This window comes from Collinsella aerofaciens, assembly GCF_025289055.1.
In the GTDB taxonomy this organism is placed as follows: domain Bacteria; phylum Actinomycetota; class Coriobacteriia; order Coriobacteriales; family Coriobacteriaceae; genus Collinsella.
Window position 1 is genome coordinate 15,169 of the sequence record NZ_JAESIQ010000006.1, and the last position, 57,671, is coordinate 72,839.

At 60.9% G+C, this 57,671-nt stretch carries 49 protein-coding genes and 4 tRNA genes (1 of these 53 running past the window's edge); 11 read left to right on the top strand and 42 right to left on the bottom strand.

Features of this window, described 5'->3' with window-relative positions; genetic code table 11:
* Positions 1 to 410 precede the first annotated feature (410 nt).
* The 3 genes from JMJ97_RS02770 to serS form a co-directional block, all read right to left on the bottom strand.
* Positions 411 to 487, bottom strand: a tRNA-Arg gene (locus JMJ97_RS02770).
* 77 nt (positions 488 to 564) lie between these two features.
* Complete coding sequence (locus JMJ97_RS02775) at positions 565 to 942, bottom strand: hypothetical protein (RefSeq protein ID WP_260699092.1); 378 nt, start codon at positions 940 to 942, stop codon at positions 565 to 567.
* 173 nt (positions 943 to 1,115) lie between these two features.
* Entirely contained in the window at positions 1,116 to 2,399 is a 1,284-nt protein-coding gene (gene serS, locus JMJ97_RS02780; RefSeq protein ID WP_035136826.1) for a serine--tRNA ligase, read from the bottom strand.
* Positions 2,400 to 2,510: 111 nt separating this feature from the next.
* Here serS and JMJ97_RS02785 point away from each other — a divergent pair, with 111 nt between their 5' ends.
* The gene (locus JMJ97_RS02785; protein ID WP_006235069.1) at positions 2,511 to 2,684 is read left to right on the top strand and encodes a DUF6724 family protein; all 174 of its coding nucleotides are present in this window, start codon (positions 2,511 to 2,513) and stop codon (positions 2,682 to 2,684) included.
* A gap of 157 nt (positions 2,685 to 2,841) precedes the next feature.
* Here JMJ97_RS02785 and proC read toward each other — a convergent pair whose 3' ends face one another.
* The 26 genes from proC to JMJ97_RS02915 all read right to left on the bottom strand — a co-directional run bounded on the left by proC (position 2,842) and on the right by JMJ97_RS02915 (position 26,046).
* Positions 2,842 to 3,612 (bottom strand): pyrroline-5-carboxylate reductase, encoded by a 771-nt coding sequence (proC, locus tag JMJ97_RS02790; RefSeq protein ID WP_260699093.1) that lies wholly within the window; start codon positions 3,610 to 3,612, stop codon positions 2,842 to 2,844.
* A 73-nt stretch (positions 3,613 to 3,685) separates the two neighbouring features.
* Positions 3,686 to 4,156: a 23S rRNA (pseudouridine(1915)-N(3))-methyltransferase RlmH gene (rlmH, locus tag JMJ97_RS02795; protein WP_035136824.1), complete on the bottom strand. Its 471-nt coding sequence runs from the start codon at positions 4,154 to 4,156 to the stop codon at positions 3,686 to 3,688.
* Between the two features lie 6 nt (positions 4,157 to 4,162).
* Positions 4,163 to 5,101, bottom strand: coding sequence for an SPFH domain-containing protein (locus JMJ97_RS02800; protein ID WP_161115708.1), 939 nt, complete (start codon positions 5,099 to 5,101; stop codon positions 4,163 to 4,165).
* Between the two features lie 288 nt (positions 5,102 to 5,389).
* A tRNA-Leu gene (locus JMJ97_RS02805) sits at positions 5,390 to 5,476 on the bottom strand.
* Positions 5,477 to 5,519: 43 nt separating this feature from the next.
* A complete protein-coding gene (locus JMJ97_RS02810) occupies positions 5,520 to 6,437 on the bottom strand; it encodes a TatD family hydrolase (RefSeq protein WP_055285924.1) in 918 nt (305 codons plus the stop codon).
* On the bottom strand, positions 6,427 to 7,287 hold the full coding sequence (gene rsmA / locus JMJ97_RS02815; RefSeq protein WP_260699094.1) for a 16S rRNA (adenine(1518)-N(6)/adenine(1519)-N(6))-dimethyltransferase RsmA: 861 nt from the start codon (positions 7,285 to 7,287) through the stop codon (positions 6,427 to 6,429). Before rsmA ends, JMJ97_RS02810 begins: the two co-directional genes overlap by 11 nt.
* A 107-nt stretch (positions 7,288 to 7,394) precedes the next feature.
* A complete protein-coding gene (gene metG, locus JMJ97_RS02820; protein ID WP_161145124.1) occupies positions 7,395 to 8,996 on the bottom strand; it encodes a methionine--tRNA ligase in 1,602 nt (533 codons plus the stop codon).
* 69 nt (positions 8,997 to 9,065) lie between these two features.
* Positions 9,066 to 9,944: a 16S rRNA (cytidine(1402)-2'-O)-methyltransferase gene (rsmI, locus tag JMJ97_RS02825; protein WP_260699095.1), complete on the bottom strand. Its 879-nt coding sequence runs from the start codon at positions 9,942 to 9,944 to the stop codon at positions 9,066 to 9,068.
* Between the two features lie 6 nt (positions 9,945 to 9,950).
* Complete coding sequence (locus tag JMJ97_RS02830) at positions 9,951 to 11,012, bottom strand: glycoside hydrolase family 5 protein (protein ID WP_161115712.1); 1,062 nt, start codon at positions 11,010 to 11,012, stop codon at positions 9,951 to 9,953.
* A 278-nt stretch (positions 11,013 to 11,290) separates the two neighbouring features.
* Positions 11,291 to 11,363, bottom strand: a tRNA-Phe gene (locus tag JMJ97_RS02835).
* 123 nt (positions 11,364 to 11,486) lie between these two features.
* Positions 11,487 to 11,771, bottom strand: coding sequence for an ATP-binding protein (locus JMJ97_RS02840; RefSeq protein WP_035137167.1), 285 nt, complete (start codon positions 11,769 to 11,771; stop codon positions 11,487 to 11,489).
* The gene (locus tag JMJ97_RS02845) at positions 11,771 to 12,037 is read right to left on the bottom strand and encodes a hypothetical protein (protein ID WP_117736226.1); all 267 of its coding nucleotides are present in this window, start codon (positions 12,035 to 12,037) and stop codon (positions 11,771 to 11,773) included. The genes JMJ97_RS02840 and JMJ97_RS02845 overlap by 1 nt, the downstream gene beginning before the upstream one ends.
* Positions 12,038 to 12,095: 58 nt before the next feature.
* On the bottom strand, positions 12,096 to 12,476 hold the full coding sequence (locus JMJ97_RS02850; protein WP_195919505.1) for a DUF192 domain-containing protein: 381 nt from the start codon (positions 12,474 to 12,476) through the stop codon (positions 12,096 to 12,098).
* Positions 12,452 to 12,928 carry a TadE/TadG family type IV pilus assembly protein gene (locus JMJ97_RS02855; RefSeq protein WP_195919506.1) on the bottom strand — a complete coding sequence of 159 codons (477 nt, stop codon included), beginning with the start codon at positions 12,926 to 12,928 and terminating at the stop codon, positions 12,452 to 12,454. Before JMJ97_RS02855 ends, JMJ97_RS02850 begins: the two co-directional genes overlap by 25 nt.
* Complete coding sequence (locus JMJ97_RS02860; protein WP_055285911.1) at positions 12,928 to 14,988, bottom strand: hypothetical protein; 2,061 nt, start codon at positions 14,986 to 14,988, stop codon at positions 12,928 to 12,930. Before JMJ97_RS02860 ends, JMJ97_RS02855 begins: the two co-directional genes overlap by 1 nt.
* A gap of 64 nt (positions 14,989 to 15,052) precedes the next feature.
* Positions 15,053 to 15,589, bottom strand: a complete 537-nt coding sequence (locus JMJ97_RS02865) for a TadE/TadG family type IV pilus assembly protein (RefSeq protein WP_082421851.1) — start codon at positions 15,587 to 15,589, stop codon at positions 15,053 to 15,055.
* Positions 15,525 to 15,743 (bottom strand): hypothetical protein, encoded by a 219-nt coding sequence (locus JMJ97_RS02870; protein WP_055285909.1) that lies wholly within the window; start codon positions 15,741 to 15,743, stop codon positions 15,525 to 15,527. The genes JMJ97_RS02865 and JMJ97_RS02870 overlap by 65 nt, the downstream gene beginning before the upstream one ends.
* A gap of 1 nt (position 15,744) precedes the next feature.
* Positions 15,745 to 16,308: a hypothetical protein gene (locus JMJ97_RS02875; RefSeq protein WP_260699096.1), complete on the bottom strand. Its 564-nt coding sequence runs from the start codon at positions 16,306 to 16,308 to the stop codon at positions 15,745 to 15,747.
* Positions 16,272 to 16,505, bottom strand: coding sequence for a hypothetical protein (locus JMJ97_RS02880; RefSeq protein ID WP_006235091.1), 234 nt, complete (start codon positions 16,503 to 16,505; stop codon positions 16,272 to 16,274). Before JMJ97_RS02880 ends, JMJ97_RS02875 begins: the two co-directional genes overlap by 37 nt.
* 10 nt (positions 16,506 to 16,515) lie before the next feature.
* The gene (locus tag JMJ97_RS02885) at positions 16,516 to 17,157 is read right to left on the bottom strand and encodes a type II secretion system F family protein (RefSeq protein ID WP_195239547.1); all 642 of its coding nucleotides are present in this window, start codon (positions 17,155 to 17,157) and stop codon (positions 16,516 to 16,518) included.
* Complete coding sequence (locus JMJ97_RS02890; RefSeq protein ID WP_260699097.1) at positions 17,154 to 18,002, bottom strand: type II secretion system F family protein; 849 nt, start codon at positions 18,000 to 18,002, stop codon at positions 17,154 to 17,156. The genes JMJ97_RS02885 and JMJ97_RS02890 overlap by 4 nt, the downstream gene beginning before the upstream one ends.
* A 50-nt stretch (positions 18,003 to 18,052) precedes the next feature.
* Positions 18,053 to 19,381, bottom strand: a complete 1,329-nt coding sequence (locus JMJ97_RS02895) for a TadA family conjugal transfer-associated ATPase (protein ID WP_260699098.1) — start codon at positions 19,379 to 19,381, stop codon at positions 18,053 to 18,055.
* Positions 19,378 to 21,027 (bottom strand): CpaE/TadZ family protein, encoded by a 1,650-nt coding sequence (locus tag JMJ97_RS02900; protein ID WP_260699099.1) that lies wholly within the window; start codon positions 21,025 to 21,027, stop codon positions 19,378 to 19,380. The genes JMJ97_RS02895 and JMJ97_RS02900 overlap by 4 nt, the downstream gene beginning before the upstream one ends.
* Entirely contained in the window at positions 21,027 to 21,686 is a 660-nt protein-coding gene (gene cpaB, locus JMJ97_RS02905) for a Flp pilus assembly protein CpaB (protein ID WP_022094089.1), read from the bottom strand. Before cpaB ends, JMJ97_RS02900 begins: the two co-directional genes overlap by 1 nt.
* A gap of 252 nt (positions 21,687 to 21,938) precedes the next feature.
* Positions 21,939 to 22,892: a ribosome small subunit-dependent GTPase A gene (rsgA, locus tag JMJ97_RS02910; protein ID WP_422110715.1), complete on the bottom strand. Its 954-nt coding sequence runs from the start codon at positions 22,890 to 22,892 to the stop codon at positions 21,939 to 21,941.
* A 472-nt stretch (positions 22,893 to 23,364) separates the two neighbouring features.
* Complete coding sequence (locus tag JMJ97_RS02915) at positions 23,365 to 26,046, bottom strand: cation-translocating P-type ATPase (protein ID WP_260699100.1); 2,682 nt, start codon at positions 26,044 to 26,046, stop codon at positions 23,365 to 23,367.
* Between the two features lie 441 nt (positions 26,047 to 26,487).
* On the opposite strand from JMJ97_RS02915, the gene pyk reads away from it, so the two are divergent.
* Together pyk and JMJ97_RS02925 are read left to right on the top strand one after the other, a co-directional pair.
* Positions 26,488 to 27,948 carry a pyruvate kinase gene (gene pyk, locus JMJ97_RS02920; protein ID WP_195362136.1) on the top strand — a complete coding sequence of 487 codons (1,461 nt, stop codon included), beginning with the start codon at positions 26,488 to 26,490 and terminating at the stop codon, positions 27,946 to 27,948.
* 422 nt (positions 27,949 to 28,370) lie between these two features.
* Positions 28,371 to 29,444 (top strand): endonuclease domain-containing protein, encoded by a 1,074-nt coding sequence (locus tag JMJ97_RS02925; protein ID WP_260699101.1) that lies wholly within the window; start codon positions 28,371 to 28,373, stop codon positions 29,442 to 29,444.
* Here JMJ97_RS02925 and JMJ97_RS02930 read toward each other — a convergent pair.
* The 6 genes from JMJ97_RS02930 to pheS all read right to left on the bottom strand — a co-directional run bounded on the left by JMJ97_RS02930 (position 29,441) and on the right by pheS (position 36,926).
* A complete protein-coding gene (locus JMJ97_RS02930) occupies positions 29,441 to 30,289 on the bottom strand; it encodes a hypothetical protein (protein ID WP_260699102.1) in 849 nt (282 codons plus the stop codon). The two genes, JMJ97_RS02925 and JMJ97_RS02930, sit on opposite strands and share 4 nt — an antisense overlap.
* Positions 30,290 to 30,368: 79 nt before the next feature.
* Positions 30,369 to 31,139 carry an energy-coupling factor ABC transporter ATP-binding protein gene (locus JMJ97_RS02935; RefSeq protein WP_260699103.1) on the bottom strand — a complete coding sequence of 257 codons (771 nt, stop codon included), beginning with the start codon at positions 31,137 to 31,139 and terminating at the stop codon, positions 30,369 to 30,371.
* Positions 31,140 to 31,183: 44 nt separating this feature from the next.
* A complete protein-coding gene (locus JMJ97_RS02940) occupies positions 31,184 to 32,020 on the bottom strand; it encodes an energy-coupling factor transporter transmembrane component T family protein (protein WP_260699104.1) in 837 nt (278 codons plus the stop codon).
* Positions 32,021 to 32,024: 4 nt separating this feature from the next.
* Positions 32,025 to 33,083 (bottom strand): cobalt transporter CbiM, encoded by a 1,059-nt coding sequence (gene cbiM / locus JMJ97_RS02945; protein WP_260699105.1) that lies wholly within the window; start codon positions 33,081 to 33,083, stop codon positions 32,025 to 32,027.
* Between the two features lie 249 nt (positions 33,084 to 33,332).
* Complete coding sequence (gene pheT / locus JMJ97_RS02950; protein ID WP_260699106.1) at positions 33,333 to 35,786, bottom strand: phenylalanine--tRNA ligase subunit beta; 2,454 nt, start codon at positions 35,784 to 35,786, stop codon at positions 33,333 to 33,335.
* Positions 35,787 to 35,849: 63 nt separating this feature from the next.
* The gene (pheS, locus tag JMJ97_RS02955; protein WP_035136801.1) at positions 35,850 to 36,926 is read right to left on the bottom strand and encodes a phenylalanine--tRNA ligase subunit alpha; all 1,077 of its coding nucleotides are present in this window, start codon (positions 36,924 to 36,926) and stop codon (positions 35,850 to 35,852) included.
* A 502-nt stretch (positions 36,927 to 37,428) separates the two neighbouring features.
* Here pheS and JMJ97_RS02960 point away from each other — a divergent pair.
* Positions 37,429 to 39,012: a carboxypeptidase M32 gene (locus JMJ97_RS02960; RefSeq protein WP_260699107.1), complete on the top strand. Its 1,584-nt coding sequence runs from the start codon at positions 37,429 to 37,431 to the stop codon at positions 39,010 to 39,012.
* A gap of 266 nt (positions 39,013 to 39,278) precedes the next feature.
* On the opposite strand, the gene glmM is transcribed toward JMJ97_RS02960, so the two are convergent.
* The 3 genes from glmM to JMJ97_RS02975 form a co-directional block, all read right to left on the bottom strand.
* Positions 39,279 to 40,610 (bottom strand): phosphoglucosamine mutase, encoded by a 1,332-nt coding sequence (gene glmM / locus JMJ97_RS02965; protein WP_260699108.1) that lies wholly within the window; start codon positions 40,608 to 40,610, stop codon positions 39,279 to 39,281.
* An 83-nt stretch (positions 40,611 to 40,693) separates the two neighbouring features.
* Complete coding sequence (locus tag JMJ97_RS02970; protein ID WP_260699109.1) at positions 40,694 to 43,006, bottom strand: DUF4012 domain-containing protein; 2,313 nt, start codon at positions 43,004 to 43,006, stop codon at positions 40,694 to 40,696.
* A 149-nt stretch (positions 43,007 to 43,155) separates the two neighbouring features.
* Positions 43,156 to 44,178, bottom strand: a complete 1,023-nt coding sequence (locus JMJ97_RS02975) for a DMT family transporter (protein ID WP_260699110.1) — start codon at positions 44,176 to 44,178, stop codon at positions 43,156 to 43,158.
* 289 nt (positions 44,179 to 44,467) lie between these two features.
* Here JMJ97_RS02975 and JMJ97_RS02980 point away from each other — a divergent pair.
* A tRNA-Val gene (locus tag JMJ97_RS02980) sits at positions 44,468 to 44,542 on the top strand.
* A 294-nt stretch (positions 44,543 to 44,836) separates the two neighbouring features.
* Entirely contained in the window at positions 44,837 to 45,523 is a 687-nt protein-coding gene (locus JMJ97_RS02985; RefSeq protein ID WP_260699111.1) for a DUF5710 domain-containing protein, read from the top strand.
* A gap of 55 nt (positions 45,524 to 45,578) precedes the next feature.
* On the opposite strand, the gene JMJ97_RS02990 is transcribed toward JMJ97_RS02985, so the two are convergent.
* Positions 45,579 to 47,084 carry a Sau3AI family type II restriction endonuclease gene (locus JMJ97_RS02990; protein WP_260699112.1) on the bottom strand — a complete coding sequence of 502 codons (1,506 nt, stop codon included), beginning with the start codon at positions 47,082 to 47,084 and terminating at the stop codon, positions 45,579 to 45,581.
* Positions 47,085 to 47,224: 140 nt separating this feature from the next.
* Between JMJ97_RS02990 and dcm the strand changes: the two genes are divergently transcribed.
* Positions 47,225 to 48,487, top strand: a complete 1,263-nt coding sequence (dcm, locus tag JMJ97_RS02995) for a DNA (cytosine-5-)-methyltransferase (protein ID WP_260699113.1) — start codon at positions 47,225 to 47,227, stop codon at positions 48,485 to 48,487.
* Between the two features lie 125 nt (positions 48,488 to 48,612).
* Positions 48,613 to 49,104: a hypothetical protein gene (locus JMJ97_RS03000; protein ID WP_260699114.1), complete on the top strand. Its 492-nt coding sequence runs from the start codon at positions 48,613 to 48,615 to the stop codon at positions 49,102 to 49,104.
* 100 nt (positions 49,105 to 49,204) lie between these two features.
* On the opposite strand, the gene JMJ97_RS03005 is transcribed toward JMJ97_RS03000, so the two are convergent.
* Positions 49,205 to 50,671 (bottom strand): ATP-binding protein, encoded by a 1,467-nt coding sequence (locus tag JMJ97_RS03005; protein WP_260699115.1) that lies wholly within the window; start codon positions 50,669 to 50,671, stop codon positions 49,205 to 49,207.
* Between the two features lie 569 nt (positions 50,672 to 51,240).
* On the opposite strand from JMJ97_RS03005, the gene JMJ97_RS03010 reads away from it, so the two are divergent.
* Positions 51,241 to 54,285, top strand: a complete 3,045-nt coding sequence (locus tag JMJ97_RS03010) for an insulinase family protein (protein ID WP_260699116.1) — start codon at positions 51,241 to 51,243, stop codon at positions 54,283 to 54,285.
* 367 nt (positions 54,286 to 54,652) lie between these two features.
* Positions 54,653 to 55,249: a 5-formyltetrahydrofolate cyclo-ligase gene (locus JMJ97_RS03015; protein WP_260699117.1), complete on the top strand. Its 597-nt coding sequence runs from the start codon at positions 54,653 to 54,655 to the stop codon at positions 55,247 to 55,249.
* 23 nt (positions 55,250 to 55,272) lie between these two features.
* Here the strand turns inward: JMJ97_RS03015 and metA are convergent, their stop codons facing one another.
* On the bottom strand, positions 55,273 to 56,199 hold the full coding sequence (gene metA, locus JMJ97_RS03020; RefSeq protein ID WP_260699118.1) for a homoserine O-acetyltransferase MetA: 927 nt from the start codon (positions 56,197 to 56,199) through the stop codon (positions 55,273 to 55,275).
* A gap of 211 nt (positions 56,200 to 56,410) precedes the next feature.
* Between metA and JMJ97_RS03025 the strand changes: the two genes are divergently transcribed.
* Complete coding sequence (locus tag JMJ97_RS03025; protein WP_117563734.1) at positions 56,411 to 57,388, top strand: L-lactate dehydrogenase; 978 nt, start codon at positions 56,411 to 56,413, stop codon at positions 57,386 to 57,388.
* A gap of 131 nt (positions 57,389 to 57,519) precedes the next feature.
* Here JMJ97_RS03025 and JMJ97_RS03030 read toward each other — a convergent pair whose 3' ends face one another.
* On the bottom strand, positions 57,520 to 57,671 hold the 3' end of the coding sequence (locus JMJ97_RS03030) for an SIS domain-containing protein (RefSeq protein ID WP_260699119.1). It continues 817 nt past the right edge of the window; the window shows 152 of its 969 coding nt (coding positions 818–969); its start codon lies off the right edge, out of view; the stop codon is at positions 57,520 to 57,522.

Below are 57,671 nucleotides of genomic sequence, written 5' to 3' on the forward strand. Positions count from 1 at the left end.
AACCTATGACGTTCTGATTCGTAGTCAGACCCTCTATCCAGCTGAGGTAACGCCGCAACGCACGGATTATTATGCACGTGACCCCTCGATGGGTCAAGCGACAATTTGGAAAAATTTTACGGAGTAATGATTAAGATGCTCGCGCCTCGACCGAGGTTCGAATCCATGCGGTGTTGCCATAAAAGAAAAGCCCCCGTTGCCGGAGGCTTTCGATTTCGATTGGTGCGGCGTATAGGATTCCGCGCATCCGCTGCGCGGATCCGCACCGGCTTCGCCCGCCTGCCGGCGTGCTCGCCCGCGGGCTAAAACGCTCCGCGTTTTCTTTACGCCCGCGCCTCGACCGAGGTTCGAATCCATGCAGTGCCGACGTAAAAGAAAAGCCCCCGTTGCCGGAGGCTTTCGATTTCAATTGGTGCGGCGTATAGGATTCGAACCTATGACGTTCTGATTCGTAGTCAGACCCTCTATCCAGCTGAGGTAACGCCGCAGCGCAAGACATATAAAACCACTTTAGCTTATTGGAGTCAAGCACAATCTCAAACTTTTTTGTGGAACGCAGTTTTGTCATGCTGCTCCGCATATACCGCCGTTCCCCGTACGATCGATTGGCTTTTCGATCACGTCAAACTTGGCATCAAGTTCCCTCAGGAGCGATCTCACCCGCTGAGCACAGTCATAATCGGCAAACGAGATGCTCAGCATGCGCGCGACCTGGTTGGAAGTCCCAACTCCATAGAAGTGCTCCAGCGCCACAAGCCCCTCGTGCGCCACAAACGTCTCGACCACATGCGGCGACTCCTCAAAGCACCATTGGGTCAACGGACCCTCGCTCGTCTGCCGAACCACCAGGCCACCCATGCCAGACGGCTCACACGTTACAAGCAGGTACTCCCCGCCCTCGTCGCTCTCAAACAAAACCACCCGATCATCAAACAGCTCCATCGCGTCCCCTTTCTCTCGCTCTTATTTAGCAAAAACATAGCAGGTAGATGGCTGTATACAGAACACTTGTTCGTGTGTTTTCTATTGAGCTGTCCGCACGGCATGGTATGAACCTGCGCACGAAATAGGGCGCCCCCGAAGGAGCGCCCTTGCATATCCCCTATGCAGCCAAGTTACGCGACCGGCTCGATCTTCTCGAGGCCGCCCATGTAAGGACGCAAGACCTCGGGGATCGTGATGGTGCCGTCGGCGTTCTGGTAGTTCTCCAGAATAGCGGCCATGGTGCGGCCGGCCGGCAAGCCGGAACCGTTGAGAGTGTGCAAGTAGCGCGAACCCTTGAAGTTCTCGGGGTCGCGATACTTGATGTTGGCGCGGCGAGCCTGGAAGTCACCACAGTTGGAGCAGGAGCTAATCTCCTTGTAGGCGTTGTAGCTCGGCAGCCAGACCTCGACGTCGTAGGTCTGACGGGCAGAGAAGCCCAAGTCACCGGTGCACAGGCTAATCACGCGATACGGAAGGCCCAGCTGCTGCAGCAGGTACTCGGCCTCGGCGGTCATGCTCTCGAGCTCCTCGTCAGACTCCTCCGGCTTAGCGAACTTGACCATCTCGACCTTGTCGAACTCGTGCTGACGGATGATGCCGCGGGTGTCGCGACCGGCGGAACCGGCCTCCTCGCGGAAGCAGGGGGTGAAGGCGGTGTAGCGGCGCGGCAGAGTGTCGGCATCGAGGACCTCGCCGGCGTGCAAGTTGGTAAGCACGACCTCGGCGGTGGGGATCAGGAAGTTGTCGCCCGAGACGTGATAGGCGTCGTCCTCGAACTTGGGCAGCTGACCCGTGCCAAACATGGTCTGACGCTTGACGACGATAGGCGGCCACCACTCCTTGAAGCCACGGCTGGTGTGCGTATCGAGGAAGAAGTTGATGAGGGCACGCTCCAGGCGGGCACCGGCGCCACCGAGAACGGTGAAACGGCTGCCGGAGAGCTTGTTGCCGCGCTCGAAGTCAAGAATGTCGAGGTCGGTGCCCAGATCCCAGTGCGGCTTAAAGTCGAAGTCGAACTCGCGCGGGGTGCCCCAGCGGCGACGCTCGATGTTCTCGTCCTCGTCCTTGCCGTACGGCGTGGCCTCGCAAGGAATGTTGGGCAGGTGAGCCATGAAGTCGTACTGCTCCTGCTCGAGGGCAGTACGACGCTCGGCCAGACCGTCAATCTTCTCGTTGACGGCGCGCACGGCCTCCTTGGCGGCCTCGGCCTCCTCCTTCTTGCCCTCCTTCATCAGGGCGCCGATCTTCTTGGACTCGGCATTGCGCGTAGCCTGGAGTTCCTCGACCTCGGTGATGACGGCACGGCGCTCGTCGTCGAGCTCAAAGAACTTCTCGCGATCCCAAGACGTCTGGCGGTTAGCCATGGCGACATCGATGGCATCGGGATTCTCGCGAACAAACTTGATATCAAGCATTAGATCCTCCGGCGATATACATTCCATTTAGGTTGCAACCTTGTACATGTATGGGCAAGTATATACTTATGAGCGTTTACGACCCAACTCAACTACGCAAGAAGGCACCCAATGGACGCAGTTTTTTCCTTTTTGTTTGGCACCCGCACCGGTTTTGCCATCCTTTTCGCCGGCGGCATCCTGTTATTTGCGATTCTTGCCTTTGTAATGGAGAAGCGTACCCATAAGATGTACGTCGACCGCGGACCCAAGTCCGAGGATGAGGAAGACAGCTTCTGGGACTAACCTGCCAAAAAGGGACAGGTTTATTTTGGTCGGTTTTATCTGGGCAAACGCAAGCGCCCCGCAACCGGTAACGATCCGGTTGCGGGGCGCTTTTCGCATATACGACAAAACCGCAGGAAAAACCTGCCAAAATAAACCTGTCCCTAAATGGAAGGTTTTACTGGAGAGTTGCGTCGATTGCCTTGACCAGGGCACTGCGCATGCCGGCGTCCTCGAGCGCAACGACGCCCTTGATGGTGGCGCCACCGGGCGAGCATACGGCATCCTTCATCGCCGCAGGATGCTGACCAGTTGAAAGCTGCAGCTTTGCCGTACCCAGCACCATCTGGCTCACAATGCGATAGGCATCGGCACGCGGGATACCATGCTTGACCGCCGCATCGCCCAGGGCCTCGATTGCCATGGCGACAAATGCCGGAGCGCAACCACCCACCGTGCCGCCCACGAACAGCAGGCTCGTATCGAGCTCGACCACCGCACCGAGCTTGCCAAGCAGATCAAGCACCACGGCGCTCTGCTCATCACTAAGCGTGGAAGCCTTCTCGCAAGCGATGACGCCCTCGCCCACCGAAACCGGTGTGTTGGGCACCGTCGAGATATGCGCGACGCCCGGCAGGACCTGCTCCCACTTGGCACTGTCCCAGGTCCAGGCAACCGACAGAACGACCTTTTTGGCAAGAGCATCCTTGAGCGGGGCGAATACCTTCTCGATCATGTACGGTTTGACCGCAGCGACCACGATATCGGATGCGGAGACAACCTCGGCGGCATCGTGGCAGGCGACCATGCCGCGCGCCTCGCAGCGCTCAACCAGTGCGTCGTAGCGACCCGCGCAGGCGCACATGTCGCTCGCAGCTACACCGGCAGCGATCCAGCCATCGGCCATAGCGCTCGCCATATTGCCAAAACCGACAAATCCAATCTTCATATCTCATAGTCCTTTCAGACACATTCCTCAAAACGAAAGGTATTGTCCCACGCCATTGTTTCGTATTGCCGACCTATTTGTGATACGGCTCGCCACGGCTGATCTTGCAGGCACGGTAAATCTGCTCTAGCAGCACCACACGCGCCAGGTTATGCGGCAAGGTAATGCGTCCAAAGCTGAGCATCTCGTCGGCGCGGGCGCGCACCTCATCACTCACGCCGTCCGAACCGCCGATTACAAAGGCAATGTCGCTGCTGCCTCGCAGCATAAGATCGTCGAGCCGCGCCGAGAGCTCCTCACTCGAACGCTCCTTGCCCTCGATAGCCAGCAGGATCACATGCGCCCGAGACGGCAATGCAGCAAGAATTGCCGCCCCCTCCTTGTCGCGCGCGGCATCCACGCCGCCCGCCTTAGCCGGGTCGATATCGGCCACCTCGCGGATATCCACCTTGGCATAGGCACCTAAGCGCTTGGTGTACTCAGCGCACGCGTCCTTCCAAAAGCGCTCCTTGAGCTTACCGACGCAAACGACGGTGTATTTCACGCGCGCCTACTCCTTCGAACCGTTTTGAACTTTGCCGGCGGTCAGCATCTGCTCGAACATCGAGGCCGACTGCGAGAAATCGCTCGGCAGTACGACCGTCGAAGTTTTACCCGTGCGAGCGAACTCCGTCATCATCTCGGACCACTGCGTAAACATGAACAGCTGGTTGGCCTCGTCGTTGCCGACGCCCGTCTCCTGGATGATCTCGAGTGAATCTTTGATGCCCAGCGCGATGGCCTTGCGCTGGTTGGCGATGCCCTCGCCCGCCTTTTCCATAGCCTCGGCCTCGGCGGTCGCCTCGGTGACGCGCTTGATACGGTCTGCCTCGGCGAGCTCCTGTGCCGCAGCGCGCTTGCGCTGGGCGGCGTTGATGTCGTTCATGGAGTTCTCGACCTCGGTCGGCAGTGCGATTTTGGTGATGAGCGTCGACACGAGGGTGAAGCCGTAGGCGGCCATCTGCTCGGAAACGGTAGCGTTGACATCCTTGGCGATGTCATCCTTCTTGGCAAAGACCTCATCGAGTGTGTAGACGGGGATCGAAGAGCGCAGGGCGTCGGTGATGAAGTCACGCATCTGGTCGACGGGCTCCTGCAGCATGTAGTAGCTCTTGTAGATACCCGAATCTGCCGGGCCGGCGCCCATGTCATAGCTCACGTGGTACTGAGCAGAGACCTCAAGGCCGATGGTCACGTTGTCCTGGGTCTTAACGTCGATGCCAAAACCGTTTTTCATGGTGCGCAGACTCACCGTGGCGGCCTTGCGGTCGATCACGGGCACCTTCATGTGGAAGCCCGCGTTGACGATGCGGTTAAACTTGCCCAGACGCTCGATGATCACGGCATGCTGTTGTTCAACGACATAGCAGGCGTTGGGAAGCAGTAACAACAAAATGATGATGGGAATCAAAAGGCTGGTAAGGGCGGCGATGATACCGGACAACAGCATGGTCTCTCCTCTGATAGGCATACGTTGGCACTAGGATACCCGCACAAGGAGATCGTACATAACAAAAAAGCTCCCATTGCTGGGAGCTCTTTCATTCAATGGTGCGGGCGAAAGGACGTCCGCGTATCCGCTTCGCGGATCCGCACCGGCTTCGGCCGCCTGCCGGCGTCCTCGCCAGCTCGCTAAAAACGCTCCGCGTTTTCTTTACGCTCGCTCCTTTACAGGTTCAAGTCCCTGTGATGGGCCCATAACAAAAAAGCTCCCATTGCTGGGAGCTCTTTCATTTAATGGTGCGGGCGAAAGGACTTGAACCTTCATGGGGTTGCCCCCATACGGACCTGAACCGTACGCGTCTGCCAATTCCGCCACGCCCGCGTGCAGGAATTAGAATAACGGAGCGCCATCGCGAACGCAAGAACTATTTTTGAAAAAGTTTGCAGGCATTTTCCCAAGCTGCTCGCGCGATTGCCTCAGCATCCTCGCCGGTACGATCGACACGGTCGTTGACCAGCGTGTTTGCCGTAATGGAGATCATTGCGGGCTCGCATTCAAGACCGCGGATGGGCTCCGGAGCCATATACGGGCAATCCGTCTCGAACAAAATTCGATCGAGTGGGGTTGCCGCAAATGCCTCGCGCACATCGTCGTTGCGCTTAAAGGTGGCCGCACCGCCATAGGCGATATAGCAGCCCAAATCCACAAAGCGCTCCATCGTGGCGCGGTCCTCGCCAAAACAGTGCAGCACACAACCAGCCTGGGGCACACCCACCTCGCGCAGTACGTTGTACGCATCAACGTGCGAGGTGCGCTCCCCATCCGAGTCCTCGTGACGCAGGTGCAGCTCCACCGGCACATTGCGGCGCACGGCAAGCTCGAGCTGGCGCGCCATGCAATCAATCTGCACGTTATGGGGTGCCGGCGCGATATCGTCGTCATAGTCCATGTGATAGTCCAGGCCGATTTCGCCAATACCGGCGCATAAGGGGTCATCAAGTGCCGCAACGACCTGTGCATGAACGTCGTCGGTATAGTCCGGCGCGCCATACGGATGCACGCCGGCAAGATACTTGATCTGCGGGATATCCTGCATCGGAAGAATCTCGCGCACCAGCCAGTCGCTATAGTCCGCCACGCTGCGCTTGTCGGCAATGGGGTCGAACATCGTCACCAACAGGTCGACGCCCGCGGCTTTGGCGCGCACGAGCGTCTCGGGCACATCCTTGCCCCAAAACGAAAGCAGATGTGCATGCGTGTCGGCAAGCGGCGCCAAGGGCACGGGACAAGCAACCGTCTTCTTTTTCTTGGTAAACGTCACGCGTTCGGCATTAGGCGTCATGGATTAGCTCCCGGGCCAGACGGACAAAGTCGGCAACATCGAGCGTCTCGGCGCGCGTGGTGGGTGCGATACCGCAAACCTCAAAAGCGGCATCGAGCACGTCCTTGGCAAAGCCGTTGGCGCTCATGGAATTACGGATGGTCTTGCGACGCTGAGCAAATGCGGCGTCAATCACGCGAGCCACAAAGTCGCGATCGAGTCCTTCGGGCACCACGCCGCCAACACGGTCGATACGCACGACAGCCGAGTCCACGTGCGGCGCCGGCATAAAGCAACGCGGCGGCACCTCAAAGCGACCCGTCACCTGCGCATACAGGCCGAGCTTTGCCGTATAGCCGCCATAGGTCTTGTTGCCCGGCACTGCGGCAATGCGATCGGCAACCTCCTTTTGCACCATGACGACGGCGCGCTTGAGCGCGGGCATCGTCTGGAAGAACTGCAGGATGATTGTCGCCGCCACGTTATAGGGCAAGTTCGCGACAAATACCGTGGGCTCGCCGCCGGCGGCCTGCTCAATCTGCTCCGGGCCCACCTTAAGCGCGTCGCCCATGATAAAGCGGAAGTTGGCGTAGTCGGCGGCGTGAGCATCGAGCACCGGCTCGAGCTCGGGATCTGCCTCAATCGACGTAACGCACGCCGCCTCCTGCAGCAGGGCCAACGTCAGCGTGCCGCAACCCGGGCCGACCTCGAGCACGCGCTCATCGCCCGCAAGCTCAGCGAGCTCACAGATACGTTCGATCACATGGTTGTCGATCAGGAAGTTCTGGCCCAGGCGATGCTTGGTCGCAAGGCCAAACTCCTCTAGCAGCTCCCTAGTTGCCGTGGGGTTTGCCAAAGGCGAAGTTGTCATGGTTGCCTCCTTAACATGGTGGCTGCATCGTAAAGCAAAAGGGCATGGACCGTTGCGGCCATGCCCTTACAGCTAAACAGCAAATTGCCGATATGGCGCGCAGCGGCTTAGCCCAGACGCGGGAACAGCGGCTCGCCCTTCTCGACGGGCTGACCACCGGCAAGCAGGCCCCAAGCGCAAATGCCCTTGAGGTCGTCGCTCGCGGCCTCGTCCTCGCAGGACAGGCGGCGCAGGGCCTCGGCAGAAGTCTGGGGCATGAGCGGCATCAGCAGGTGAGCGGCAATGCGGATGGCCTCGAGCAGGTTGTAGATCACAAACGCCAGCTCGTCAGCCTTGGCCTCGTCCTTGGCAAGCGCCCAGGGCTCGGAGTCCTCGATGTAGTGGTTGGCGGCATGGATGAGCTCCATGACCTCGTCCTTAGCTCCACCATAATCGAGCACGTCCATCTTGGCCATGTAGCGCTCGACCAGACCATCGGCGATCTTTGCCAGCGGGTTGTCGAACGCATCGAACGATGCGGGCTTGGCGGGCGCGCAACCATCAAAGTACTTGCCGCTCATGTTGAGCGAACGCGAGATAAGGTTGCCCCAGCTGTTGGCCAGGTCGGCGTTGTAGACCTGCTCCATGCGATCGAAGCTGATGGCACCGTCGGTGCCGGGGACGACGTCGGTCATAAAGTAGTAGCGATAGCCCTCGACGCCCAACATGTCGATAACGTCCTGCGGAGCGATGGCGTTGCCGCGGCTCTTGGACATCTTCTCGGCCTTGCCGGTCTCGGCATTGCGCACGGTCAGGAAGCCGTGGGCAAAGACGTGCTCGGGCAGGGCCTCGCCGATGGCCATGAGCATGGCGGGCCAAATGACGCAGTGGAAGCGGATGATGTCCTTGCCCACGATGTGGAACTGCGCGGGCCAGCGATAGGCCAGCTCGGCACGCGCCTCGTCGGTGTCGACACCGTAGCCGACGGCCGTCATATAGTTGAGCAGCGCATCGAACCACACGTAGGTCACGTGACCCTCGTCAAACGGGACCTGAATGCCCCAGTCAAAGCTCGTACGGCTCACGGAAAGGTCATTAAGGCCGCCCTCGACAAAGCTACGTACCTCGTTCATGCGGAACGCAGGCTCGACAAAGTCGGGGTGCTCGTCGTAAAGCTTGAGCAGCTTGTCCTGGAAAGCGGAAAGCTTAAAGAAGTAGGACTCCTCCTGCACGCGCTCAAGCGGACGGTGGCAGTCGGGGCACAGGTGCTGGCCGACGCTGCCGTACTCCTCGTCGCCCTTCTGGACCTGCGTATCGGTGAAGTAGGTCTCGTCAGGCACGCAATACCAACCGTCGTAGCTGCCCTTATACAGGTAGCCGGACTCCTTCATGCGCTCCCACAGGTACTGCACGGCATGATGCTGGCGCGGCTCGGTGGTGCGGATGAAGTCGTCGTTGGAGATCTCGAGCTTGCTCCAAAGCTCCTTGAAGTGCGGAGCCTGGCTGTCGGTCCACTCCTGCGGCGTCATGTTGTGCTTGGCTGCGGCCTCGGCGACCTTCTCGCCGTGCTCGTCCATGCCGGTCAGGAACTTGACGTTATAGCCGGCGGAGCGACGATAACGGGCCTGAACGTCGGCGATGATGGTGGAATAAGCCGTGCCCAGGTGCGGATCGGCGTTGACGTAGTAGATGGGCGTCGTGATAAAGAACGAAGGCTTGCTTTGATCCATGGGGTTTGTCCTCCAGAAAAACGTTGCATACAGAGGATGATTCTAGCGCAAGGGCTGGATATCCTCCATCTATTGCATATCGAGCACCATGGCATAGACATCGCGCTTGCGGCGCGAATACTTCTGAGACAGGCGCTTGGCCACCGCAGACGCGGGCTCCCCCTCCTCGAGCGCGGCGCGGATATCCTCGCGCAGGGCCTCGTCGGGATCCGCTGCCGCGGCGCCAACCGGCACGATACCGGCCTCCTCATCCTCGCTCGGCGGCGCGATGACCAGCGCAATCTCGCCCTTTACCTCGCCGCGAGCACGCAGCTCCTCAGCAAGCTGGGCAGCGGGCCCGCGCAAGACTTCCTCGTGCAGCTTGGTGAGCTCGCGGCAGACGGCAACCTCACGCTGGGGAAAAACCTCTGCCACGGCCTCGAGCGTCGCCACGATGCGATGTGGAGACTCGTAGAAGATGAGTGCGCCGGGAACCACGGCAAGAAGCTGCAAACGACGCACGCGGTCGCCGTGCTTTCGGCCCAAAAAGCCCTCAAAGAAAAAATGCTCACAGGGAATGCCGGACGAAACGAGCGCCGTGACGCAAGCGGAGGGCCCGGGAATAACTTCGACGGGCACATCGGCCTCACGTGCCGCCTCGACCAGCGCCTGGCCGGGATCGGACACGCTCGGCATGCCGGCGTCCGAGGCAAAGGCGAGGGTCTCCCCCGCCAGCAGACGGTCGACCAGGCCGGCGGCGCGGCTGGCGATCACATTCTCGTCGCAACGGACAAGCGACTTGGAAATGCCCAGGTGCATCAGCAGCTTTGACGTCACACGCGTGTCTTCGCAGCAGATGGCATCGGCGGCGGCAAACGCCTCGCCAACGCGCGGGGACAGGTCGCCCAGGTTGCCGATGGGCGTGCCGACCACATAGAGTTTGCCCGTATGGGCGCTGTTTTGCGTCATATCAACCTATTCAATCATGCCACGCTCGAGCGTACCGAGCGCCGCGCGGGCGTCCCATGCTGCAATGCGCTTCTCGGTCTTCCACGTTTGGAAGAACCAACCGGCAGCCGGTGCAAACGAAGCCAGTTGGTTGGCGATAAACACGCGCTCGTAGGCATTGCGGCCCTCGGGCGTAACCGACGAGTTGGCAAAGATCGCCGCGCCCGACCATTCGCCCACCAGCACGGGGAACCCAGTCGAAATCGCTTCTTTAAGCTCGCGCTTGTTACGCGAAATCGCCGTCGTCAGCCCGCGGGGGCTCGTGATATCGAGCGCATACTCGTCGCGGTAATGGTACAGGTGAAGGTCCATGTAGACGTTCTTGTACTTAGCGCCGCGCATAAAATGCTTCCACTCGCTGGGATGTCCCGAAGACGAAAAGACGACGATCTTATCCTCGGGCATATACGAACGGACGAGCTCATAGGCATCGCGATAGAAGTTGCGCAGGTAGTGCGCAGGAATGCCATCCGTCATGGTGAAGAGGCTCTTGCGGACACTCATCTGCGGCGTATCCAGCAGCTCAATGCCCAGCAGGCTCTCGGCCTCGCCGTAGCGATCGGCCAGGCGCTCGAGCACGTCGAGTGCGACATGACGACCGTTGGTGGACGAATGCCACTCGGCAACAGCCTCCGGCGTGGCGGGCGAATCGTTGGAATCGCCCTGGCCACCGGGCACAGTTGCTAGATCAAGCAGCACGCGGATGTCGTACTTGGCAGCCCACTCAATTGCACGGTCGATGTAGTCGACAACCGAGATGTAGGACGCATCGGACTCCTGCGAGCCAAAGGCATACCAGGGTACCGGCAGACGCACGGCATTGAGGCCAATCTGCGCCATGCGGCGGAAATCGTCCTCGCTCACAAACGTCTCGTAATGACGGCGCATGCGCTCGTTATAGGCGGCGGTGCCCATGGCCTCCTGCAGCTCGGCCGCGTTGGATGCACCGGTCGCCGCGTATAGCGACGGGGTCACCCAAGGCTCGGGAATAAACCAGCCAGAGAGATTAACGCCGAGTATCCTCTCCATCACTGCCCCCTTCGGATCGTGCAGGCTGAGCCTGCATCGTATTGCACAGGAAAAGTATCGTTTTGAGTATACCCGCGCGTGCGGACAGACGACCGAACGGTCTGTAAAGTGGCGCAAAAGCGGGAGGAATATCTGGGCGGGCCCGAGATGTGCACGCACGTCGGAAGTAAGCGCCGGAAAGCGCATCCCACTCTGAAGCCAAATTCCGGGACGTAATTTCCGCAGAGCCCTCAATAAAAGAAAAGGACCCCTTTGCAGAGGTCCTAGTCAATTCAAGGTGGCGGGGAAGGGAATCGAACCCCTGACACGAGGATTTTCAGTCCTCTGCTCTACCAACTGAGCTACCCAGCCATTTGAGGTGTGCCTTGTTTCAAGGCTTGATTAGTATAACCAAGGACGCGTTCCGGTCAACCGAGAATTTTAAAAAAGTTTTTGAGCACAGCCTCGGTTCTATAAATCGGCACGTCAGAGGCATCAGCCGGCAGCAAGAAGTTTTTCACTCAGAGCCGCACGGGCAAACTCACTTGGCGTCATCCCCTCGGCAGCCGCCCGTCGACGAATGGCCTCCTTCATTCCCAGAGGAATCTTGACCGACAGCGTTGCCGTCCCCTCACCTGAGAGCGGGGGCCGTCCATGCACGATCCCACCAACGGTGTGTTCGCCATCCGGAAACTCTCCGCGCTCGTACGACTCGCACCACGCGTCAATCATTTCATCCGTTACAACCTGACCATTAGCGGCCGTATACGTCTTGCCCATCATCGACCCCTTTGCCGAGCCTGTTCAATCTCCTGCCAAAATTTCTTCTGGACTGGAGACAAGGCATGAATGATAAGCCACCCACGGACAAGCTCGACCGCGACAAGCTCCACGCTTCGTCCGTCTGGGAGCCATCCAATCGCAAGCCATCTCGGCGGCTCGTCCTTCGACTCGCGACGAATGCACTCAGTAACCGCAAGCCAAGCGCTAAGCACTTGCTTTTCCGTCAGGTGCTTTTTAGCGTTGGGATGAATCTCAACATCCATGCATCTTCTCCTCCATCTTACCCAATTTCGTATGACGAAAGTCCACTGTCGCCAATTCTTAAGCCGGCACGCGTTGGAGAGCAGGGGTCGAAACAATGATTGAAGGACGCTCTAGTACGGCCCAGGCGCCGGGGCAGGAGCACATGCGCCAAGGGCGGACGTTTTCGTAGCGCGCGAGGATATTGCCGTCGCGATCGATGAAGGCGATGTCGATGGGATAGGCCATAAAACACGTATGGACCGAAGAGCAGCGTGGAAACGCCATGACGAGCGGCAGGCCGTTGGCGGCAACCGGACGCCGTCCCAGCATGCCGCGCAGGCGCACGACAAACGACTCCGCCATCACAAACTCGGCCGGCGTCCAACCCAGCCTATTGAGTGCCCGCGCGTAGACGATGTAGGACGAGACCGCGGTCACATGACCACCCCCGGACGCCATGGATCGACCGTCACCGCACGCTCGTGCGACAACGTTGTCGGCGCCCCCAGCGGAACGCCAGCGATGCTGAGAGAAGTCGGCCACGGCTCATAGTGCATGGTGCAGGTGTAGGTCCTAAACGTACCGGATAGGGAGAGCAGGCCACCATCCGATGCCTTCGCGCCTTGCTCGCTCGACACTTCGATCTGTAAGTCATAGCCTTCCATGGCATTCAGAATTTGAGTCTGAACCGTCGCCGAGGCATCGGCAGAGCTTTCGTCGCCCTCCCCCTCCGACGCCACGGCATGCGCTAGCACGATGTCGGGCACCACGCGGTCGAAGCGCGCGACAGCGCTGGCAAAGATCATGACGTTGTACACGATGAGTGCCAGCACCAGCAAAACGGGCGTAACCACTGCCATCTCCACCGTCGCTTGGGCGCGCTCCTCGCGCAGACGCATGCGGATACTCATTACGACCCACCGCCCAGAGCGCCAACCAGCGTGGCGACATCGACGGTGAGCGGGATGGAGCCGCCGCCGGGCAGAGGAATCTCCGCAAGTGTGAACACCGTACCGCTAATGGTGCGTTCGACTTGATATTCCAACGCCTCGCAAAGCGCCTTGGGATCGGTCACGCCCAACGGAATACTTCGCAGTTTGTCTTGCGCTTGAGAGAGACCCGCAATGTCAGACCCCGGACTCTTAATGATATTGGCGGAATCGGTCAGCACCGGCTTTCGCAGGCGCAAGTCGCACGGTTCCAAACCCAGCGCCGCCACGGACGCCGAAACGGTATCGCCGAGCCACGATGCGATGGAGCCCAACGCGCCGCTGCCCCCTCCTAGGCCTTTAATCATCTCGTCCATAAGTTCGTCGGCTGAGCCTTGGATATCACCGTATCCCACGAGTAGCCGTCCCCAAACATCCATGACGCCGTCGAGCACGCCGGCAACGCCGCCCGAGCGTTCCTTCAATGTCGAGAAAAATCGCGAAAGCACGTTGTTTTGCGCCGTCGCCTCATCGGGCGCCAGCACCGCGGCAGAGATAGCACCGCGATCGCCAAGCCTGACTGCCGCGTTAAACGAGGAGTTAAGTTGATCGGGGCTGGTAATGTCACCCGAAACTGCAAAGGCGACCACGCCGTTGCGGCCAGGTGGGGCGATACGCGGGCGCTCGCCGGAAAGCGCTTTAATGGCCTGGTCAAACGCATTGCCCGCACGGTCGGCCTCATCCTCGGTCTGACGCTCAAGTTCGAGTTCTTTGTTGCGGCATTCGACGTAGTCTTCCAGAGCCTCTTTGAACTTATCGAAGTGGTACTCGAAGCCCCTTTCGACAGAAGTCGTTGCAATCGCAACGTACCCTAAAGACGACACACCGAAATGGCATTCGCTACACGTTTCGTGACCGTCAAAATCTGCGACGGATGCCAGCCCACCCGGCTTTCCTTTTTTGTAATTTGGACAGTCAGTCCCATAATGCAAATAGGTAACTTTATCTACTTCACTCGTGGGCCAACGCGCATCGGTATAGAGTTCAGTCGTCCGCGCCTCATCTGGATTTCGCGGAAGGAAAGGGATGCGGGCGGAAACTTTGCCGTCCTTTTCAGTTATATATGCCCGCTCGACTTCTTCGCCCGCATAAGCGAAGAACACCTTTCGTGCAGCAGAATCTGCCTGTTTTTCCGGACCCTCGCCAAGCGGTTTCTCATTTGCCAGGCGCTGGCGATAGTAGGCCTTCGCGCGATCGAGCGCCACTTGCGGTTCCCACGTAACGCTCGAAGCGTAATGCGGATTTTGAGCACCAGAGAGATCCGTTAGACTTTTCACACGCTCCCACATGCAAGAACAGCTGCTGACCGAGCCCTTGTCAGACCCGCCACAATCCGCCAGCCAAGCGCGCTCTTTAGCCTTCGCCGTGTCCTCAGAAGCCTTCCGCAGCTCCTCGGCCGCACGCTCTAAATCATCTGATGTGTCTTTAATGGTATCGGTCGAGATCTCTGACCCTTTGAGCGCAGCGAAGTCCGACTCGGATGTCCTGGGCACGGCAAGCGCCGTACCGGTATAGGCCACACTATCGGTATCCTGCGCCGACACCGCCTGCGTGGCACGCGCGGCAATCAGATACGGCAGAGCCGTCTCGATTTTCTGCAAGCCTTCCGATGCGCTTTTGGCAAACTTGTTGCGCGTTTTAATGATCTCAATCCCGGTGTCGACCATATTGCCGGCAACTGGTTCGGCACCTGGGATGAGAATGGCAACCAGGCCCGTCCCGATTGTGGCAAACCCCGCTAGCCCCAGACTCAAGATGCTCGCATCAACCACCGTGGCAGCCGTGTGATAGGACGACACCACGTTGGCACCCGCCAGCGCGCCGCTATCGGCCGCCACCTGGGTATCCCCGGCACGCGACATGCTCCATATCGCCGCGGTCGACGAAAACAACAACGTGAGCACCACTAGGATGACCACGGCAGAAGAAAGCGTGGTGTAGGCACCGTCTTCGATAAACAGGTCGATACCGGCGCGGCCCATAAAGCCGCCTCGCTTGCGATGGCAGCTCGGACGGCGCGTCAAAACGCATCTAGACCAGAAACGCTTAATCCCATGCAGCAATCCACGAATCATAATCTCCCTCCAGCCATTCGGGACGCGATTGATACGAGACATCGACCTTGAGCTCAACGTAGCCGCCCTCGGCGGTACCACCCATAGCCTGCGCAAACGCACCGATCACAGGCAACGGCTTGACCTCGCCGGAAACGGACACGGACGAGACACCACCCGCACCGGCCCGGCCAAGCTCGATATCCCACGACAACGGCCCGCCGGCATGAAAGATCGAAACGTTGGGCACTGCGGCAAGCCGGCGGCGGGTGAACTCCTTAAGATCGTCGTCCTCCGCCGTCGTCGTGGTCATGAGCCGCGCGGTCTCGGCAGCGGCAGACTCCATGACCGCGCGCGTATAGAGCAAACACACCGGTTGCAGTGCGAGAAGAATGAGCATCAGAAACGTCGGCAGCAAAAAAGCAGCCTCGACCGTAGACTGCGCCCGGTCCTCGCGCGCGATATCAATACAACGCGATGTCCTTAGCGCCCGCAGCGGCGTCGATAACCGACGTCGAGGCAACGCCATGGGATGCCGCCCGCTCAACCAGCGCCGCCAAGTGCCCATCGGTGCCAGCACGCCAAAGCCCCGCAATCGCCAGCACGATCGATAACAGCGCCACCGTGACGATGGCGTATTCGACCGTCGCCTGGGCAGATTCCTCGCGCAGGACGTCATGCATTTCACGACCCCTCCTTTGAGCTTATTGTTTGCGGGGCCAGGCGCACCGCGCGCAGACGACACGAAGCATCGCCAGTATCCGCGGCAACCGTCACCATATCGACCCAGCCGCGCCCATCGCGCACAATGGCGCCCCATACGTTACCCTTAATATCGAGATAGCCGCTCAGGGCGAGCTGGGCCGTTGGCACCTCGCGGTAGGCGCGTAACATATCCGCCGCTGCCTCGGTCATCGGTCGGTCCTCGGACCATGCAAGCCGGACCGCAATCGCGTTGTCCTCAGGCGAATCCGTCGCAGTGCCAGACCGCTTGTCGAGCATCCGCAGAAAGGTTTGCGCCGTGACAGCGACATCCGAATCGTCCGCATCTCGCATCTCATCTTTTTGAGACGCCACCGCCGAATCTGAGCCCGAATCGAAGGCGGCCCCAGGACGCTGCTGCCGCGCGGCGTTTAGCCCCCAAAGCACCGCCGCTATCGCCACGGTCAGGCAAGCAAACACCAGCAGCACCCCGATGGGGCGCTCGCCCTCTACAGGCTGTTGATGCCCTCGCTGATAGCGTTCCATAGATCTTGGACCTTGCCCTTAAATGCGACGATGGCGATAATCGCGATCACCACGAGCACGCCGACCAAGATGGCATACTCGGTGGTACCCTGTGCACTCTCCTCCTGCAGTAGCTCCCCGGCATGCTGGCGAGCGCGAATTGACTGGCAAACAGCCCAGCTCCAGACCTTGCCAGCAACGTCAGTCATCGTGTTCATGTATTCCTCCCTACATCATCCCGCCTGCTCCCAACAGCGGGCCCAATATGGACAGAAGCAACGCCGGCAAGATGAGTGTGCCGGTGGGAATCAGCAGCTTGACGGGCGCACGCTCGATCTCGCGCTCGACCGCGGCGCGATGAGCCGCACGGATCTCGCGACTTTGAGCGGCCAGTGTCTCGGCAAGTGGGGCACCCAGAGCGAGCGCCTGCCCCACCGTGATGGCAAAGGTCTCGAGCGCTCGCACGTCCAGGTCGCGTGCGGCGGCCAACAACTCGTCCTCACGCGTGCCCACGCCCACCTGCCACGCCATGCAGGCCCGCTCAAGTCGAAGAGCCAGCACTGACCGGCGGTTGGCGCAGAAAATCTCAAGCGCCGCATCAAACGAAAGACCGGCCGAAAGACCCAAGCGCACAACATCGATCATCTCGGACACTTCGCCGAGTGATACTCGCGCCGGGCCGCCCGCTCCAACCGCGCCCTTCATTCGCGCGGCCAGAGCATCGACCACCGAGCGACCCGCGGCAGCGACCAGCACCGCCTCGCGCTTGCAGGCCTCTGCGATCTTGCGTGCATCCGCCCGATCCAAACCCGTCGCGACAAATACACTCAGAGCGCACAGGCAAGCCGCAACTGCAACCGGGGCGCTCATAGCTCCACCCGCATAATGCGCCGGATAACCACCAGGGCAACGGCGTTGAGGGCAAGACCCAGCACCACAGCGCCCGCGCCGGCAGGCGTCGCAAGACCGCGACGAAAATCTGCCGAAAGCAGCGTCAACACCGCGCACATGCCCGTCGGCATCGCCGCGACCATATGCGCAGACATGCGAGCCTGCGACGTCTTAACATCCAGGCGGCGCTTGAGCTCAATGCGCTCCCCCACCATGCTCGACGCCTCGGACAGTAAGTCGGCAAGCGGAGCACCGGTGCGCTGAGACACCTTAAGCGCCAAGGTCACAAGCGAAAGGCCGGGGGCGTCGATGCGCACGAGCAAGTCATCGAGCGCATCGGTCGCCGAGATGCCGCAATCGATTGCCGCCGCCACCCGCAAAAACTCGGTATGCACCGGTTCTTGCGCATGAGCGCCCACAAAGCGCATGCCCTGGGCCAGCGAATGTCCCGAGGCAAGCGACATGGAAAGTGCGGTAAACGCCTCGGGCATGGCCTCTTCTGCATCGTGTTGCTCGCGCCGGCTCTCAAAGCCATCCCGAGCGGCGCCAACGGCAAACGGAGCAACAAGTCCCAAGGCAAATCCGAGGGGCGATAACGACACCATCGTTAGCAATACGCAGCAGACACCGCTCGATAGCAGCAGAAACGCCAAACGCCCCGAAGCATCCTCGATCGCGAGGCCAAGGCGACGCGCCGGAGCCAGCGATGCCCACGAACGGGCGATCTTTTTCAGCAGATCGTTTTCCACCAGCTCACGCGGCAGCTTCTCTGCCACCGTCTCGAGCGCCTGACGCGCCAGCTCCGCCGGCGGTACCTGCGGCACACGAGGTTCCGCCCCGCACGCCGTCGCAACAGAAAACCCTGCCAAACCCCCTACGACGAGGGGCACAGCGACCTCCATTCGTCCACCTCCTCTTGTGTGAGCGTCCCCGACCGCAGGCCTTCTGCGATAAACGGCGGCTCGCGGTCAAGCTTCCAGGTGCGCTCGGCGGCATCGAAAGTCACATAGCGCTCGAGCTCTACGCCGCCCGACGCGGCGCGACGCACCCCCGAATACGAGGAGACGAAACGCCTGCCATCGGCGTGGCGCTCGGACATCACGATGCCGTCGAGCGCCATGGCAATCTGCTCCTCGATGAGCTCGCTCGGCAGATCGATGCCATAACGTGCAAGCAACGTCAGACGCACCACGGTCTCCTGCTCGGAACCCGCATGAAGCGTGGTGAGCGACCCGTCGTGGCCCGTGTTCATGGCCTGCAACATGTCGCAGCACTCGGCACCGCGCACCTCGCCCACCACGATGCGGTCGGGGCGCATGCGCAGGGCATTGGTCACCAGGTCGCGGATCGTCACCGCGCCCTCGCCCTCAATTGAAGCCTCGCGCGCCTCTAGGCGCACCACGTGCGGATGATGCGCAAACTTGAGCTCGGCAGAGTCCTCGATCGTCACGATGCGCTCGCCGGTGGAGATCTCGCATGACAACGCGTTGAGCAGAGTGGTCTTACCAGATCCCGTGCCTCCCGCAACCGCCAGGTCCTGTCGCAGCGACACAGCGCACGACAGCAGCTGCGCATACCAAAGCGGCAGCGACCCCAGCCCCACAAGCTCGTCCAGCGAGCAGATACGGTCCGAGAACTTTCGGATGGTGAGAATCGGTCCGTCAATCGCCACAGGCGGAATCACCGCGTTGACGCGATAGCCCGTTTTGAGGCGGGCGTTGACGATGGGGCTGCGCTCGTCGATACGGCGGCCAAGTGGCGAGATGATGCGGTCGATAAGCACCCGGATCTGCTCATCATCCTCAAACGCATGCTCGATGGGGTACAAGACGCCGCCGCGTTCAAAGAAAGCCGAGCGGCAGCCGTTGATCATGATTTCGGTAACGGTGTCGTCCTCGATGAGCGGCTGCAACGGCCCCAAGCCCACCACGTCATCCAAAATCTCGTCGATGATAGTCTCGCGCTCGGGCGTCGCGAGATCGGTCGGCTCCTCAACATTGAGCGCCGCCTCCACCGCAGGACGCAATTCCGAGCGGGCAAGTGCCGGGTCGATATAGGCGCTGATACGCGCCACTTCGTCGTAACCCATGCGGTCCATCACGGCGCGCTTGGTGCGTCGTTTCACCGCGCGGCGACGCCCCGCATCTACAGGCGCTGCCGCCGCTGCAGCGCCGGCAGCCTTAATCCTCGTTTGCAGGCTCATCGCTGATCACCTTCGCGCGACCAGGGAAGGCGAATACGCGGGCGTTCGGTGCGCATTGCACGGTCGGCGACCATATCGCTCCAAGGGCCGACGGCGCACCCCAGTTCCACGAGCATCTCGCGCGTGGCCTCGCGCACGCTGGTCGCAAAAGCGCTGGTCTGCCCCACTGCCTCATCAGCGCGCCCAAACGCCATGAGCGCGGCGAGATCCTGCCCGCCATCGGCGATACGAATCTTGGAGCTCAACGCACAGGCAATCTCAAAGCGCATGGCGACGTCCTCGTCTGCCCCGCGCGCACCGAACCGGTTGAACACGGCGCTCATGCGCGTGCGCGGCACACCTACTCGACTTGCCAGTTCAATGACGCGCGACGCCGATGTCGCGGACGACACCGCAGCATCGCCAACGATCAGGCAACGGTCGCTCGCCGCCACCGCAGCCGCCACGGCGTCGCCCCAAAAGACCGAGGTATCGATAAAGACCACGTCGGATTCGCGACGCAGGACATCAAGCAGTAGCTCCACCGGACGTGCCATGAGCTCGGCTTGCTCGGGCGCCGCGACGGGACCCCAGAGCGTAACGCCCGGGGCGACGCGCATCGATGCGGCTACGATATCCGGCTCGGTGAGCGTGCCCGCCGCCGACGGCTCGATAAGTGCCGCCATATCGCGCGGAGCATCGACGCCTAACAAGTCGTAAAGGTTTCCAAACATCAGGTCCAGGTCGAGCACGGCGGCACGCAAGCCCAACAGCGACGATGCGTGTGCCATGGTGGCAACGATCGTCGACTTGCCGCAACCGCCCGAGCCCGAAATGACGCAGACGACCGGAGCTCGATGCGGCGAAGCGGCAGCGTCTGCCGGCGGCATCGGAGGCGGCGGGGCGGGCGTCGGTGACAGCGTCCCCGTCTCCCCCGCCGCAACTACACGCTGCGTCCAAGCCGGCATGTCAGCTTGTTCGGTCTGCGAGGCAGGCTCGTTCTGCGCAATCTGCTCATGCTGCATCAGCGACAACTCGCCGCACCCGGCAAAGCCCTCAACTTCGTCGAGTTCATCCGCCAGATTCACGCCGTGCACGTATCCCATATCTACAGCCGGGGAGTCGCCAGCATGCTGCGCCGGCTCTCCAGCGTCATCGTATACAAGGGGGTTCCGGGGGCGCCGACCATGCTCGGCTTCCGCTTTTCCATAATCATCAACACGCGGGCCTCTTGTAGCGCGAGGCGCCCCGGGTTCCCTATCAACAAAAGCATCGGGCTCAATCGTCATGCACCGATCGGAATCAACCGCTCCCTCGCCCGCGCGCCCGTTGCCGCATATACTGTGCGCAGCGATGACCTCGGTCGCCCCTGCGCGAAACAGCCCCTCGATATCCGATGGATCGAGTGCCTCTATCAACACGACCACGCGACTCACGCGGCCTTCGGCCGTCAGGCGCGCAACAGTCTTGCGCACATCTTCGGTATCAAACAGAGACGCCGCGATGATGGCAGCCCCGCGGCGCGACGGAAACGCCCGCGCCATGGAAACCAGCCCGTCCAGGTCACCCACGCGAAGCACCTGTGCACCCGTATCACGGCCCTCGACTTCCCGCTGCAACAGCCCGTAATCGCCGCACGCGCAGCACGCAAGCCAGATCGCCTTCATCACTCGTCGCCTCCGCTCTTTTTGCCGCGCGCCGTGGCGGGAATCGTCAAGCTGACCGTTCCCTTGCCCGATGCCCCCAGCAGTTCCTTGACGTCTTCGGGGTCAGCCGCCAGCGTCACCCATTCGATCTTGCCCTCGCGCGTGGCACCGGAATCTTCACTGGTATCGATCACGTACGCGCCGCACAACCGATCGGTTACGCCGTCTTTTTGCACATACACATCCACGTAGCTGCCCACGCCCGTAGCACCGCCGACCGAGTGCTCGGCATCGACCGCCACCGAAACGGCGACCTTGCCCTTAGGCACCTCGAGCTTGTGACTCTCGGCCTTGGTGTAGACATTGCAGATCACGGCGTTTTTGGGAATACGCGAAGTCGTCACGTCGCCGCGCACCTGGCGCAGCTCGGTCGCCGCGTCACGCGGCAACAGGCTCGTCAGCCATTCCTGGGTTATGACATTGGTCTCATCGAGGGTCTCGCCCACATCGATATCGCGCGCCGCGACGCATACCTCGACGCGATCGCCACCGTACTTGGCCAAGGTCTCAGCCTGGACCTGTTCGGCTTGCGAGCGGATCGACGAGCCGTAAACCATGCAGAGCAGAGCAGCGAGCACGCCCGCGACCAGACTGATGGCGATGCGTTTGCTCTTGTTCACGGCCGCTCCTCTCATGGCAGTGCCGGGCGAATGCCCGTACCACCATTGTCTGGGCGGTCAGAGTGCAAAGCGGCGCAATTGCGATTTTGGTTTTCGATGTCAAACCAATCGCTGACCAAAAGCTGACCAGCCCGTCAAGCTCGTGGCAAGGTTTTGGTCAGCACGTCAGCAAACTGCACGTTTCGAGGCTTTTCCGCAGCAAAAAAGCCGTCTCCCGAACAGTTGGGAGACGGCTGTCATAGAAAAAATCAATTACAGATGGACATCGGGATCGAGCATTTGAGCACTCACGCGCATGGATGACGCCAAGTTTTGGAACGTTTCCAGACGCAGACTGTCGATCTGCCCGGCGTCCTCGGCCTCGCGAACGGCGCAACCCGGTTCGTGGGTATGCGTGCAGTCGCCAAACCGGCACGCGCGCGATGCCTCGACAATCTCGGGGAAGGCGCGCGCCAGACCCCGCTCGTGACCCACGAGCGGTAAGCTGCGCAGGCCCGGGGCATCGGCGATCACGCCGGCGTCGCCCGGCAGTGCCACCATCACGCGCGCGACGGTAGTGTGACGGCCCTGGTCGTCGCGTTCGCGCACACCGCCAGTCGCCAACGTATCGTGGCCCAGCAGCGCATTGAGCAGCGTCGACTTGCCGGCACCCGACTCGCCCAGAATCATGGCGCAGCTCCCGGCAGGCACGCAGGAACGAACCTCGTCCAGGCCGCGCCCCTCGGCAGAGGACGTCACGATCACGCGCACGTCCGGACCCACCAAGCGGTGCACACGGTCCAGATCGCGCTCGAGCTCATCGGCGTCGCAGCGGTCGGCCTTGGTGAGTACCACCACCGGCTCGGCATCGCAGTCGAGTGCCAACACCAGCGAGCGCGCCACGCGGTCGAGCAGTACCTCGCCGGCGCCGAGCGCCTGCACGATCAGCACGCTATCCACGTTGGAGCAAAGCACCTGACGCTCGCCGCGAGCGCGTCCGCGCCAGCGCTCAAAACTCGTGCGGCGTGGCAGCACGCACTCGATCACGCCCATGTCGTGCCCGGGCGCACGACGCACCGCCACGCGGTCGCCCACGGCGGGCAGCAGAACCTCGTCCTCGCCACGCGACTTGGCAAACCCCACGGCATGCTCGGCACGAAAGGTGTCATCGGCAGTCGCCACCAGCGGAAACCCACGATCCAGGCGCACCACGGCACCAAGCTGCATCTGCTCGGGCTCCTCGGCCCGAGCACAAAAATCATCGAAGGCAGCCCGCTGAGCATCATCGACCGGCAGATCGTCGAACGCCGGAACATCCTGCAGCGCATCGAGTCCCGGCACGCTTGCCAGCAGCTCCTCGGCAGACGCGGGAGCTTCGGTCGCAAGCTTCCGACGACGATCGCGCTTAGCCCGCGCCCCCGTCGTCTTTTTCTTCGCCTTAGCCTTCGCCTTGCCCACAAGCGCCTCCCAGCACCACAAATCACAACTGAGCGGGTATTTTAAATCAAAAAGAGCTGGCCGGGCAAAGCCCGACCAGCTCACATACTTTCCCTCAGCCCTTTTCATCCGCACGGGGAGAGAAGCCAGCAAGGATAGCGCAGGGCCCGCCCCGGAAGCCCTTTCTCCCGAACGATCCCGCAGCGCAAAGCGCGAGGACCAGTGAGGGAGAAAGGGCGTGGGGCGGGCCCGAACGAGAGCGTTACTCTTTCTCCACTGCGCGCATGATCGCCTTGTAGATCTCCATCAACGGAATGATCAGGAAGGCAAGGCCCAGGGCGGCGATAACGCCCTTGAGCTCAAGCGTCACGGGGCCAAAGAACATCTCGGCAAGCGTCGGCTGAACGGTCACGATAACCGTCAGTACCAGCGCCAGCGCGGCAGATGCCCACAGCCACTTGTTCTGCTTCTTCATGCTAAACAGCGACGCACGACGGCTGCGCATATTGAAGCAGTGGAAGATCTCGACCATGTTGAGCGTGATGAACGCCATCATCACGCCTTCCTCGTCGGCATTGCCGGCGATCATATCGGCGATGTGGATGTAGCCCATGTCAAAGTACACGCCCACAAAGAAGCTCGCCAGCACCAGCGCGGTGATGATCAGGCCCTGAACCACACAGTCCAGGCCCATATTGCCGGCAAAGACGCCGTCCTTGGCGTTGCGCGGCTTGCGCTTCATGATGTCACCCTCGGCATCCTCCATGCCCAGCGCGAGCGCGGGGAAGCAGTCGGTGACCAGGTTCACCCACAGCAGCTGCACCGGCTGGAAGATGGTAAAGCCGATGAGCGTGGCGATAAACACCGAGAACACCTCGGCAAGGTTGGCCGAAAGCAGGAACTGGATGACCTTGCGGATGTTGTCGTAGATGCGACGGCCCTCTTCGCAGGCACCGATGATGGTGGCGAAGTTGTCGTCGGCAAGCACCATGTCGGCAACGTTCTTGGTGACGTCGGTGCCGGTGATGCCCATACCGACGCCGATGTCGGCGCGCTTGATGGACGGGGCGTCGTTGACGCCGTCGCCGGTCATGGCGACGATCTGGTCGCGCGACTTCCAGGCCTCGACGATGCGCGTCTTGTGCTCGGGCTGGACGCGGGCGTACACGCCGTAGTCCTCGATGTGCGCGTCGAGCTCCTCGTCGCTCATGCGGTCGAGGTCGGCACCGGTAATGGCCTGGCTGCGATCGGCGACGATGCCAAGCTGCTTGGCGATGGCCACGGCGGTGTCGATGTGGTCGCCCGTGATCATGACGGTGCGGATGCCAGCGTCGTGCGCCTCGCGGATAGCGTCGGCCACCTCGGGACGGACCGGGTCGATCATGCCGGACAGGCCGCAGAATACCAGGTCATGCTCAAGCGCAGCGGGGCTGCAGTCGGTGGGAACCTCGGTGTAGGTGCGGCTCGCCAGCGCCAGCACGCGCAGGGCCTCGTCAGCCATGGCCTTGTTGGCTGCCACGAGCTCGGCACGACGCTCCTCAGTCAGCGGCACAACCTTATCGCCCTCGTAGATATGGGTGCACAGGCCAATCACCACGTCGGGCGCGCCCTTGGTGTACTGCTCGTACTCGCCGTCCAGGGTCTCGACGACCACGGACATCATCTTACGGCCCGAGTCGAACGGGGCCTCGCCCACGCGCGGATGCTCGGCAGTCAGGCCGGTGAGCCCCGCCTTGCCGGCGTCGTTGACGAGCGCGCACTCGGTCGGCTCGCCCACGGCCTCGCCCAGCTCCTCGTCCCACTGGGCATCGGAGCACAGCGCCATGCCGGCCAAGAACTTCTCCTTGGGCGCAGCGAGCTCGTGCTTGACGACGGTCATCTTGTTCTGGGTAAGGGTACCGGTCTTGTCGGAGCAGATGGTCTGCGTGCAGCCGAGCGTCTCGACAGCAGAAAGCTTGCGGATAATCGCCTGGCGCTTGGCCATCTTGGTCACGCCGAGCGAAAGAACGATGGTCACGACGGCGACCAGGCCCTCGGGGATGGCGGCGACGGCGAGCGAGACGGCAACCATAAAGGTGTCGAGCAGGGCAGTCGGGTCAGTAAGAACGTTGCCCACGCCGTGACGGATGATGTCAACGCCAAAGATGACGACGCAGATGACGATAACCATGATGGTAAGGATGCGGCTGAGCTCGGCGAGCTTCACCTGCAACGGCGTGAGCTCTTCCTTGGCCTCGGCCAGGGCGCCGGCAATCTTGCCCATCTCGGTGTTCATACCGGTACCGACCACGACGGCGCGACCGCGACCGTACACCACGGTGGAACCCATATAGCACATGTTCTTGCGGTCGCCGAGCGGCACGTCGTCGGTGCCCGCGGCGAGCTCAATCACGTTGGTGTGCTTCTCAATCGGCACGGACTCGCCAGTCAGTGCAGCCTCTTCGATCTTCATCGTGGCGCTCTCGAGGACGCGGCAGTCGGCCGGGACGGAGTCGCCCGCCTCGAGCATGATCACGTCGCCGGGCACGAGCTCGGCGCTCGGCAGGTGCACGAGCTTGCCGTCGCGCAGCACCTTGGACTGCGCCGCGCTCATCTCTTGCAGGGCTTCGAGGGCCTCCTCGCTTTTAGCCTCCTGGACCACGCCCAGCACCGAGTTGACGATAACGACGAACATGATGATGGCGACATCGGCAAAGTCCGCCTCGCCCTTGACCATGCCCGTGAGTGCACTGATGACGGCGGCAACGATCAGCATGATGACCATGGGATCGGCCATCTGCTCAAAGAAGCGCTTCCACAACGGCGTCTTCTCGGCTTCCTCGAGCTTGTTAGGGCCTGTCTTGGCGAGGCGCGACGACGCCTCGTCGTTGCTCAGGCCGAGGTTCTCATCGACACCTTGGTCGCTGAGTACCTCGGCCGCGGCGGACAGGTATTCCTTTTGCATATAGAGTCCCCTCCTGGGATTCGGGCCACTCAGCAGATTGATGCCCGATCATAATTCCCAGGAGAAGGGCAAGGGCTCATCAAGGCTGCCGTGCTGAGCGGCAGTTGATAGTGGAGCTATGGTACCCCAAAGCGGCGCGTCTAGCCAAAACATTCCAATTGGAAGCACGGCTCGAGTGCAACGATGCAGACCGTATGATGTTCGACATTGATAAAACGTTTTTTCTTCGGTGCATCATCAAACTGAAATATCGCCCAGATAGCAGCGGTTAGAACGGTTGGTAAAGTTTTTGCATATACCGTTTATTCGCAAAAAATGAACTTCTAATTCGGCATACGGTCGATTTTTTGGGGTATTCGGTCGGCATTTCGTTATAATCATCTCAGTTTTATTTCTTATGGTTTATCTATCAGCGCAAGACGATGTCAGATGGAGGTCTGAATGTACAAGCGCACCAAGATTGTATGCACCATGGGTCCCGCCTGCGATAGCGACGAGACCATCCGCGAGATGATCAAAGCGGGCATGAACGTCGCCCGTTTTAACTTCTCGCACGGATCCTACGACGAGCACCACGGTCGCATCGAGCGCGTCCGTCGTATTTCCAAGGAGCTCGGTCTGCCCGTCGGCATCCTGCTCGACACCAAGGGCCCCGAGGTCCGCACCGGCCTTCTGGTCGACGGCAAGAAGGTTGCCGTCAAGACCGGCGATAAGATCGTCGTCACCGCTCAGCCCACGTCCGAGGATTTCCACGGCACCTCTGAGCACATCTCCCTCGACTACCTGGCTCTGCCCTCCGAGGTCGAGAAGGGCTCCCTCATCCTGATCGATGACGGCCTGGTCGCCCTCGAGGTCGAGTCCGTCGACGGCCAGGACATGACCTGCGTCGTCAAGAACGACGGCCTGATCGGCGAGCGCAAGGGCGTCAACATGCCCAACGTCAACATCTCGCTGCCCGCCATCACCGAGCGCGATCGTCAGGACATCCTCTTTGGCCTGACCGAGAACATCGACTACATCGCCGCTTCCTTCATCCGTGACGGCGAGTCCGTCCGCGGCATTCGCAAGCTTTGCCGCGAGAACGGTGGCGAGCACGTGACGATCTTCCCGAAGATCGAGTGCGCCCTGGGCGTCGAGAACTTTGACGAGATCCTCGAGGCTTCCGACGGCATCATGGTCGCCCGTGGCGACCTGGGCATCGAGATCAAGCCCGAGCTCGTTCCGCACATCCAGAAGGAGATCATCGCCAAGTGCAACGCGGCCTACAAGCCCGTTATCACCGCTACGCAGATGCTCGACTCCATGCAGCAGAACCCGCGCCCGACGCGCGCCGAGGTTGCCGACGTTGCTAACGCCATCTACGACGGCACCGACGCCGTTATGCTCTCTGGCGAGTCCGCTGCCGGTAAGTACCCGGTCGAGGCCGTTAAGATGCAGGCCAGCATTGCTCTCGAGACCGAGAAGTACCTCCCGGCCCACGCTCCGCTCGAGGTTCCGGCCGACGCTCACGGCACCCGCGTCGTCAACAACGTTGTGGGTATGTCCGCTGTGAACATGGCCACCACCGTTGGCGCCAAGTGCATCACCGTGCCGACGACCACCGGTCGTACCGCCCGCCTGATCTCGCACTTCCGTCCCAACATGCCGATCTGCGCGTTCTCCCGCCACGAGTGGGCCGTCCAGCAGATGATCATGTACTGGGGCGTTATCCCGCACCAGGCCGAGATTACCCAGGGCACCGTCAACGGCACGATCGTCAAGGCGATCGAGACCGCTAAGGAGCTCGGCTACGTCGAGGCCGGCGATCTGACCGTCGCTACCGCCGGCGATCCCCGCATGAGCGTCCAGCTCGAGGATAAGGTCTCCTCGACCAACGTCGCTTACGTCGCTCAGGTGCGCTAAGTCGTACTTGCAAGCACACTTGCATTGCAAAGGGCCCGGAAGGCAAAGCCTTCCGGGCCCTTTTTCTGTGCCAATGCCGGCGCACAGCAAAACACGCACTCATTTCTTTACCAAAAGTGCGAAATTCACCCTTCGAGGCCCATAAAATAAAGTCCCAAGCGCTAAAAGTGTTCGCCCGGTGGCAAACCCACACCTTAACCGACGCTGATAAATCGTTTTAGCAAAAGCCAGATCGACCTGGTTTTCGGAAGTATGCGGCAAATTCTGAGACCACCGAGCACACCTCGTTTTTTCGCAACAAAATGCCTGATAAACTAGCCTCAAAAGCCAGGTCTGCTCACAGGGTTCAGATTTTGCCGCATACTTCCGAATTGACGCTGGCATCGCACGGTCCAAAAGCACATTTCGACCAGGAGGACGTAATGGACCTGACGCTATGCGGTCAATCCGCTTTTTACTATCACCGTATTCCGCCGCAGGTATTAGGCCTTTACCCCGCCATTAGCCTTGGCAATATGGATCGCAGATGTTGCGCCCTTGGGAACCATGCGCTTGTTGAAGACCTTCTTCATATGCCGCTTCATCGATTTGTGTTCAGTCGCGAGCAAGTCGGATCACGGAGTTTGTTCAAGTCACACCTCCTGACCCAAGAGCCGCCTCCTGGGTCGTTTAGGCAGACTGAGCATGGGTTTGATGTCACTTCACCGGAGTTCACGCTGCTCAGCCTTGCCACGCAGGTCTCACGCAGCCAGTTACTCATGGCTTGCTACGAGATGTGCGGCTCCTTTGCAGTGTTTAAGCCCTGCGAGCGAACGCAACAACAACTCGATGAAGCTATTTCGCTTAAGCTCATTCCACCCAACTGCGGCTGGGAGCGAGTTAACGACACCAAGGGCAATAACACCAGCTTGTGGAAGCGCACGCCGCTTCTTACCGCAGCGGATATCGCCGCGTTCGCCAAGCAGGCCGCAGGCCTGCGCGGCGTTAAGCAGCTCCGCTGGGCCGCCGAACGCATGACAGGACAGACCGCCTCGCCCTTTGAAGTCCAGACGTCAATTCTCATCTCGCTCCCCCGCGATGAGGGCGGTCTGGGCATCGACATCACCAATAACGCGCGCATCCCGCTCAGCGAAGCCGCGCGTTCGCTGTATGACAAAACCTGCTGCTACGCCGATATCCTCATCGAAAGCGCCACCGACAGCATGGGCGTCATCCTTGAATGCCAAGGCCGCTCCGCCCACGACAGCGAAGCCGCGAGCCTCTCCGATGCCGAGCGCGCCACCGCACTCACAAGCATGGGCTACGACGTCATCCAAATTACCTATGACCAGATCAAGGAGAAGAAGAGCTTCAACCACATAGCCGAGCTCATCCATAAAAAGGCTGGGCTTCCCTACACCCCAAAGACTAAACAGGAGCGCACTGCCGAAGATGCCCTGCGGCAAGAGCTACTTGTCGATTGGGTTGAGCTATTCACTGCCGGGCCGGCCAGCTAGCAGCTAGCAATCAGGGGCAGCGCAGACACATCGGGCGATTCGACACGGGCGGCAAAACCCGCCTCGGTTAGCTCGACGACCTCGGTAAACGTTGCATCGAAAAACTCCTCGGTTAGCAAGCGATACGGCGGATGATCGGGCTCGCCGGGGTTTTCGCGTACAATCTCGTGCATAACGCCGATGGTCTTGAGCACATACTCCTTATGGATGGGATACTGACCAAAACGCGTCGCCGCAGTATAGAGGCGATCGGTCGCGCGCGGAATCGAAACAATGCTGAGCGTCTTGCCAAACCAGTCAAAGTCGCCTTGCTTTTTAATGCGGAATTCCTCGCACGGCTTGCCGCCGTGCGCCTCCAGGTACTGGTTCACGCGGGTATTCCACACAGTATCGGCCACAAGGTGAGACCAAACGCCCAGCGTCAGATCGAGCAGCGACTGCGCCACGTCATCGGGCGCGAGCGAAAACTCACAGGCGCCGGGACCGGCAACCGGCTCGGCGTTCTTGTAACGTTGGGGATAATGCACCCGATTGAGTCGCTCGCGTTCCTCGACAATCGAGGTGGCCTCAGCAGGTTCGCCCGCGGGTGCGCCTTTGAGCAACGGTGCCACATAGGTATCCCAGAACTCATGCTCACGAGGCTTGGGGATAGGCTCGGGCTTTGCAAAGTGCGTAATGCGGTACGGGATGGGATCGGCGATGCCAGGGACCATATAGCCCACGAAGATATCCGGAACCACGCAGCCAAACAAAAAGGCATTGCGGTCGCGCACGCTATTGGCAAGCGCACCGGTACGCTCCAGCAAACGCTCCGTCTGAGCGATATGAATGTTCCAGCTTGGCATAGCCACCCCCATAAAAACCTGGATAACTATACCATCACGGCAAAGCCGCGCGGGCGGCTACGCACGCTCTACGCAGCAACTAATCCGCAGCGCCGCTCTCGGTTCCATACGACGACACCGGCGCCTCAACCACATGGTGATATCGATCGATATAGATGGCGCGGGCACCCAGGCGCCGCACCAAATCCTGATGGTGTGTGCTCATCAAGACCGTCTTGCCGGCAGCAACATAGGCCAGTAGAAAGTTGACCACGATGTCGCACGAGTCCTCGTCAAGTCCGTTGGTGGGCTCGTCAAGCACCAGGATATCCGGGTTCATCGACACCACCGCAGCCAGCGCAACGCGCTTCTTTTGCCCGCCCGAGAGCTGATAGGGAGAGACGTCGGCAAGATCGGCAACCTGGAACAGCTCCATGGCATCGCGGACGCGGCGCTCGAGCTCGTCTGCCGGCAGCCCCATTTGAGCCGGGCCAAACGCGACTTCCTCGCCGACCGTGGCACAAAAGAGCTGCGCATCGGCGTTTTGGAACACAAAGCCCACGCGCTGATGGAACCGCTGGGCCGTCGCGGAATCCTTGAGATATGCGGCATCGACCGCATACCCGTCGAACAGGTACGCACCCGCGTCCGCAAGCTCAAGGCCGTTGATAAGACGCATGATCGTCGTCTTGCCGCAGCCGTTAGGACCAAGCAGAGCAACGAGCTCCCCACGGTTCACCTGCAATGAAACGCCGTCGACCACCGTATGACCCGCATAGGAAAACACCACGTCGCGAAACTCGATGAGCGGCGTGACCTCGGCGCCGGCAACACCGCTCACACCCATCGCGTTATTCGTATCGTTTGCCAAAACGTCGCCCTTCCCTACTCACATCGACGGTTCGACCGTCCGCGCTACAACATCGCGCACAACACGGCGAGCAACGTCACAACGGCCGCGTAAGCCGCATCGCGCCAGCCAAAGCCGCTCCGTGCAGGCGCCGGATACACGCCGGCGAAGCCGCGGCACAGCATGGCCTCGTCCATCGCGCGGCTGCATTCCATCGCCTTGATAAACGTCATGCCCATGATACCCGCCAGCGAGTCGGTGCGCGAAAAACCCGCAGGCGCGAAACCGACGCTGCGCAGCATGACTGATTCGCACAGATCGTGCGCCGTGCGGCCCAGCACCTCAACGTGCTTGAGCGCCATATCAAAGGTAAAGATAACCTCGTCGGGTAGATGCAGCATCTTGAGCGCAGCCGACATGCGGCTCCACGTGAGGGTCCACGAAACGCCCAGCACCAGTGACACATTAATGAAGGTCTTGAGCGCGATCTTGAGCATGGCGCCCGTGGCAGAAGCACCCAGCAGCAGAGCAGGCAGTGCCAGAACCACGGCAAACCCCGCGGCAGCCAATGCCGGCACAAAAGTCGCCCGCAGCCCGCGCACCGGGCGCACCGCGACCAGCACCAACACGATAGCCGCCATCAACATGAGGTACAGCGGGCTTTGCGTCAGACACACGCACAGGACGCAAACGAACATCCCCACCAGACGCACCGGAGCCGAAACGCAAGAAAGGGCGCGGTCGACCATCGACCCGCCCTCGTGCGCACCTCCACCCAGGCGAACCCGCTCAAGCAGGCTCGCCAGGTGCAGGACATTCTTTTGCATCACACGATGCCGAGCCCCCGCGGGCTCGTATCGCTCCTCGGCCGCAAGCCAGCTAGGCAGCTCGACCATTTGCATGCGCTCAGCTTTCCTTAACCGTCAGCGAAATCAGGCGGAATGCGATGGTGAGCACCGCCACGCCAATCACACCGGAAAGGATATACATGGCAGCCTGGCCGGCAAAGCCAAGGCCCTGTTCCTCGGAATAGGCCTGCAGGTAATCACCCGTGGGCAGCGCGTCGGCAAAGGTCGGAGTATCGAGGCCGACCGAAGCCTGCAGGCTGTCGTCGCCAGCCTCCTGAACGGCAGTTGCGGCGCCCTCGGCGTCCCACTCACCCCAGGCGTCACCGGTGGCAAGCAATCCCAGCGGCGTGGCCACCACGAGCACGGCGACCAAAATGAGCGTGGGAACCAGCGAGGTCTTCTTGACAGCAGCGCCCTCGGCAGCAAGCTGGCCATCGATGGCCTCGGGCCCGACGATAATGCTCGGCGCCGTCTTCTTGATAAAGCCGTAGATGGCGGCCGTCGCCACGCCCTCGATCACGCCGGCAACCAGCATATGCGGGATCAACATGGCAGGAATAGCCACGGACAGCGGGAAGGGGCAGTACAGCGGAGCGCCCGAAGCATTCGTGAAGAGCATCGGCTGAATACCGAACTCGATTGCCGCGCACAGGGCCGCCAGGCACAGGCCGACCCAGCCGCTTACGATGGCAGAAACCGAGGTGCCCCAGCTCTTGTCGTGCAGACGGCTGTTGAGCGCACGAAACACGATAGCAGCGACAAACGGCAGCACAAAGGCCATGTTAAAGCAGTTGGCGCCAAACGACAGAACGCCGCCGTCGCCAAATAGCAGCGCCTGCAGCGCTAGCGCGACCGAGACGGCAATGGCAGCGGCCTCGGGGCCAAGCAGCAGCGCGATGAGCGCGCCGCCAACGGCGTGACCAGTGGTACCGCCGGGCAGCGGCACGTTAAACATCATGAGCAAGAAGGAGAATGCGGCGCAGATGCCCAGGAACGCCATGTGCTCGCGATCGAGCGTGGCGCGCACCTTCTTGATGCAGTGAACCCAAACGGGCACCATTGCCACCGCCATGACGGCATCGGTCTGCGGAGACAGATAATTATCTGGAATGTGCATGTACGCCTCCCGGTTATCGGCGCACGGAATTGCAACGCCGCTTAAATCACCTTAAGAGTGTTACGTATTGTTAGATTCGTAACACGCCGCGGGCTATCATAGCAAAACGGCGCACTGCCGACAAAGCAGCACGCCGTTATGTAATGCGCGTGTCATATATGCAGGCTCAGCGGTGCCTTATGTCGAGCACCGCGGTCACGCAGGGTCCCACAGCAACTGTGGAGGGGTCCCGTGCTCCCAGCGCAGGACCTAGCCGCGGACCTCGCCGTTTACGCCCTTGCACACCTTGGTGACGATCTTCTGGTGCGCTTTTTCGACCTCTTCGCTGGTGAGCGTGTGGTCGTCGGAGCGATACGTAAGCGCAAAGGCCATGGACTTCTTGCCCGCTCCGATGCGGATGGGATCGCGGTAGACGTCGAACAGACGCACACCCTCGAGCAACTTGCCGCCGGCGCTGGTAATGCGGCGCTCAAGGTCCTCGCAGGTCACGGAGTTATCGACCACGATAGCAAGGTCGTGCTCAACGGCAGGGTACTGCGAGAACTCGCGGTAGTTCTCCTGGTTGCGGGCGCCCTTGATCAGCTTGTCCAGATCGAGCTCAAAGGCAACGACGACCTCATCGATGCCCATCGCCTCGCGCGCCTCGGGGTGAATCTCGCCGACCCAGCCCAGCACGGTGCCGCCGGACAGAACCTCGGCCGCACGACCCGGCTGCAAGAAAGCGTAGCCCTCGCCCTCGACGGGACGGAAGCGGACCTTCTCGATGCGCAACTGGGCAAGCAGCTCCTCGACAATGCCCTTGCCAAAGAAGAAGCGCAGCTTGCGGTACTTCATGCTCCAGGACTGCTCGCTCCACTGGCCCGAGAGCACACCCGCCACGGACTTGGTCTCCTTGGGCAGGCTGGCGTTCTCGCGACCATGGAACAGGCTGCCGACCTCGTACAGGTGCACGTTGGGCGTGCCGTGGGCCTCGTTATAGGCCACAGACTGCAGCAGACCCGGCAGCAGTGAGCGGCGCATCTCGGTCTGCTCGGCCACCAGCGGGTTCATGAGCACGACGGGGCAGCCGCGGCCCTCGGTGGACATACCGATCTTCTCCAGGTCGCCCGGGGCGGCAAAGCCAAAGGTCGTGGTCTCGTTGAGGCCACAGGCGCGCAGGATCTCGCCGACCTTGCGGGTGAGCTTCTGCTCGCGGGTCAAGCCGCCGATATGGTTCTTGGCAGCCGGGATGGTCGCCGTCACACGGCCCATGCCCCACAGGCGCAGGACCTCCTCGATCAGGTCAATCTCGCGCGGCAGGTCGGGGCGGAAGCTCGGCGGGGTGACCATAAAGTCCTCGCCGTCGCGCTCGACAGTGCAGCCCAGGCGGGTGAGCGAACGCTCGATAAACTCGGGCTCGATGTCGGCACCGCAAATGGCGTGCACGCGGGCCAGGCGCAGCTTGATGCTGTCGATGGTCTTGGGCGCGGGGAACACGTCGACGTAGCCGGGAGCGACCTCGCCGCCGGCGATCTCCTCGATCAGCGCGCAGGTAACGTTGGCGACATCCACGCAGCCGGTCTCATCGACCTGGCGCTCAAAACGGATGGAGGCATCGGAGATCAGCGACAGATCGCGGCTGGTGTGCGAGGTGCGACCGGCGTTGAAGCAAGCACTCTCGACCATCACGTCGACGGTGTCGTCCTCGATCTCGGAATCCATGCCGCCCATAACGCCGGCCAGCGCCACGGGACGCTCGCCGTCGGTGATGAGGCCCATGCCGGCGTCGAGCGTGCGCTCCTCGCCGTCGAGGGTCGTGAACTTCTCGTCCTGTTGGGCGGCGCGAACCACCACGCGGCGATGGCCATCGCGTTCGGCAAAGGTGTCCAGGTCAAAGGCATGCAGCGGCTGACCGGTGAGCATCATCACATAGTTGGTGATGTCGACGATGTTGTTGTGCGGACGCACGCCCAGGGCGTTGAGGCGCTTGACCATCCAGTCGGGCGAGGGACCGACCTTCACGTTGCGCACGATGCGGGCGACATAGCGGTCGCACAGGCCCTCGTCGGCAATCTCGACCGAAAGCTCGTCGTCGGTCGCGCGGCCGGTCTCGGCCTTGATGGCGGGCAGCTCAACGTGGAAATCGCGGTCGAAAATGGCGCCGGTCTCGCGGGCCATGCCGATCATGGACAGGCAATCGGGACGGTTGGGCGTGATCTCGCAGTCGAGCACGGTGTCGCTCGAGCCCACGTACTCGGCAAACGGCATGCCGCAGGGCGTATCCTCGGGCAGGATCATGATGCCGGAGTGGTCACCGCCCAGGCCGAGCTCGCGCGCAGAGCAGTTCATGCCCATGGACACAACGCCGCGAAGCTTGCTCTTCTTGATCTTAACGTCGCCGGGAAGCACAGCGCCAATCATGGCCGTGACGATATGGTCGCCGGCCTCAAAGTTCTGCGCGCCGCAGACGATCTGCAGCGGGGTGGGGTTGCCGTCGGAGTCGAGGTTCTTGTCGCCCACGTCGACCGAGCACACATACATGTGGTCGCTATCGGGGTGCGGGGTCTTGGTGAGCACCTTGGCGGTTACCACGTGGTCGAAGGACTCGCCCACGGTGTCGATCGCCTCGACCTCGGTGCCGGTACGGATATATTCGTCCGAAAGGGTCTTGGGATCCTCCGGAATATCGATCATGGTCTTGAGCCAGTCGTAAGAAACACGCATATAACTGGTCTCCTTTCATAAATGCGGCTTTGAGCCGGAAACTGCAACTAAGAAGAAAGCGTTCTAGAACTGGTTCAAGAACCTCATGTCACCAGTCATCAACGTTCGCAGGTCGGGCAGGTCGTAGCGCAGTGCCGCGACGCGCTCGGCGCCAATGCCAAAGGCGAAGCCGGTGTACTTCTCGGGGTCGATGCCGCAGTTGATCAGAACGTTGGGGTCGACCATGCCGCAGCCCAGGATCTCGATCCAGCCGCTGTGCTTGCAGAAGTTGCAGCCCTTGCCGCCGCACACGTGGCAGCTCACGTCCACCTCGCAGGAAGGCTCGGTGAAGGGGAAGAAGTGCGGGCGGTAACGCGTCTTGCGATCCTCGCCGAACATGCACTTAACAAAGTAGTCGAGCGTGCCCTTAAGATCGCCAAAGGTGATGCCCTCGTCGACGACCAGGCCCTCAATCTGGTTGAACTGCGGCAGGTGGCAGGCGTCGGCCGTGTCGGGACGGTAGACGGTGCCCGGGCAGATCATGTAGATGGGCGGCTTCTGCGACTCCATGGTGTGGATCTGCACGCCCGAGGTCTGGGTGCGCAGCAGCACGTCGGACTCACCGTGAGCGTGAGCCTCGGGATGCGCGACGCTGCCGGGGTTGTTGTCGACCACATAGAACGTGTCGCGAGCCGAGCGGCTCGGGTGATCCATGGGCGCGTTGAGCGCGGTGAAGTTGTAGTAGGAAGTATCGACCATGGGGCCGGACTCGACGGTGTAGCCGATGCCGCAGAAGATGTCCTCGGCCTCCTCGATGATCTGCTTGATCAGGTGCTGGTGACCGATCTGCGGACGGATGCCCGGCAGCGTGATGTCGACGGCCTCGTGCTCGAGTGCGTGCTTGAGGGCGGCGGCCTTCATCTCGGTGGTGCGCTCGTCGAGCATGCCCTCGATCAGCTGGCGCATCTCGTTGGCGCGTTTGCCCATCATGGGACGATCCTCGGGAGCGAGCTTGCCCATCATGCGCATCAGGCCGGTGATACGGCCCTTGCGGCCGAGCAGCTCAACGCGCGCGGCCTCGAGCTTGGCGGCGTCGTCGGCGCCTGCGACGAGCTCCTTGGCCTCTTCCTCGAGTTTGACCAGATCATCAATCAGACTCATGTCTTCCCTTTCGTCTCTCGCGCATCTCGCTTGCCGGGGCGGCTAGCACCCGATAGCTGCGGATGTGCGGCCCGGTTCGGTAACAAAAAACCGTCCTCGGGCATGTACATTGCCCAAGGACGGTTGAATTCCGCGGTACCACCTTGTTTGACCCGGCGGATGTCTGGCCCGCCGTGCCCACTCTGCGCCCCTTGTCGCGAGGCTCACGGCTTCCCTACTGGGGCTTCGCTACCACCGGCCGCGCGCCCGTTGAGGTCGCTGCTCGGGAGTGAACGCTTGGCCCTTGCCACCGTAGGAAGGCTTGCAGCCCATGACCTTCCCTCTCTTGCCGGCGACGCGGCGGGCAAAACCCTCTCCGTCAACGCATTGGGCTATAGGATAACACATTTCGCGAGCGCATCGCCGCGTTCCGTTTTGTTCGCGCTGGGTACAAGGCAGGTAGCTGTGCAAACTGGCCGTGCACCCGTCTTCGGCGCTCGGCCTGCGAGATTAAGGATACGGTATGGGAAAGAAACTCGATAAGAAGGCCAAGGCCGCCGTGGCAAAGGCCGCCAAGGGCGTCAAGGCCGCTAAAGTCGACAAGGCCGTCAAAAAGTTCCGCAAACTCGAGGGCAAGCTGTGGACTCGCGAGTACCTGCTCAAGATTGCCGAGTTCGATGGAGCGACGATTGCTCCTGCCAACGGCGCTGCCGCCCGTGCCGACGCCATGGGCACGCTTGCCGGCGAACATCACAAGCTACTGACCAGCGAAAAGTCCGTTGAGCTCGTACGTTCGTTAGCGCGCGAGACGGTTGCAGGCGGACACGTAGACGACCCGCAGTTGCTCGACGAGATCCGCGTGCTCGGCCGCGACCAGCGCGAGGCAAGCGTCATCCCCACCGAGGAGGCCGAGGCCTGGACCAGGCTCACCTGCGAGGCCGACGCCGTGTGGCACAAGGCCAAGACGGCCAATGACTGGGCGAGCTTTGAGCCCTATGTGGATAGAATCGTCGCCCAGCTTAAGCATCAGGCCGAGCTCATGGACCCCAAGCGCGACCCATACGACGTTTGGCTCGACCAGTACGAGCGCGGGCTTTCCGCCAAGAGCTTCGACGCGTTTTGCGAGGAGGTTAAGGCCACGGTCGTGCCGCTCGTGCACGCCATCGGCGAGCGCGGCCAGCAGCCCGCTGCCGACTTTTTGCATGCCCGCGTGCCCGAGGCCGCCCAGCGCGCCATGAGCTTTGACCTTATGAAGCTCGTCGGCCTAGACCTGGACGACACCACGCTTGCCTTTACCGAGCACCCGTTTAGCGAGGGCTTTGCCGTGGGTGACGCGCGCATCGCGACACACATCTACGAGGACGATTGCATCTCCAACGTCTACAGCATCATCCACGAGGCGGGGCACACCATGTACGAGCTGGGCGTCAATCCCGCCTATGCGCGCACCTGCCTGGAGGGCGGCACCTCCATGGGCATCCACGAGAGCCAGAGCCGCTTCTTTGAGAACACCGTGGGCCGCAGCCGTGCCTTTATGGGACCGCTGCTCGAGGTGCTGCGCCGCCACGCACCCGAGGTCTACGGCGACGTCGACGAGGACACGCTCTACCACGCCGTGAACATCGCGCAGCCTTCGCTGATCCGCACCGAGGCCGACGAGCTCACCTATCCGCTGCACGTTATGGTGCGCTACGAGATCGAGCGCATGCTGTTTGCCGGCGAGGCCACAGCCAAGGATATCCCCGCGCTTTGGAATCGCTTTATGGACGAGTACCTGGGCATTCCCGTTCCCGATGACACGCACGGCTGCCTGCAGGATACGCACTGGAGCGGTGGCTCGTTTGGCTACTTCCCCACGTATGCGCTGGGCAGTGCCTACGATGCCATGTTTGTGCCGGCCATGTGCCGCGACGGTGTCGACCTTAACGGCGCCTGCGCGAGCGGCGACCTGACACCCGTCCGCGCCTGGCTGGGCGAGCACATTTGGCAGTGGGGCCGCGCCAAGGACGCGCCGGAGCTCATCAAGGGCGCGTGCGGCATGGCGTTCGATGCCCGCTACTACTGCAGCTACCTGCAGGACAAGTTCACCACGCTCTACGAGCTGTAAGGCATAACCGACACGCCAACGCAAAGGGGACGCCGCGGAACCAATCCGCAGCGTCCCCTTTTTTCACCCAATAACTAGGTACCCAATGACTAGTTCGTTGACGCTAATGTCTTGGCAACGTCAGCGAAAACGGCCCCAAGCGAGCAAGGTGACGTGAAATGAAAGGGCGCTGACCTTCTGGTCGCGCCCTTGAAATTGAACGTCAGATTGCCGCTTGGGGCCGTTTGCAGCGTCGAGCAGCTACGCGGTTTGGTAAAACCGCGTAGCTATAAAGCCTCGAGCGCGTTGGCGATGCGCTTCATGGCGGCATCGGCGGATGCTTGGTCGGGCGCCTCGGCCAGCACGCGGATAACCGACTCGGTTCCGCTCTTGCGCACGAGCACGCGGCCCTCGCCTGCCAGAGCAGCCTCGGCCTCGGCGATGGCGTTCTGCACGCCCATATTCTCGAGCGCGGCGTCCTTGTCCGCCACGTGCACGGCCACCTGCGCCTGTGGCAGCAGCTTGCACGGAGCCGTGAGCTGCGAGAGCGTCTCGCGCTCGGCACGAATCACTTCCATCACGCGCAGCGAGGTCATAATGCCGTCGCCCGTGCGCTCGATATCGCCAAAGATCGTATGGCCCGTCTGCTCGCCGCCCAAGCTGTAACCGCCCTCGCGCATCTTGGCATACACGTGACGGTCGCCCACGCCACTGGTCACGGCGCTCAGACCGGCAAGCTCCAGCGACTTGACCAGGCCAAAGTTGCTGGCAATCGTCGGCACCACGGTACCGCCCGAAAGGCGACCGTGCTTGTTCAGATACACGCCGCACACGTACAGGATCTGGTCGCCGTCTACCACGCGACCGCGCTCATCCACGGCCAGGCAGCGGTCGGCATCGCCATCGTAGGCAAAACCCACGTCCAGGCCCTGCTCCACCACATGGCGCTGCAGGCGCTCCATATGCGTGGAGCCGCAATCGACGTTGATGTTAAAACCATCGGGCGCGGCATTGATCACGCGCACGTCGGCACCGAGCGCGTCAAACACCGGCTTGGCCACCGAGGAAGCCGAGCCGTTGGCGCAGTCGATACCGATCTTGACGCCCTGCAGCGAAAAGTTCGCACTTGCAATGAGCGAAGCAATGTAGCGGTTGCGGCCCTGCATGTAGTCCACCGTGGCACCGATGTGGTTGCCCGTGGCCAGCGGAACTTCGCTCTTGCCATCGATGTAGTCCTCGATGAGCTCCAGCACGTCCTCGTCCATCTTAAAGCCGTCGCTGTTGACTAGCTTAATGCCGTTATCGCAAAACGGGTTGTGGCTCGCGCTGATCATGATGCCGCAATCGAAGCAGCCTTCCACAGTCTGATGCGCTACGCCCGGCGTGGGGATCACGTGCAGCATATAGGCGTCCGCACCGCTCGCGACCAGGCCGCTCACCAGCGCCGCCTCAAACATATAACTCGAGCGACGCGTGTCCTTGCCCACGATCACGCGTGCCTTGCGCTCGCGGTTGGCGCCGTAATACCAGCCCACAAAACGGCCAATCTTATAAGCGTGCTCTACCGTCAGCCCAACGTTGGCCTCACCGCGAAAGCCGTCGGTGCCAAAGTACTTCATGCGCTCTCCTTACAAAATAGGGGCGGACAGATTGCCTGTCCGCCCCAAAATGGTACTCGATTATCTGCACTACCAGAAAAACCCTACGCCGACGCGCTGTCGCGAGCCGCCTGGCATGTAGGAGTCTGACGCAGCGTAAGCGGCTTGTCCCCCGCCTCGGCCGACGTGGTCAGCGTATACGTGATCGTCGTCGTCTCGCCAGCATGCAGGTCAACGGTTCCTGAATAGCAGGGAACTCCGTGCCAAGTGGCAGCGAACAGTCCAAACTGAGTCCCCTCGACGGTTAGATCGGTAATGCTGCCGCCTGTCGGCGCAAACAGTGATACATACAAGCGCTCATCGTCACGCGAGGTCCCAGGCGCACTGGCCGCTACGTAGTCGGGCAGCTTACCTGCCTCCTCCTGCGTCATGATGTTCGTCAGGGTAACGGTGATGCGATACGAGCAAGCGCCGTCGCCGTTCTTCACGCCCTGACCAATCTGCGTATCGGCGTTCAGATACCAGTCGAGCTTGGAGAAGCTCAGGTTGTTAAAGTAGACACCAGCAACGGGATCTTCACTCGGGTCATCCGGATCGGGCAGTGAGGCGTCGATGTTCATCTCCTTGATAGCGTTCTGCTCGTCATCGTTTTTCATCCACGCGATCAGGCGGCCCTCTTCGGCACCGCGCTCAACGGCGCTGACAAGGTTCGCGACATCGACGTCGCCGATACCGCCAAGGATCTTGTCAAAGGCAGCGCTGGCGACGGATGCAAAGATGCCGTCCGACTCCTCGACCGGATAGTTCCAGTACACATCATGCATAAGCACCTTCGCCGCGTTAGTACCGTCAACGACTGTACCGTCGGGCAGTGAAACATTACCCACGAGGCCCAACAGATACTGCAGGAATACCGGATCGATACCAATGACGCCATCGACGTCCTGACCATATTCAGACTTCCACAGCGCGGCGACACGCTGCGAATTACGGGGCCAGTCGGGCGAATAGGTGTTGCCCGAGATGTATAGGTTGCTGTGGTCACCAAACAGCGTCTCATCTTCTTCGTCGACGCTCTCAACCGCCTCGTCTTTGCTGCGCGCAATGCAGGGAACAAACTCGCCAATCGACATCTGGCCGTCGGTGACCGAAATCAGACCCTGCGAACCGCCAAAGCCGCCGCAGGCACGAATCTCGACGTTGTTCATGGCGTACATAAGGTAGTTGCGCGTCTGGCCGTTGGCGCCGAGCATCTGGGGAAGGACGGGGGCGACCTTCTCCGCCGCGTCAACCGCGCCGTTGAGGGTGGCAAAGCCGTCCTTGGCCTTATCGACCAGCTCGGTCACCTGGGAAATATGAGTATCGCCAATGCCCTGGACCTTCTCGTTGGCGCTCTTGAACACCTTCGAGCTGCTGGAAAGCGAATCGGCGACCGCCTGCAGCGCGGACACGTTAATCATGCCGTCCTGGAACAGCTTGCCGGGCGTAGCCTGCGAGAGGTTATCGGCCATGGGAACCAGCGCATTGCTCGAGACATCGGACAGGGCGTCAATCATGGTGCGGGCCGCATTGATATCGCTGCCATACACCGGGATAAACGAAGCCGCCGCCCACAGCGGGCTCGAGGTCTCCGCCTTCATGCTGTTACAGAGCTCATCGATCTTCTTCGCGTCGTCAGGCAGCGTCGAAAAATCGCCCGACGTGACCTTGTCCTTAAGGCCACCGACGATCTCGACAGCCTCCTTCGCTTCGCTCTTTACGGTCTTTGCCGAGTTAAGCAGCATAAAGCCGCTTGCGCCAAGCGCAACGAGAAGCACCGCGACTACAGCGGCAATAATGGCGCCGGTGTGACGCTTTTTGCGCTCGCCCTTGCGATGGCGATGACGGACCAGACCGTCAGAGGTCGAACTCGACGAAGCGTCGCTACCGTAGTTCAAGCCAAAATCGTAATAATCTTCCTTGGAACCCGAGCCCGCAAACTCGGCACCGCTATCATCCAGGCGGGCAAACGTGCCAGTCTCGGAGGCGCCGGTGTAAATCGTGCCAAGGTTACCCGTAAGCCCCGCGCCACCGGCAGAGGGAGTATTGTTGGCGGCCTTGTCGGCATTAACGTTACCGGCGGCATTCGCGGCGTTGGCAGCACCTGCGTTGTTCGCGGGTACCGAAGGAGCCCCGCTCGGCTGCGACGTGGAGGTTGCACCGCCCGCAAAGACATTCCCTCTTGCACGGCCGGTCTTTTTTGCCTTTTGAGACTGCTCGTACAGAGCGGTAAACATCGCCGTCTCGCCCGGGGACACGCGCTTACCGGAACCGCCCTGTCCAGCGCCGCCCGGCGTGCCGGCCTTACCAGCCCCGTTCGGACGCGGCGGAACTGCAGGGCGGCCGCTATCGCTGCCCTTAAAGTGATTACCAGCCATAAAGAAATCCTCGCAATTGAGTCGCAATGAAAAAGTCCATAACGTTGCTAGTTTATGGCATTTTGAGCATCGACAGCTAAACTCCAGACACGGACATCAATTGGCGAAAATGCGGCACAACACCTTTTCTGTCTTGGCGGCGGCGCTAGCTACACCGTAAGGAACATCATCACGATGATCATGGCAAAGCCGATAAGGTCGGTCGGCAAAAACACCGTCCCCAGCATAACGGCGCTGGTGATGGTCGCCGAAACCGGCTCCACAGTTCCGATGAGGCTCGCGCGCACCGAGCCGATGTCCTTAACGCCCTGCATATAAAGCATGTAAGCAAAAAACGAGCCGATAACCACGAACACCGCGAGCGCCTCGATGCCGGCAGCGTCGAGCGCCGGCATATGCGCCCAAGGCCGCACGAAGACGCACGAGACCACGCCCGCTGTGAGCATTGCCGAGCCCGTGACGATGGGGCTGCCGTATTCGGGCAGGATCTTGGCGGGAATCACCGCCATACACGCGGCGCTGACCGCACACATAAGACCTGCTGCCAGGCCAAGCGGCGAAATATTCAGGCTGGTGGGGTCGCCGCCGGTGGCGATTAAAAAGGTTCCACCCAGAGCCAGGCCAATGCCGATGACTTCGCGAATACGCGGCATGCGGCGATCGGTCACGCAGGTGTAGCCCATGATGATAACGAGCTGCAGGCACTGGAGCACCGTCGCGGTTCCGGCGTTCGTCAGGCGCACGGCCGAAAGATAGCAAAACTGGTTGAACAGCAGGCCAAAGGCGGTAAAGAGCAGCAGCTGCTTGCGATCGGCGGGTGTGGTCCAGAGCTTAACCAGGCGTGCGCGGTCGCGCGTGACAACCACAGCCATAAAGAGCAGACCGGCGAGAATCTGCCGTATGCTCATAAGCCACAGCGTATCGACATGGTAGGTATCGAACAAAAAACTCGCGCTGGTACCCGAGAAGCCCCAAAACGAACCGCCCACCAGCGTAGCCAAGACGCCCGTGATCATCTTGCGCGTCGAAGCGCTGTTCAAGCGGTCGCGCCATGCGTGACGGGTGTCACGGCTGAGCTCGTCGGTGCCCTCGGGCACATCAATGTTCGATATATCGGTCATCGGCACCGAAGCCCCTGCGCCTTCGACCTGCTCGACACACTCTTTGCTCATTCCACTCCCCCGAAACAGCTTGGAAACAATTCGGCTTACCTTACCACGGCGAAGTCACCAGCTGGAGGCTTGTCCGCTTATCGGTAGGACAATTCCGCAGGCGTCTTTCCATAGCTCGATACCGCAATGGCCTTGCATTATGCGACAGCCAAATCGCGGCAGCAGGCTCTTTTGAAATGGATACGACAAAGCCCCCGAATTCCACAATGTAAGCGATTTTTAAAAATGTTCTTGCCACCGAGTTCAGGCTCCGTTATATTATCCCTTGCGCGCTTGCGCACCCTTGATTGGGCGTTTAGCTCAGGGGGAGAGCGCTTCCCTGACACGGAAGAGGTCAGAAGTTCAAATCTTCTAACGCCCACCAAATATTTGCAGCTCAGAGGCTATGTCCTCTGGGCTGTTTTGTTTTATGTCGCCAAATCAGCTGGCAGCTCCAACCGCCCAAACAACCACCCTGCCCATACACAAAACCGCGTCAGCGACCCAGGTGCCTATCCCGACTGACTCCGCAGTCAATCAAAACCGCCCCAATAGCCACCGAGGCCGAGACCAACGCGTCTCGAACCCATCCGCACCGCAGCTTCTCGGCAAAACGCCGCGATGTCTGCGCCCTGCGGTATCCTTGAGCCACTTGCACCTGCAGCACCAAGGAGCCGCCATGCGCACCGAGCTCGATGTCCCCTTTTCGCACAAAGAAGAAGCCAAGGCGCTGGGCGCCAAATGGGACCGGACCAAGAAGATCTGGTATGTACCCAGCGGCGTCAACCCCGAGCCCTTTGCCGAGTGGCTGCCCGGTGTTGACCGATCCGACCCCTCAGCACCGTATATATATCTAGTACTGGGCAAGCGCGAGTGCTGGAAGTGTCACAAAGAGACCTCGGTCGCGGCCTTCGGCATTCCCTATCGAACCGATAGCGACGAGAGCATCGCCATCGCGCACGCGCCCAACGAAGCCGGGCACATTGCCATCGACACGGCCAACGCCAACGCACTCGCCATCGTGCCCGCTCTTGGCTGCGTGCCGGGCGAGATCCGCGACTACCTTCATAAGCGCTGCGGCTACAAGCCCGTAGGCGCGCGAGCCTCCAAAGCCCCGTCGCTCGGCAACACGTGCACCAGTTGCGACGCGCTGCAAGGCAGCCGCTATCTGTTCGAGGAGCCCTCGTCCCCGTTTGCCCTCACTGCCATCAACAAGCTGCCGGCACTGGAGTTTGTGCGCGTCGAAGTTGCCGGCGTCTTTGGCGTCCCGACCACGCGCACCGACTTTGACCAGGCGCTCTTTACCTGGGCACGCGACCATCACGCCGAGTTCCATAAGCAGCTTGGTGAGGGGATTTATTTGTAGGGGCAACATCGAGGTATCGAGGAGCAGGGGTTGATTGTTAAATAATCTCGAAACGCTACAGCCCCAGAATATGCTCCAGGTAGCCCTTGTTGAACCAGAACGATTGCTTCGTCATCCAGCGCCCGTCGGGCAGTTCGTAAGCATTCCTTGCGATGTCACCGATCTCTGTTCCATCGGCAAACTTGTAAGCCGCTTTTGACGTATGCGGGCGAACGTGAACAATTGGATTGTCCGCCATACCGGGCAGATTGTTAGTCACTTTGAGCTTTCCGCTCGCATCCCGATACGGATTGAGCTCAACGCCCTCACGTATTACCTTTCGCGTCTCATCCCAACAAGCTTTCGCTGGGCCTTCGATTTCGTTTTCTCCCATTGCCCAGAACAAACAACGATCGAGACGCAGCACGCCATCGTGGTCCTCACGGAACACAACGAAGAAAAAGCGATTGGTCTCAAGGCACGCATGAAGAGGCGACGTCTCCCAGTCTTCTTCAATCAAACGCTTGAACTCAAACGGTGGGAACGACATAGCCTGTTCGATGTGCCCCCTGTTGTTAACTCGAACAGTTCGGACGGAAATGCCTGCCTTGACGAATTCCTCGGCAGCATTGTTTTTGATTCCGAGCATACGATAAACGAGCGTTGTCCACTGCGCCTTATTGCCCGTGTACTCCAGTCCATACTGTTCGGCAATTTGACGATCGGTCTCACCGTAATGGCGCTCGATAAGTCCAGTTACGTAACTTTCGAAATCGATAGACTTGCCATCGTCCTGAACAATGCTCTCCCCGACTCGCGGAGCACCGAGGACATAAGTATGGAGCACATAGTCCATATACGAGCGCTTGAGGGAAAAGGCGCGACGCTTTGCGCGATGGCGCTCAATCTCGCCCGTATCGGTATTGAAGTATTCATAATACTGGTCCGCCCACATTGTGGCCTCAGTTGCGCCCTTCGTGCAAGCACCCAGATAAGTCGTCATGCCTTCTGAAAGCTCGTCCGCACGGCCATCCTGAATATAGGAAATGATCTTCTCGTAGTCGGCGCGAATGATTTTCATGTCCTCTTCGGGCAGACGAACCATGACCGCACGCTCAATGCGTTGGTCGTATTTATCGACGGAACGATCTCGGCCGTAGTAAATCAACAGGATATTGCTGAGCTTGGTCTTGAGGTGAGAACTGTCGTAGTCGAGCGAAACAGGTCGGTCATAAGGAATCATGGTCAGGACAAGGCGCTCGCCAGCAGACTTCCGGCCGTTCTTGAGCACATCAAAACACGTTGCCTTGAGCTCAACGCCCGCCTCGGGAAAGTCGGGGCGATCGTCACTATTGGCCTTGTAGCCAAAGTAACGTTCTTCGATAAGAGTGCCCATACCGCCTTTGTACTTCTTGGAGCCAAAGTCCTTGGGCGCACTCTCCCCCTCCGGAGCAATACCGAGCTCGAGAATATCGCGGAACGTCATGCCATCGAGATTGGCAGCATAGCGCTCAATACTTGAGGGGTCAGAAAAATTAGTATCGTCAAGCATGCGCTTGAAATCGAGGCGCTTCTTAGACACGGGATACCTCCGAAACTCGCAACTAACCTCATGGTAGTTCAGAGCAACTACTAACGCCCAGAAAATTGAGGTCTTGATTGTCCCCTCGATCGGTTATTGTTGTGACCACCATAACCGGACACAGCAGCGATTGGAGAAACGTGTCTGAGATTAATATTGCCGAGCTTTTTGCGGGCGTCGGTGGATTTCGTTTGGGTCTCGAAGGCTATGCCGACCCTCGCCATCCCGAGTTTTATATGAAGCCCGCTGGCCCCTTCCGCACCATTTGGGCCAATCAGTGGGAGCCGCCCGGAACCAAGGCGCGTCAGTTCGCGGCCCGTTGCTACACGGATCGCTTCGGCAATGATTCCGTCGTCAACGAAGACATCAATAAGGTCCTGGAGCAGGCCGAGGCAAAAGAAATCGAAATCCCCGATGTCCAAATGGTTGTTGGCGGTTTCCCCTGCCAAGACTACTCTGTCGCGCGTCCGCTCAATCAGGCACACGGCATCGAGGGCAAGAAGGGCGTCCTTTGGTGGGACATCTATCACTTCCTCGAAATGAAGAAGCCCAAGTTCGGTCTCTTTGAGAACGTCGACCGCCTGCTCAAGTCGCCCGCGTCTCAACGCGGTCGCGACTTCGCCATCATCCTAAGCTGTCTTGCCGACCTCGACTACACGGTCGAATGGCGCGTGGTCAACTCTGCCGAATACGGTTTCCCCCAGCGTCGCAAGCGTGTTTATATCTTCTGCGAAAAGGACGCTGGCAAGGTTGATCTCGTTGATCGCATGCACAACGGCGTCATGGCTAAAGCCTTCCCCGCCATCTATCCCGACGAGATGTCCGAGCTCGATGTTTTACCCGACCCCTACGAGAACTCAACTCGTTTTGGCGTCGGCCAAAAGACCTCTCAATTCAAGAATGCTGGCGTCATGCAGGGTTGTCATGTTCTGACCTGCGACTTTGCCGAGGACTATCACGGTGAGCGCCATGTGCTTGGCGACGTGCTTGTCGACGAGGCTGATGTCCCGGAGCAGTTCTACATCTCCGACGAAAAGCTTCCCGACTGGCGCTACCTTAAGGGCAGCAAGCGCGAAGAGCGCACTAACAAAAAGACAGGCTTTACGTACACGTATTCCGAAGGAGCCATGAGCTTCCCGGATGCCACCGACAAGCCGAGCCGCACCATCCTCACAGGAGAAGGCGGCACGGGAGCGAGCCGCTTCAAGCACGTCATCGAATGTCCCGATGGCCGTTTCCGCCGTCTTGTTCCCGACGAGCTCGATCAGCTTCAGGGATTCCCGAAAGGCTGGACCGATACGGGCATGACTGACGGCCATCGAGCCTTCTGCATGGGCAATGCACTCGTCACCGGCGTGCCCCATCGCATTGGCGAAGCTATGGTCGAAGTGTACGGCCTCTAAGGCAAGCAATCCGTAGCCGGCAGTTCACGCTGTCGGCTCCGTTTTTCCACCCCACTTCCCTGTATACTGATGTAGCACGTGTTTCATCCGGGCTTGTTGGGCCGGGTCGTTCATGGGAGGTTCTTGTGGCTGTTTCGAATCCGCCTAAGGGAAGCGTTTCTTCTTCGTCCATCAAGCCGGTTACGCGCAAGGCCGTGCGTTGCCAGCGCGAGGTCGCTTGGCTTGTCACGCAGGCGGCGGGCAGGCTTGTGGCGACCACTCAGGACGTCAATGCGCCTACGCCGAGCTTTGTGCTGGCAGTGGCGCTGGATCGAGTACGCCAGCTGGAACTCGCCGCACAAGAAGACGGCAGCCATCTTGGCTACCAGGACGCTATGGCACCCGACCTGTTGACCTTTTGCCACATGGCCAAGTTGCCCGCCGCGCCCAATGCACTTTCGGACGCAGGCTACATGTTTACGCTTTCGGGCGCGGACCTTATCCGCGATATCTACGCATACTGCAGCGAGCTCGCCGAGCGCAGCGTCTTTGACGCGGCAGAAGTCAAACCGGGATATGTCATCAAACTGGTTCTTAGGCTGTTCTTGATGGACGGGTTCGGGGCCATGCCGGCGTAAGCCGAGTCTTTAGCATCACCGTCGACTGGGCAACAACCGCTTTACCTTAGTGGGCGCCAATCGAGGGTCGATTATTGAGTCGCCTCGTCCACTAACGCATTTATTCCACGCGCTCTGACAGTCGATATTTGCGGTTGCGGCTTGTCGACGGCGCCGTGGGCTCAAGCTCGCCTTGAGCAATGAGCGCGTTGACGCGCGACCTAACCTGGGAAATTGTAAGCCCCGTGCGTTCTGCCAGCTCACGCGTCCCCAGCTCGCCGTAGTGTTTGAGTGCCGTCACAATTAAGCCCCCGCCATGATCGACCGGCTCGATCTTTGAACGGTAAAGTACGACCTTGAACCGATCGAACCCCGGGCAGAACAGGGGCTCGGCCAGACCATGCGCGCGCATGGCATCGATCATCATCGGGATGCCCGAGCCATTGCCCTCAGCCGGCGAACCTGCGCCACCCGGCAGCGGGACAATCGACATGAGTTTCACGAGCGTCGCGTTACGGCATCGGGAGCTGCCGTCAAACAAGTTCTCGCGAGTCTTTCCCCCGTAAAGGCCGCCAGGATTCGTCACCTCGACACGATCGTCAAAGACGTCGACGGTAATCGATTGTCCACAGAACCGATCCCCGTATTCTCGATGGATTACGGCGTTGGCGATTGCCTCGCGCAGAACCTCCTCGGGAATCTCCAGCGAGTCGACACGCGAGACACCTTGGACGGTCGAGGTTCGCCGCAAATTCTTGGCGACGGCCGCGACGGCATCCGAGATCATCTCGCCCAACGTTCCCTCACAGATTGTGCGGTCCATGAACCTCAGCGACCCCGCCGTGCCTTTCCGGGTCCCCGCATAGACAGCCATGTCGATAAAGAGCTTGGGATAGAACTGCTGAGGGTAGGTGCCCGCAACTAGGAGTCCAGCCTTGGTGACATTGCCCTGGGAATCAAGGAAATTTAGGCGCTCCAGCTTCGTTTGTTTGTCCGGCGCGCCGCGCATCGCCCGGGGCGTCAACGAGAAAGCCCGATCTATCGTACGGTCGACCAGCGTCTCATCGAGATCGTCCGCGCCCGCGCCCGCCACCGCGTCGCGATCGCTCGGAGTCGCTCGACCGTATGACGCCAATGCGAGCACCTCGGTCGACGAAAGCGGGACATCTTTGTCATCGATGCGTTTGTAGCTGCCACCTTGAGCGCCCCGCTCTATGACATAACAAGGCTTGCTCGACGGGTCGAGCTCCTCAATCGTGATGACCAGAACCACGGTGCCCTGGAGCTCCACGCGCTCAATGGTGTATTTGGGCGGATTGGCCAGCTTTCCGCGACCGCCGGCATCGCCCATGCCCGCCACGAATTGGTTGAGCACTTTCTCGGTCTCAAAGTTTGCAACTGGGACAAAACCCGCGCGCTCGCTCACTCCGAGTACGATGATGCCGCCGGCGGTGTTTGCGAAAGCGCTGACCGTTTCCCATACGTCGCGGGAAAGCGTCGTGGCGCTCTCCTTGACCTCGACGTTAAGATCGTCCGAGCCCATGCGCCTTAAAGACTCGAGCAGACCGGTCAGTTCGTTTTCGTTCATCTGCACGTCCTTTCGCTCGGTTCTGCGAAGAATGCCGCGAATGGATTTCCTTCGTCTCTCAGTTATCTCTCGTAATTATCTCTCATCTTTCTGTTATCTCTCATATTAGAGATGAGTGAGAGATAAAAGATAAGATGTCTGCCATCTGTTTCATATAAACATGTTTTTGCTGGTAGAACAATCGGTATTGAGATAATACCATGATTGCTTGTCTCTTTGCTGCTCAGTTATCTCTCATATTTATCTCTCGTCTTTCTGTTATCTCTCGTATTCGTGACGAATGAGAGATGAGAGATGTGCGGGCGGCGGATGAGCGTGGATTTTGGACGGTCGGGAAATGAGGGTGGATATTTGGACGGTATTTGGGCGTTTTGAGGCTGATTCCGTCCGAAAATCCACTCTCATTCGATAGGCGTCCAAGTTTCCACGCTCGCGCGGCGGGCACGCGGGGCCTTTACCCAATCCGTTGGCATCGTCTTCAGTTCGCCGCAGAACCGCAGCCCCATATGGGTATACTCACGAGGATTCGACTCGATTCGCCCCCGCTGGGGCGTCAAAGGAGACTGCATATGCCCACCACCTCAACCGACCCGCGCGCCGCAGCCGCTGCACTGCTGGTGCCCGGCACTACCTGCCACGGCTTTGCCGTCGAGCGCCGCGAGACCGTGCCCGAGCTCGACTCGGACGCTTACGTGCTGCGACACACTGCCTCGGGCGCTCGCCTGCTGTACCTGGCATGCGACGACGAAAACAAGGCCTTTGCCATTGGCTTTAAGACGCCGCCGGCCGATTCCACCGGCGTGTTCCATATTCTTGAGCACTCGGTGCTGTGCGGATCGGCTAAGTTCCCCGTCAAGGAGCCGTTTGTCGATCTGATCAAGAGCTCCATGCAGACGTTCCTCAACGCCATGACCTACCCCGACAAGACCATCTACCCCGTTGCCACCACCAACGAGCAGGATCTGTACAACCTGATGGACGTGTACCTGGACGCGGTGTTCAACCCGGCCATCTATACCAAGCCCACCATTTTTGAGCAGGAGGGCTGGCACTACGAGCTGGACCTGCCGGAGAGCGTCGAGGGCGAGGGCGAGGGCGGCTCCGCGAGCCTGCGCGAGGGCACGCTGCGCTATAACGGCGTGGTGTTCAACGAGATGAAGGGTGCGCTGTCCGACCCCATGAGCGTGCTGGACGACGCCGTCAACGCCGCGCTCTATCCCGACACCGCCTATGCACACGAGAGCGGTGGCGACCCGCGCGCGATTCCTGCGCTCACCTACGAGCAGTTCCTGGACACGCACGCGCGCCACTACAATCCTTCCAACTCCTACATCACGCTCTACGGCGACCTGGACGTGGACCGCGCACTGGCCTTTTTGGACGAGCGCTATCTGTCGCAGCCGAGCGCTGCGAGCCGCCGCATGGACGCCGCCGTTGCCGCCGGCGAGGACCCGTCCACGCTGGCGCCCAATCCGTTGGACGCGCAGGCGCCCGTGACCTGCGAGTACAAGCGCATCGAGATGGCCACTACACCCGAGAACGCCCTGGTGGGCCTGGGCCTTGTGCTGGGCAGCGCGCTCGACCGCAAACGCACGATCGCGGCGGATATCCTGTTTGAGGCACTGCTGGGCTCCAACGAAGCGCCGGTTAAGAAGGCCATTCTGTCCGCCGGTCTGGGCGGCAACGTGGTGAGCTACACCGCGGCCGAAAGCCTGCAGCCCTACGAGCTCATCATGCTGCAAAACGCGCAGCCCGGCGTGGCGCACGAGCTGCGCCGCGTGTTCCAGGACGCCTGCCGCGACCTATACGAGCATGGCGTTCCGCGCGAGCGCCTGGAAGCCATCATCAGCAGCAACGAGTACGACCTGCGCCAGCGCGACTACGGCATCGCCGACGGCGTGGCCATTGCGTGCGACGCGATGAGCACCTGGCTCTACGATGACGACGCCGCGACGCTGGCGCTCAAGTACGGTCCGGTGTACGAGGAGCTGCGCGGCGAGCTGGACGGCTCCTACTTTGAGGACCTGCTGCGCGAGCTGGTGCTGCAGAACGATCACATGGCACTGGTCGAGCTGGTGCCGGTGGACGCCGCCGAGGGCGCGGAGGGTGCCGAGGCCGCCGAGCTGGCAGCCAAGCGCGATGCCATGACCGAGGCCGAGCTGGCCGACGTGGTCGAGCGCACGGCCGCGCTGCGTGCCGCACAGGAGGCGGAAGACACGCCCGAGGCCAAGGCCACGCTGCCGCGCCTGCGCGTGTCCGACATTGGCGAGGCGCGCCCCGAGCCGCCGCTGGTCGTGGACACGACCGCGCCCATCCCCTGCCTGCGCCACGGCATCCCCACCAACCGTCTGGCCTACGCCATGCAGTATTTCGACCTGAGCTGCGTCGCGTTTGAGGACCTGCCCTATGTGACACTGCTCTGCCGCCTGCTTAAGCAGCTGCCCACGCGCGAGCACTCGGCCGAGGAACTCGACAACTTGCTCGCTGGCAAGCTCGGCTTTTTGAGCTTTACGACCGAAGTCATGACGCAGCCCGAAGTGGACGGCGTGCGCCCCTACCTGCTGGTGAGCGCCGGCGCCCTGTCCGAGAAGATCGATGCGCTGGCGAGTCTGCCGCGCGAGGTATGGTCGAGCACGCTTTTGGCAGACGCCGACGCCGACCGCATGCGCGACGTGCTCACGCAGATTCGCATTGGGCTTGAGCAGGGCTTTATCAACAACGGCCACTCGGCGGCGCTGGGTCGCGCGATGAGCTACAGCTCGCCTTCGGCCGTGGTGCGCGAGCAGCTTTCGGGCGTGGACTTCTACCTGTTCCTGCGCGATCTGCTCGACCACTTTGACGAGCGCGTGGACGGGCTGCGTACCAAGCTTGCCGAGCTGGCAGGCCGCATCTTTGTGGCCGATGGCTGCCTGGCGAGCTTTACCGGCAGCGATGAGGACTTCGATGCGTACTGGGCCGCCGCGGGCGACCTGGGGCTGGGCGCTGGCGACGGCGCCGATGCCGGCCGCGACGCGCTCGTGGTGCCGGCACCGTGCGACCGCCACGAGGCTTTCGTGATCCCCAGCGACATCTGCTTTGCCGCGCGTGCGTGCGATCCGCGTCGCCTGGGCATTGACGTGACAGGCGCTTGGGCCGTGGCTGCCAACGCGCTCTCCTACGATTACCTGTGGAACGAGATTCGCGTGAAGGGCGGTGCGTACGGCTGCGGATTCCGCGCAGCCGGCGAGCGCCAGACGGCGTTCTACACCTACCGCGACCCGGCGATCGATCCTTCGATTGAGCGCGTGGAGCGCGCGGGTACATGGCTTGGCGGCTTTGAGCCCGACGAGGCCGCCTTTGAGGGCTTTATCGTGAGCTGCGTGAGCGGCATGGACGCGCCCGTGAAGCCCTATGCGCTCACCAAACGCCGCAACACGACCTACCTGGCCGGGCTCGATCCGCATGCGCGCGAGGAGCGTCGCACCCAGATGCTCGCCGCCACACCCGCTGAGCTGCGCTCGCTCGGCGCCGACGTGACGCGCATCGCAGCCGTCTCGCCCACCTGCGTCTTTGGCGGCCGAGACGTCATCGCCAAGAGCAACGCCAACTTCAACGTAGTCGACCTGCTGGGCTAATGCACAAAGGTAGATTTTTAGGACATGCCTGAAAATCTACCTTTTTCTGCGGCTTGGGCGAGGCGGCGCAGCCCACCGCGGCGGTTTGTCTCGATCTGTAACATCTAGACGGCAATATCGGCTCCAGATGTTACAGATCGAGACGTTCCCGAACGGCACCAGCTCTTTGTCTCAATCTGTAACATCTAAGTCCAATTTTGCCGAGTTACTGTTACAGATCGAGACAAACCGCCGCAGACGCCCATCACAGCACAGACCGCCACGAAGGTGCATGTGTCCCCTTCGTGGTTGTTTTTGCTGTTTACCCAGATAAAACCTGCCAAAATAAACCTGTCCCTTTTTGGTAGGTTTGGGAGAGAGGGCCGGGATGGACAAGGCTGAGTTGCGGCGGGCAGTGATTGCTCGGCGCGATGCTCTTGATTTGGACTTGCGGGCAGCGAAGTCTGCCGTTATCTGCGCGCGGCTTGTTGAGCTGTTGGATCGCTTGGATGCCGCGGCGCCGCACACCGTTGCCATCTATGCCGCGATGGGCTCCGAAGTCGACCCAGCCGCGTTTGCCGCTGCGGCCGCCAAACGCGGCTGGCGCGTGGCCTATCCGTGCATGCTCTCGGCAATTGATGCCGCAGCTTGTGGCCAGCGCATGTGCATGCGGGCAGTTGCCGCCGACGATGCGTCCGCGGCTCCGTTTATCGCCCACCCCACACGGGCTTTCGCGGCCATAAACATCGACAGCGGCCGCTTCCCTATCGTGCCTGCCGAAGCTCTCGACATGATCGTCGTGCCGCTCGTAGCATTCGACCGCGCCGGCACGCGCCTAGGCTACGGCGGCGGCTGCTATGACCGCTACCTGCCCATGCTCTCGCCCGTATGTCAAATCGTCGGCATCGCCTTTGACGAACAGCGCGTCGGCCACGTTCCCACCGACGCCCACGACCTGCCGCTGCCCCACATCGTCAGCGCCTAACGGCTGGCGCACCTCCCGACGGCCTAGTGCTCCTCGCCGGCGCGGGCCAGGTCGTAGGGCGTGGTCTGGTAGACGTAGTAGTTGAGCCAGTTGGTGTAGAGCAACTGAGCCTGGCTGCGCCAGACGTTGCGCGGCTCGGCCGTGGGGTCGTCATTCGGGAAGTAATGCGCCGGAACCTGGGGGTTGAGTCCGCGCTTCACGTCGCGCTCGTACTCCAGGCGCAACGTGTCGGTATCGTACTCGGGATGGCCAAAGACAAAGAAGCGACGGCTGTCGGTCGACTTGACGATGTACAGGCCCACCTCGTCGGACACGGCCACGACCTCAAGCTGCGGCTCGGCCTCCACGTCCTCGCGACGCACATCGGTGTTGCGCGAATGCACGGCATAGAAACGATCGTCAAAGCCGCGGACCAGCGGGCTTTGCGGCTTCACCAGATAATGCTCGAACACACCGCTCGCCTTTGCCGGCAGGTCGTACTTCTGGATACCGTAATGATGGTACAGACCGGCCTGTGCACCCCAGCAAATGTGCAGCGTAGAGTGCACGTGCGTGGTGGACCAATCCATGATCTGGCAGAGCTCGGGCCAGTAGTCGACCTCCTCGAACGGCATCTGCTCCACCGGGGCGCCCGTGATGATCAGGCCGTCGTAGTGGATGTCGCGGATGTCGTCGAACGTGCGGTAGAACGTCTCCAGGTGGCCGACGCTCACGTGCGTGGCCTCGTGTGTCTTGGTGCGCAGCAGGTCCACCTCCACCTGCAGCGGCGTGTTGGAGAGCTTGCGCATGATCTGCGTCTCGGTGGCAATCTTGGTGGGCATGAGGTTGAGGATGAGCACGCGCAGCGGACGAATGTCCTGGTGCAGCGCGCGGTACTCGGTCATGACAAAGATGTTCTCGCTCTCGAGCTGCGCGGCGGCAGGGAGGGCGTCGGGGATGCGAATGGGCATGGATGCTCCTTACGAGTCAGTTGCAACTATGGTACAACGACCGGCTCCATCCGCGCGAGCACATCGCCCAGCGATGCCGTCAGCAGCCCAAATCACTCCAAAAGTAGAGATTAAGGCATGTCCCAAAAATCTACGGCGCTTTAGCCTAGCAAAGTAGTAGCAGGACGCTACAATGGTTCGACGCGAAAAACTCGGCCGAAAGGATACATATATGTACCAGACGCGTAAGATCGGTGTGGTCGGCCAGGGCCACGTAGGAGCACATGTCGCCAACAGCCTGCTCATGCAGGGCATTGCCGATGAGCTGTACCTGTGCGATATCAACGAGGCCAAGGTGACGTCCGAGGTCCAGGACCTGCGCGACTCCCTTTCGTTTGTCCCGTACAACACCAAGATCGTCAACTGCTACGACCACTACGAGGAGCTTGCCTGCTGCGACGTCATTGTCAACGCCGCCGGCAAGGTCGCGCTGGCCGCCGGCAACCGCGACGGCGAGCTGTTCTTTACCACCGACGCCGCCCGCACCTTTGCCAAACGCATCGTCGACGCCGGCTTTGACGGCATCTTCGTGAGCATCTCCAACCCCTGCGACGTCGTGTGCACCGAGCTGTGGCACCTGACCGGCTACGATCCCAAGAAGATCATCGGCTCGGGCTGCGGCCTGGACTCCGCCCGCCTGCGCACCGAGATCTCCAAGAAGGTCGGCGTGAGCCCCAAGTCCATCGACGCCTACATGATCGGCGAGCACGGCTTTAGCCAGCTTGCCGCCTTTAAGGCCGCAACCATCGCCGGCAAGAGCCTTAACGAACTTCAGGCCGAGAACCCCGACAAGTATGCCTTCGACCACATGGAGGTCGAGGAGCTCGCACGCAAGGGCGGCTATGTAACCTACCAGGGCAAGCAGTGCACCGAGTACGCTGTTGCCAACTCCGCCGCGCGCGTCTGCGCCGCCGTGCTGCACAACGAGCACGCCGTGCTTTCGGCCTCTACGCTTATGACCGGTCAGTATGGCGAGGAGGGTATCTTTACCTCCCTGCCGTGCGTGATCGGTGCCGAGGGCGTCGAGGAGGTCTACACGCTCGACCTTTCCGAGCACGAACTCGAGGGCTTCCACAAGAGCTGCCAGCACATCCGCGACAACATCGCCCAACTCGACTGGTGGGATGCCGAGGCCTACGACGCAAAGTAAGCCGCTGGCTGCCGCAACCTTGCGAATCTATGCGCGATACTAAGCGGGCCGCGCCGGAAACCCACCGGCGCGGCCCGCTTTTTACGCACGCTGTTCGCTTGCGAATCGAAGGCGAATGCTTTTCCCGTTACCTAGTACTGCTCGATGCCCATGTAGCGACGAATCTCGGGGCTGTGGTCGAACACCTTTCCGCGGGCGGCGCGCAGCTCGCAGCTCATGTTGTAGAAGAAGATCGGCTCCAGGTACGAACGCACGCTGACGGGCACCTCGCCCACGCCGTACT

Bases quoted from the DNA above. Each gene is read 5' to 3' on its own strand.
- JMJ97_RS02775 (WP_260699092.1), bottom strand. From the start codon at position 942: ATGGAGCTGTTTGATGATCGGGTGGTTTTGTTTGAGAGCGACGAGGGC.
- serS (WP_035136826.1), bottom strand. From the start codon at position 2,399: ATGCTTGATATCAAGTTTGTTCGCGAGAATCCCGATGCCATCGATGTC.
- JMJ97_RS02785 (WP_006235069.1), top strand. From the start codon at position 2,511: ATGGACGCAGTTTTTTCCTTTTTGTTTGGCACCCGCACCGGTTTTGCC.
- proC (WP_260699093.1), bottom strand. From the start codon at position 3,612: ATGAAGATTGGATTTGTCGGTTTTGGCAATATGGCGAGCGCTATGGCC.
- JMJ97_RS02800 (WP_161115708.1), bottom strand. From the start codon at position 5,101: ATGCTGTTGTCCGGTATCATCGCCGCCCTTACCAGCCTTTTGATTCCC.
- JMJ97_RS02810 (WP_055285924.1), bottom strand. From the start codon at position 6,437: ATGACGCCTAATGCCGAACGCGTGACGTTTACCAAGAAAAAGAAGACG.
- rsmA (WP_260699094.1), bottom strand. From the start codon at position 7,287: ATGACAACTTCGCCTTTGGCAAACCCCACGGCAACTAGGGAGCTGCTA.
- metG (WP_161145124.1), bottom strand. From the start codon at position 8,996: ATGGATCAAAGCAAGCCTTCGTTCTTTATCACGACGCCCATCTACTAC.
- rsmI (WP_260699095.1), bottom strand. From the start codon at position 9,944: ATGACGCAAAACAGCGCCCATACGGGCAAACTCTATGTGGTCGGCACG.
- JMJ97_RS02830 (WP_161115712.1), bottom strand. From the start codon at position 11,012: ATGGAGAGGATACTCGGCGTTAATCTCTCTGGCTGGTTTATTCCCGAG.
- JMJ97_RS02840 (WP_035137167.1), bottom strand. From the start codon at position 11,771: ATGGGCAAGACGTATACGGCCGCTAATGGTCAGGTTGTAACGGATGAA.
- JMJ97_RS02845 (WP_117736226.1), bottom strand. From the start codon at position 12,037: ATGGATGTTGAGATTCATCCCAACGCTAAAAAGCACCTGACGGAAAAG.
- JMJ97_RS02850 (WP_195919505.1), bottom strand. From the start codon at position 12,476: ATGGCGTCCGGGGGTGGTCATGTGACCGCGGTCTCGTCCTACATCGTC.
- JMJ97_RS02855 (WP_195919506.1), bottom strand. From the start codon at position 12,928: ATGAGTATCCGCATGCGTCTGCGCGAGGAGCGCGCCCAAGCGACGGTG.
- JMJ97_RS02860 (WP_055285911.1), bottom strand. From the start codon at position 14,988: ATGGGCCGCGCCGGTATCGACCTGTTTATCGAAGACGGTGCCTACACC.
- JMJ97_RS02865 (WP_082421851.1), bottom strand. From the start codon at position 15,589: ATGGCGTTGCCTCGACGTCGGTTATCGACGCCGCTGCGGGCGCTAAGG.
- JMJ97_RS02870 (WP_055285909.1), bottom strand. From the start codon at position 15,743: ATGCATGACGTCCTGCGCGAGGAATCTGCCCAGGCGACGGTCGAATAC.
- JMJ97_RS02875 (WP_260699096.1), bottom strand. From the start codon at position 16,308: ATGGAACGCTATCAGCGAGGGCATCAACAGCCTGTAGAGGGCGAGCGC.
- JMJ97_RS02880 (WP_006235091.1), bottom strand. From the start codon at position 16,505: ATGAACACGATGACTGACGTTGCTGGCAAGGTCTGGAGCTGGGCTGTT.
- JMJ97_RS02885 (WP_195239547.1), bottom strand. From the start codon at position 17,157: ATGAGCGCCCCGGTTGCAGTTGCGGCTTGCCTGTGCGCTCTGAGTGTA.
- JMJ97_RS02895 (WP_260699098.1), bottom strand. From the start codon at position 19,381: ATGAGCCTGCAAACGAGGATTAAGGCTGCCGGCGCTGCAGCGGCGGCA.
- JMJ97_RS02900 (WP_260699099.1), bottom strand. From the start codon at position 21,027: ATGAAGGCGATCTGGCTTGCGTGCTGCGCGTGCGGCGATTACGGGCTG.
- rsgA (WP_422110715.1), bottom strand. From the start codon at position 22,892: ATGCAGCTTGGTGCCGTGGTGCGCCTGGATCGTGGGTTTCCGCTGGTG.
- JMJ97_RS02915 (WP_260699100.1), bottom strand. From the start codon at position 26,046: ATGCAAAAGGAATACCTGTCCGCCGCGGCCGAGGTACTCAGCGACCAA.
- pyk (WP_195362136.1), top strand. From the start codon at position 26,488: ATGTACAAGCGCACCAAGATTGTATGCACCATGGGTCCCGCCTGCGAT.
- JMJ97_RS02925 (WP_260699101.1), top strand. From the start codon at position 28,371: ATGGACCTGACGCTATGCGGTCAATCCGCTTTTTACTATCACCGTATT.
- JMJ97_RS02930 (WP_260699102.1), bottom strand. From the start codon at position 30,289: ATGCCAAGCTGGAACATTCATATCGCTCAGACGGAGCGTTTGCTGGAG.
- JMJ97_RS02940 (WP_260699104.1), bottom strand. From the start codon at position 32,020: ATGCAAATGGTCGAGCTGCCTAGCTGGCTTGCGGCCGAGGAGCGATAC.
- cbiM (WP_260699105.1), bottom strand. From the start codon at position 33,083: ATGCACATTCCAGATAATTATCTGTCTCCGCAGACCGATGCCGTCATG.
- pheT (WP_260699106.1), bottom strand. From the start codon at position 35,786: ATGCGTGTTTCTTACGACTGGCTCAAGACCATGATCGATATTCCGGAG.
- pheS (WP_035136801.1), bottom strand. From the start codon at position 36,926: ATGAGTCTGATTGATGATCTGGTCAAACTCGAGGAAGAGGCCAAGGAG.
- JMJ97_RS02960 (WP_260699107.1), top strand. From the start codon at position 37,429: ATGGGAAAGAAACTCGATAAGAAGGCCAAGGCCGCCGTGGCAAAGGCC.
- glmM (WP_260699108.1), bottom strand. From the start codon at position 40,610: ATGAAGTACTTTGGCACCGACGGCTTTCGCGGTGAGGCCAACGTTGGG.
- JMJ97_RS02970 (WP_260699109.1), bottom strand. From the start codon at position 43,006: ATGGCTGGTAATCACTTTAAGGGCAGCGATAGCGGCCGCCCTGCAGTT.
- JMJ97_RS02975 (WP_260699110.1), bottom strand. From the start codon at position 44,178: ATGAGCAAAGAGTGTGTCGAGCAGGTCGAAGGCGCAGGGGCTTCGGTG.
- JMJ97_RS02985 (WP_260699111.1), top strand. From the start codon at position 44,837: ATGCGCACCGAGCTCGATGTCCCCTTTTCGCACAAAGAAGAAGCCAAG.
- JMJ97_RS03005 (WP_260699115.1), bottom strand. From the start codon at position 50,671: ATGAACGAAAACGAACTGACCGGTCTGCTCGAGTCTTTAAGGCGCATG.
- JMJ97_RS03010 (WP_260699116.1), top strand. From the start codon at position 51,241: ATGCCCACCACCTCAACCGACCCGCGCGCCGCAGCCGCTGCACTGCTG.
- JMJ97_RS03015 (WP_260699117.1), top strand. From the start codon at position 54,653: ATGGACAAGGCTGAGTTGCGGCGGGCAGTGATTGCTCGGCGCGATGCT.
- metA (WP_260699118.1), bottom strand. From the start codon at position 56,199: ATGCCCATTCGCATCCCCGACGCCCTCCCTGCCGCCGCGCAGCTCGAG.
- JMJ97_RS03025 (WP_117563734.1), top strand. From the start codon at position 56,411: ATGTACCAGACGCGTAAGATCGGTGTGGTCGGCCAGGGCCACGTAGGA.